Consider the following 56,675-nt stretch of genomic DNA (forward strand, 5'->3'; position numbering starts at 1 on the left):
TCACGGTCTTGGCGACCGTTGTCTCGGTGCCCGCAGAGAACCGGGCGATCATAGACGCCGGATCGAAAGTCCTGACGTCCGATCTTCTCGGGCTGACGGGCTACGGGCATGTCCTGGGTCGCGACGATATCGCCATCGACCAGTTGTCCGAAGAACACGGACGCCTGATGAGCAGCGGGCCGATTGCCCTTTCCGTCGGAGACAAGATCCGTATCGTGCCAAATCACGCATGCGTTGTGACCAACATGGTCGATGCCATATCCGTCATCGGCAACGGTTTGCTTCGGACGGAGGCCTGGCCCGTCACGGCGCGCGGTATGGTGGTTTGATTCAAGCAGTCCGGTGCCGGTCGGGGATGTAATCGACTCTTTTTATAGAAAATTTTGATCCCGCCGATGCCCGCCCTCCGGGCAATATCGTTCGCAGGCGCCGTTCGGCTATGAAAAGCTGTTCCGCGCTGCCGACGATCGGGAGTTAAAGTCGTTTTTTCGATCGTTTTTGATCGGAATAATTCCGCTTTTGTCGGTCGATATCCTGTGCAAGTGTTTGTCCAGACGATCTCTGATGAAAGAAATTCCATGCAGTTCTCCAAGGCAATCGAATATTCGAATGCCCCTCGAATGAGAGGGATGAGCCGCATGAACCCATGTCCGGCAGGGTTGGACATGAGGACGCGCTAGAAACGGCGATCGACGTCTGAATCGATCGCGTAACCGCAAAGACGGTTCACCACATTCCCGTCACGTCACAGCGACCCGTTTCGATCGAAACGGGCGCCAAGGAGTCGAGCATGCTTATCACGAGACGCCAAGGACTGGGCCTTCTGGCCGGCGCCGCGGCAACGCTTTCCCTGCCATCGATGAGCCGCGCCCAGCAGGCGGCGAAAACGGTGATCGGCGTGCAGAACGGTCTGCCCTACCTCAACTTCATCGTCGCCGAAAAGCTCGGCCTGTTCGAGAAGCATGCAGGAGAACTCGGCGTGAAATCGGACTTCGAGATCACCCGTCTCGGCGGTCCCACTGCAATTACCGAAGCGATCCTCAGCGGCAACGTGCAGATCGCGGCCCTCGGCATCCAGCCCCTGTTGATCGGCTGGGAAAAGACGCTCAACAACTACAAGATGGGCGGCATCAGCGGTTACTGGAAGGGCTCCTACACGATCTATGCGAACGATCCGGCCATCAAGTCGATTGCCGATATTCGCCCGACCGACAAGATCGCCGTACCCGGCCCCACGAGCTCGCAGGCCGTGATCCTGCGTCGTGCGGCGGAGAAGATCTTCGGGCCCGGCAATGCGAACAAGTTCGACGAGCAGCTCGTCACGCTGCCCCATCCCGACGCGGTTGCCGCACTTTCGACCGGCAACACGGTTCAGGTCTATTTCGCGCTCTCGCCCTTTACCGAAATCCTTGCCAAGGCGCCCAACGTCCATGTCATCGGCAAGTCCGCCGACTACAATCCGCCTGGCCTCACCAACGGGGTAACGGCCGGCCTTTCGAGCTTCGTTTCGGAAAATCCGGTCGTCATCAAGGCATTCCTGGCGGCACTCGGTGAAGCCAACGCGTTCATTCCGGCAAACATCGAGAAGACGGCGGAAATCTACTTCGCGGCCGAGCCGTCCAAGCTTGCCGACGACGAGAAGGTCGAGATCATCCGCAACAATGCGAATGAATACACGACCACGCCGAATGGCGTGATCGACACCGCCAATTTCATCAGCAAGCTCGGCCAGCTCAAGACCGTGCCGGCCAAGTGGCAGGACGTCTTCTTCGCACCGATCAACGAAGGCGAGGGAAGCTAAGCGCGGACAATGCGCTGAGCATTGTCGTTGCGGCCCCGCTCCCGCGGGGCCGTGGCGCAGGAAGGACAGCCCGCATGCAACAGACCAATGGCCGGAACACCAGTCCGAGCGAGCCGCTTCTCGCGGTCGATGGCGTGACGCTGCAATACGCGACGCGCCAGCAGATCGTGACGGCCACGCATCGTGTGTCGTTCGATATGTACGAGCATGACCGGTTCGTTCTTCTGGGCCCTTCGGGTTGCGGCAAGTCGACCCTTCTGAAGAGCATCGGCGGCTTCCTGTCGCCGGTCGAGGGCGAGATCCGGCTGAAGGGACAGCGTATCGCCCGGCCCGGACCGGACAGGATGATCGTCTTCCAGGAGTTCGATCAGCTGCTGCCCTGGCAGACCGTGCTGCAGAACGTCGTTTTCCCCATGCGCACGGCCGGTCGCTTCGCGCGTGGCGAGTGGGAAGACCGCGCGCGTGCCGCAATCGCCAAGGTCGGTCTCGGCAAGTTCGTCGATGCCTATCCGCATACACTGTCCGGCGGCATGAAGCAGCGTGTGGCGATCGCGAGGGCGCTGGCGATGGAGCCGGCCGTCCTGTTGATGGACGAGCCGTTCGCGGCACTCGACGCCCTGACGCGCCGGCGCATGCAGGAGGAGCTTCTCGATTTGTGGGCGGAGATCCGCTTCTCCATGATCTTCGTCACGCATTCGATCGAGGAGGCCATCCTGCTGGCAAGCCGGATCGTGGTGATGACCCCGCATCCCGGCCAGATCATCGCGGAACTCGATGCGACGCGCTTTGCCCACGATCAGTCGGGAAGCGACGAATTCGTCTCGTTCCACAAGCAGATCAACGGCATGCTGTTCGGTCAGCAGAAGGTGGCAAATGGCTGACGTTTCGACACAGGCGCAAAAGCAGGTGATAGAAGTCGCCTTCCGCCCGGACATTCATCGTCCATTGGCCGCGGCAAATGCCATCGGCGACGTGACGCAGAAGCTCGGCCTCTTCGAGCGCCTGAGCGAGAAGACGTGGCTGCGCCGCCTGGCCGTCATCCTCGTGCTCGTCATCGCCTGGGAGCTTTACGCCCGTTACGCCAGCAACGAGCTGATGTTCCCTTCCTTCAGCAATACCGCGCTTGCGTGGTGGGAGGGCGTTCGCTCGGGCGTGCTCATCCGCGCCGTCTACGGCACGATGCAGGTGCTGCTGCTTGGATACGCGGTCGCGATCGGCATTTCCGCGCTCATCACGACGCTTGCCATCAGCACCCGCGTCGGCACCGATGTGCTGGCCACGATGACCGCGATGTTCAATCCGCTCCCGGCCATCGCCATCCTGCCGCTCGCCCTTCTGTGGTTCGGGCTGGGTGTCACGAGCCTCGTCTTCGTCATCGTGCATTCGGTGCTGTGGGCGGTGTCGCTCAACACGTTGACCGGCTTCCTCTCCGTCAGCCAGACGCAGCGCATGGTGGGGCGCAATTACGGGCTGAAGGGTGTCGGTTTCGTGCTGCGCATTCTCGTTCCCGCCGCCTTTCCCTCGATCCTGTCCGGCCTGAAGATCGGCTGGGCCTTCGCCTGGAGAACGCTGATTGCGGCAGAGCTGGTCTTCGGTGTCTCCGGAAGCTCCGCCGGCCTCGGCTGGTACATCTTCCAGAACCGGAATGCGCTGGAGACCGCGAATGTCTTCGCCGGCCTGCTGACGGTCATCATCATCGGTCTTCTCGTGGAGGGCGTGGTCTTCCGCAGCATCGAGGCCGTCACCGTGCGTCGCTGGGGCATGCAGAACAGCTAGGGCGGCGCCCGGCTCAACTTCGTTGGCAGATAATCATGGTTACCATAAAGCAGGTTGAAGCGGCCCATTGGGTGGAAAAGCTCGGAAGCTTTCACGCGGCTGCCGAACGGCTCAACACCACGCAATCGACGATATCCAAGCGCATCCAGGAGCTGGAGCAGTCGCTCGGTTTTGCCGTCTTCGACCGGTCTCACAAGATGTCCCAGCTCACGGTGCAGGGGCGCGGCCTGCTGGACGATTTTTCGGCCATGCTCAGCCTGCATCACAAGATCGAGCACTATGCCAGCAGTGACGAGGGTTATTCCGGCTACTTCCATCTCGGTGCAACGGAAATGGTGGCGCTGACGTGGCTGCCGAAGCTGATCGGCGCCATCACCGCACGTTTTCCCAACATCAATCTCAAGACCAGCATCAACATGACGCATGAGCTTCAGGCGAAGTTCAGCGAATACAAGCTGGATCTCGTATTGTGCCCGATGACACACAGCGAGGCGCTGGCCGGGCAGCCCTCCGTGCCCTTGCAGCCGCTGGAATCCGCCTGGATGTGCGGCTCGGGGTTTGCGCTCGGGCGCCAGGGCATCCTCTCGCCGCAGGACATTGCCGGCCTGCCGCTCCTGACCTTCAACGAAGGCTCGCTCCTGCATCAGACCGTTGTGAAGACGCTGGCCGAACACGGTCACACGGCGCGCCAGACCATCACCTGTAGCAGCATGATCGCGCTGGCGGAGCTGGTGCGCGAGGGGCTGGGCATCGCCTATCTCCCGCGCGAATACTTCCAGGCCTATGGCGGCCTCAGCGTGGTCCATACGAGCATGGCGATGCGCCCGCTGCAATATGCGGCGATCTACCGGGACGACCTGATCGCCTCGCAGATCGCGCGCCTGGCGCAGGACCATTGCCGATTTGCGAGGCCGGGCGCGTGACGAACCTCAAGCCACGGCAAAGCATCACCGCCGCGATCACGGATCGAGGAAATCGATCGGGTGCGGCCGATTTATTTCGCTTGATCGAGGGCAGCCTTGCCGGGCTTTTCGGCGGCAAAAGCCTGCCGCAGGCAGGCCATGGAGGCGTGATTGTCCGATAACACCCAAACCGTTGCCGAACAGCTGAAGGCATTCGAAGGACAGCTTCTCGGCCTTATCCCGGTCGATCGCATCAGGGCGGTGAGTTTTCCGCGCCCGGCGCCCGATATCATCGAGCGCTACAAGCGTCTGCCCGACCTCACGTCCTCGATCGCCGATATCCTGGACCAGTTCGGCGTCGACAGTGCCATTCCGACGACGCTGCTGGCGCCGCTGGCGCCCGGCCAGCGCATGGTCGGCCCGGCTGTTACCGTCAAGCACGGGCCCGCACGCTTCAATGCGGGATACAACGTTGCCAACAGGACCAGCCCGCAGCTCGGTGCCGTGGATGAAGTGACCCTCTCCAGAGCCGGTGACGTGATGGTGATCGACGGCAGCGCGGTTCCGACCGCCTCCAACATCGGTGGCATCATGGCCACCGCCGTCGCCGCGAAGGGCTTTGCCGGCGTGGTGGTCGATGGTTGTGTCCGCGATGTGGAAAACATGAAACGCATGGGGCTGCCGGTCTGGGCGCGCGGAGCGACCCCACGCACCGGCAAGCACCGCATGGAGCTGGTGGAATTCAACGGCAAGGTGGATGTCGCCGGCGTGCAGGTTCTGCCGGGCGATCTGGTGCTGGGGGATTCCGACGGCGTGATCATCGTGCCCTACGACCTGTGCGAAGAGGTGCTGTTGCGCGCGGAGCAGGTCGCAGAGAAGGAAAAGGCCCTGCTCGGCGCCATCGAATCCGGCGCCTCCGCCAAGGAAAGCGCCTCCATCATTTCGCCGGACAAGTGGTGAGCGACATGGCCCAGCTCCCACGCCTCATGTTCGTCGGCTTCGGTGAAGCGGCCTCGCTTTTCGCCAAAGGCTTTGCGCAGCAAGGCGTGGAGCGGCTTGCAGCCTACAGTCCATCGGTCCATGGCGGTCCGGGCGAAGCCCTGTTGCGCGATCGTGCGGCGCAGGCGGGGACGACTTTGCTCTCCGGGCCGGAGCAGTTTTCGGACGCCGAATGGATCTTTGCGATGGTTCCGCCCGTCAGGGCGCGCGACGCCGCCGCATCCGTCGGACCGTACCTGACTCCGGGGACGTTCTACGTCGACTTTTCCTCCGCAGCGCCGGCAGACAAGCGCGCTGCCGCCGAGATCGTCTCGGCGGGCGGCGGCCGGTATATCGATGCCGGCATCATCGGCTCGGTGCCCACGTCCGGCCACCGCGTCCCGGTCATCGCTTCCGGCGCGGATGCTGGCGTTTTCCGCGACACGTTCGCACCCCTTGGCATGGACATCACGCTGGTCGGTGATGCGGTCGGCGCGGCCGCGGGAACGAAGCTCGTCCGCAGCATTCTCGCCAAGGGGCTGGAAGCCCTCTATGTCGAGGCGCTGGTCGTGGCTGAACGCTCGGGCGTGACCGGCGAGGTGCTCGACACGTTCTGCGCCTTTCTCGATGCGCGCAGCGCGCGGGACACGGCGGCGATCCTCCTCAAATCCCATGTCGTGCACGCCGCGCGCCGGGCCGACGAGGTGTCGCTGGCCCGCGACCTCGTTCTGGAGGCGGGCGTTGAGCCCATTATGACAGACGCCATCATTCGCGTGATGCGGCAGACGGCTGCGACATCCGCCGCCGATCGCGTCGGCCGGCGCCAGCCGGGCAGCCTCGAAGAGGCGCTGGCCGTTCTTGAAACCGAGTTGCCGGGCTCCGCCTCCGGCGCCGATCCATCCTGAAGATTGGAGACTTCCATGAGTTCGTCTCACGATAGAGAAAACGCGATCGCCCTCGCCAAGGAACTGCTCTCGTTCGGTTCCGCCGTGGTGTTCGATTCGCAGAACCGCACGGGCGCGCTGGCATCGGCGATCAAGCCGCTTCACCGCGACATGAAGATCGCCGGCCCCGCCTTCACCTGCGCCTGCGAGCCCGGCGACAACCTCACGCTTCATGCCGCGCTGAAGATGGCGGCCCCGGGCGACGTGCTGGTCTGCGATGCCATGGGGGCGACGGAGCAGGGCATGTTCGGCGACGTCATGGCAAGCTGCGGCCTCGGGCGCGGTCTGGCCGGCCTCGTCACGGATGGCGGCGTGCGCGACAAGCTGACCATCATCGAGGTCGGTTTTCCGATCTTCGCCGGCAATGTCTGCATGAAGGGCACGGTCAAGGAGGTGCTCGGCCCGGTCAACGCGCCAATCACGCTCGGTGGCGTTCTCGTCCGGTCTGGCGATCTTGTCATCGGCGACGAGGACGGTGTCGTCGTCGTACCGGCGGAGACGGCGGAAGCGGTGCTCGATGCCTGCCGCAAGCGCGCGCAGAAGGAAGCCCAGACGGTCTCCGCTCTCGCCGATGGCAGAACGCCCTGGGATGTCAACGATCTCGGCGGCTTCCTCCGCGCCAAGGGCGTCGCGGTCAATTTCTAAGACGACAACAGCACGGCCGATCGTTCGGCCGCAGGACCCTTAAGATGAAGATCAGCAATATCGAGACCTTCCTGTTTCATCCCGGCAGCGGCAAGAACCTGCTGTTCGTGCGCGTCGAGACGTCCGATGGCACCTATGGCTGGGGCGAGGCCTATGTCGGCGTGAAGAAGGAAGCGATCGTCGAGAAGTACGTCAACGCCATGGCGCCTTATCTCGTCGGCCGCAGCCCCTACACGATCCGCCACATGGCGCAGGTCATGTTCGACGATTTCGCCATCCGTCGCACGTCGGTCGATTTCCTCTGTGCCTGGAGCGCCATCGAGATCGCGCTCTGGGATATCGTCGGCAAGCTCTCCAACCAGCCGGTCTATAATCTGCTGGGGGGCCCGGTGCGCGAGAAGGTTCGCATCTATGCGAATGGCTGGTGGTATGGCGTCACCAATATCGAAGAGACCGTGGAGCGGGCGCTGCAGGTCAAGGACATGGGTTACACCGCGCTGAAGTGGGATCCGTTCCCCGGCCCGTGGCGCACCTTCATCTCCCGCGAAGAAGAGGACTATGCGGTCGACAATGTCCGCGCGGTGCGCGAAGCACTCGGGCCTGATATCGATCTCCTGATCGACGCGCATCGCCGCGTCGCGCCGCATCATGCCATCCGCGTGGCGCGCCGGCTCGAGGAATTCGGCATCTTCTGCTACGAGGAGCCCTGCCTTTCGGACAATATCGATCTCGTCGCCGAAGTGCGCCGCTCGATCGCCACGCCCGTCGTGACCGGCGAGACGCTCTATACGAAGGAGCAGTTCGCGCAGGTCTTCGAAAAGCGCGCGGCCGATATACTCAATCCGGATATCTGCGCTGTAGGCGGTATTCTCCAGATGCTCGACATCGCCGCCATGGCGCAGCCGCACGCGATCGCGATCAGTCCGCACAACTATAACAGCCCCATCATCGGTCTCGCCGCGACGGTACATCTGTCCGCGCTTATCCCGAATTTCCTCATCGCCGAATGCTTCATCAACCTGTCGGACGCCTGCGCGGAAATCGCCTCGCCGGGCCTGACGATCGAGGATGGCTGGGTCGACCTGCCGACCGGCCCGGGCCTTGGGGTGGACATCGATGTCGATGCCCTTCGCCGGCATCCCTACAAGGATTTCCCGCACAAGGACATGCGCCAGTACTGGGAAGAGTTCCCGCGCAAGAATTACGTCTGGGGCGTCGCGAACGTTACCCGTTGAGAACCGGAGACAGAAAATGACCGATTTTGCTTTGACGCCCGAACTGCTGGCCCGCTACGAAACCGTGACCGCGGCAACCGCGCATGAAGCCATGGGCCGCAAGGGCGCGCTCGACTCCGCGATCAAGCCGATCCGCAGCGGCATGCGCGTGCTGGGGCCGGCCTTCACCTGCGTCTGCCCGCCCGGCGACAACCTGACGCTTCATGCGGCATTGAAGCTTGCCAAGCCTGGCGACGTGCTCGTCTGCGCGGCCGCGGGCTTTACCGAACAGGGCCTGTTCGGCGACGTCATGGCGAGCGCCGCCAAGGGCAAAGGCCTTGCAGGCCTGATCGTCGATGGCGGCGTGCGTGACGCCAGCGACATTCACAGGATCGGCTTCCCGGTCTTCAGCCGCTCGATCTCGATCAAGGGTGCGGTCAAGGAAACGCTCGGGCCCTTGAACGAGCCGATCGTCCTCGGGGGCGAACTGGTTTCGCCGGGCGACCTCATCATCGGCGACGACGATGGGGTGGTGGTTATCCCGAAGGCGCTGATCGCCGAGACCGCAGACGCCTGTCTTGAGCGCGAGCAGAAGGAAATCCGATTCCGCGAAGCGCTCCTTCAGGGCAACACGACCTGGGAAATGCTCAACCTCAACGCCCTGATGGAAAAGAAGGGAAGCGCCTTCCGCCTGTAAGCGGTGGGGCTTGCAACGGCATGACCACTATCGATCAGACGATCAATGAGCTCGAAGCCCTTTTCGGAACGCGTGTCTCACGCGCCGAAGCGGTGCGCAAGCACCATGGCGACGATCTCTCCTATATTCCGGCCATGCTGCCGGATGCGGTGTTCTTCGCGGAAAGCACGAAGGATGTCAGCCAGGCACTTGCGATCTGCAATGCCAATCGCACACCGGTCATACCCTTCGGCACGGGCACGTCGATCGAGGGGCAGACCCATGCCCTGAAGGGCGGCATCTCCATCGATGTCTCGGGCATGGCCGACATCCTCGCCGTGAACGAGGCGGACTTCGACGCCGTGGTGCAGCCGGGCGTTCGCCGCAAGCAGCTGAACGAGCATCTTCGCGCCACCGGCCTGAGCTTCCCTGTCGATCCGGGCGCGGACGCCTCGATCGGCGGCATGGCGGCGACCCGCGCCTCGGGTACGAACGCCGTGCGTTATGGAACGATGCGCGAGAACGTGCTGGCGCTGGAAGTGGTGTTGCCGGACGGCAAGGTCATCCGGACCGGAACCCGCGCCCGCAAGTCCTCGACCGGCTACGATCTGACCAAGCTCTTCGTCGGCTCGGAAGGCACGCTCGGCATCATTACGGAGGCGACCGTGCGGCTTCATCCGATCCCGGTGGCCATCTCGTCTGCCGTCTGCACGTTCGGCTCTCTTCAGGGGGCTGTGGACGCGGTCATCGCGACCATGCAGTCCGGCGTTCCGATGGCCCGCATCGAGTTTCTCGATGAGGTCGCCATCGAGGCGGCCAACCACTATTCCAAGCTCAGCCTGAAGATCGCGCCGACGCTGTTCCTCGAATTCCACGGAACGGAAACGGGCATCAAGGAGCAGGCGGAAACGGTCGAGGCCATCGCCGCCGAATATGGGGCGGACGGCTTCGAATGGGCCTCGCGCCCGGAGGATCGCAATCGGCTCTGGCAGGCGCGGCACGATTCCAGCCACGCCACACGGGCGCTGCGTCCTGGCTCGGCGAACTTCGTGACGGATGCCTGCGTGCCGATCTCCGCGCTTGCGGACAACATTCTGGCCGCGCGCGCGGATGCCGATCAGTCGTTCCTGCGCACGAAGATCAACGGTCATGTCGGCGACGGCAATTTCCACGTCAACTATCTCGTCATGCCGGGTGCGGCGGACGAGATCCGCGAAGCCGAGCGGCTTGCGGCGCGCGTGGTGGAACGCGCGCTCGAAAGCGGGGGCACCGCCAGCGGCGAGCATGGCATCGGCATCGGCAAGCTGAAGTTCATGCGCCGCGAACACGGGCCTGCGCTGGAAAGCATGGTCGCCCTCAAGCACGCCTTCGATCCGAACGACATCATGAATCCCGGCAAGCTCGGCTCGCTGCCCGACTAGCCGGATCTCCCATAAAACATCCTCATGAGAAGGAACTTGCAATGACACAGTCCCCGGAATTGACCCGGCGCAGTCTTCTCGCCGCAGGCCTTGGTGCCGGTGTTTCAATCGGGCTCGGCCTGCCGGCATTCGCCGCGCAGAGGGAAATCAACATCGGCATCAATACCGGCCTGCCGTTTCTTCCCTACGCCGTTGCCGAACAGCTCGACCTGTTCAATACGACCGCAAAGGATCTCGGCGTCACGGATGCCACCTTCGCGATCCGCCGCATCAACGTGGCTACCGCACTGATCGACGCCATTCTCACGCAGAACGTCCAGTTCGGCACGCTCGGCAACCAGGCGCTCCTCAACACCTGGGCCAAGACGCGGGGCAACGTGAACTTCCGCGGTATCTCGGCCTACTGGAAAGGCAAGTTCTCGGTCTTTTCCAACACGGACAGGATCAAGAGTTTCGCGGACATCGGGCCGGACGACAAGATCGCCGTCCAGGGGCCGAAAAGCGCGCAGGCGCTTTACGTCAAGCTGGCTGCCATGCACTATTTCGGGCCGGATCAGGCACACCGCTTCGACAACCAGCTCGTTCTGTTGCCGCACACCGAGGCGGTGACGGCGCTGACGCGGTCGGATGCCATCCAGGTCTATATGGGGATTTCCCCTTATTCGGAATTCGTTGCGAAATCGCCGCGGGTTCACCTTCTGGCGACCTCGCGCGACTTCGCCGATCCGGCGACCACCAATGCTTTCCTCGGCGCCATCGAGCCTGTTTACACGGCGCACCCCGATGTTCCGGCCGTGATCATCGAGACCCTGAACCGTGCCAACAAGATTATCCTTGAGGATCCCGCACAGGCGACCAAACTGTATTCCGCCGCGGAAAAGACGCCTCTGTCGTTTGACGAGTTGCGCGCTGTCATCGCGGCGAGCAATGATGATTATGCCACCGTGCCGAACGGCCTCATGAAGGTGGCGAATGTCATGAGCGAGCTTGGAGACCTGAAGGATGTTCCCGCGTCCTGGAAAGACTTCTTCATCGGCCCGATCACGCAAACCGAAGGCAGTTGATCTCACCTGAACAGGAGCAGAGCCTCATGTTGCCAACGCCCGAGCGGCAGACGATCGCGACCCATTGGGGTCTCTACCGGCCGAAGATGGTCGATGGCACGATCGCGCGCCTCGATCCCTTCGAGCTGGACAAGGATCCCGTGCCGCTTGCAGAGGGGCTGGTCGAGGCCCACTCCGCGCCGTCGCGCATCCTGAGGCCGGCGGTGCGGCAGTCGTTCCTCCAGGCGCGCGAGGCAGGACGCCGCGGTGCCGGCGATGGCGCGGGCAGGGGCTATGAGCCCTTCGTCGAGCTGCCCTGGGACGAGGCGCTCGACCTCGCGGCCGCCGAGCTGGATTACGTACGCCGTACCTTCGGCAACAAGGGCATTTATGGCGGTTCCTACGGCTGGAGTTCGGCCGGACGGTTCCACCACGCGCAGAGCCAGGTGCATCGTTTCCTCAACAGCATCGGCGGCTATACGCGGTCGGTGCAGAACTACAGCTTCGCCGCCGCGGACATGATCCTTCCGCATGTCATCGGGAGCCGGAAGGGCCTGATCGACGGCCACACGTCATGGGAGCGGCTCGTCTTACACGCGAAGATCGTCGTGATGTTCGGCGGCGCCCCGCTGCGCAATGCGCAGGTCGGCTCCGGCGGCGTGGCGTCGCATATCGTTCGTGAGGCGATGGAGCTTTCCGCCGCCAATGGCGTGCGGGTCGTCTCCGTTTCGCCGATCAGGGACGATACGGCGGGCGATAATGTCGAATGGCTTCCTATCCGCCCGGGAACCGACACGGCCATGCTGCTGGCGATGATGCAGGTTCTCATCGCCGAGGGACGTGCCGATCTCGACTTCCTGTCGCGCTATACGGTCGGCTACGACAAGCTCGCGGCCTATGTGACCGGTGCCGTGGACGGACTGCCGAAGACGCCGCAATGGGCCGCCGACATCTGCGGGGTACCCGGCGAGACCATCCGGGGCCTCGCTCTTGCGATGGCCGGTACGCGCAGCTTCCTCATGATGTCATGGTCCTTGCAACGCGCGGATTTCGGTGAGCAGCCCTATTGGGCAAGCGTCGCGCTCGCCGCAATGCTCGGGCAGATCGGTCTGCCGGGCGGGGGTTTCGGGTTCGGTTACGCCTGCGCCAACGGTATCGGCAATGCGATACCGGACGTCAAATGGCCCTCCCTGCCGCAAGGCACGAACGCGGTCTCCGATTATATCCCCGTTGCACGTATCGCCGATGCGCTCCTGCATCCCGGCGAGGGCTACGATTTCAACGGCGAGAGCCGGGTCTATCCGGACCTGAAGCTCATCTACTGGGCGGGCGGAAACCCCTTCCACCATCACCAGGACCTCAACCGGCTCCGCCGTGCCTGGCAGAAGCCGGAGACCGTCATCATCAACGACAGCTGGTGGAACCCGCTTGCGCGCCATGCGGACATTGTGTTTCCGGCGACGACGACGCTCGAGCGCAACGATATCGCCTGCTCGGCGCGCGATCTGTTCATCGCAGCCTCCCATGCAAGCCTTGTTCCGGCCGGCGAAGCGCGGGATGACCACGCGATCTTCGCGGGCCTGGCCGATCGGCTCGGTGCACGCGATGCGTTCACCGGTGGGCGGGATATCGAATCCTGGCTCCGGCACATGTATTCCAACGCCCGGCAGATGGCGGCCGGTATCGGTCATGAACTGCCGGAATTCGAACGCTTCTGGTCGCAAGGCGTCGCCCTCCTGCCGCCGCCTCCGCCGGCGGAACAGACGGATCTGCTCGGCGCCTTCCGCGACGATCCGGAAAAGCATGCGCTGGACACCCCGTCCGGCAAGATCGAGCTCTACTCCGAGACGGTCGCCGGCTTCGGATATGACGATTGCCCGGGGCATCCGGCGTGGCTTGCGCCAAGGGAATGGCTGGGGGCGCCGCTGGCCGCCCGCTACCCGCTCCATCTTCTCTCCAACCAGCCCAAACGCCGGCTGCACAGCCAGTATGATGTCGCGGCCCATTCGCGGAGCGGCAAGGTGCATGACCGCGAGGTGATGCGCATGCATCCCGACGATGCGGCCGCACGGGGGCTTGCCGATGGCGACGTGGTGAAGGTCTTTAACGATCGTGGCGCCTGCTTGGCTGCTGTAGAGACAAGCGACGATCTTCTGCCTGGTGTCGTCCAGCTCGCCACCGGCGCCTGGTATGACCCCTTACCGGCCGCCGCCGACGATCCACAACCCTTGGAAATCCACGGCAATCCCAACGTCCTGACGGCGGATGTCGGCACATCGCGTCTCGCCCAGGGGCCGAGTGCACAATCCTGCCTCGTCCAGGTGGAGCGGTTCGATGCGCCGCTGCCGCCCGTCCAGGCCTTTACCCCTCCACCCTTCGTGTCTCGGCTGCGCGACACGAAGGCTTGACGAAACCCATCATTCTCCAGGAGCCACCATGGTCGCGCCTGCCTCTCATGTCCTTTCTGCCGATCCTTTGGCCCTTGCCTTCGATGCTTTCCAGCCGGCCACCGTTTCGGATGCCATGTTTTCGCTCGGCCTGAAGGACAGCGCGCTGGATCCGACCGTCCGGCTGGTTTCGGGACGGCGCATTCTCGGCCGCGCCCGCACTGTCGGCCGCACGCCGATCACCGCCAATGCAGGTCAGGCCGAATTGGCGAAGGACTATGCCTTCGCGATCCAGCAGGTCATCGACGGCTGCAAGCCGGGCACGGTGATGGTGATCGCGACGCAGGGGATCGCATCCCACGCCAACTGGGGTGGCAACATGGCCCACCGCGCCAGCCACCTCGGCGCCGTCGGCCTGGTCACCGATGGCGCCTTGCGTGATGTCGAAGAGATGGAAGGTTATGGACTGACGGTCTTTGCCCAGGGAACCTCCGTGCGCGCCGGACAACACCGCTTCGCCACCACGGTGGCCAACGGGCCTGTCATCTGCGGCGGCGTCTATGTGCGGCCCGACGACATCATTCTGGGCGACCGCGACGGCGTGCTCGTCATTCCGCCGGAACATGCCGGGGACATCGCCCGCAAGTCGGCCGAACTCCTCGGCATCGAAAAGGAGATGCAGGCGTTCATGGACAGTGGCGCCTCGCTCTACGATGCGGTCCAGAAATACAAGGTCCGCTGAGATGGTGCGCTCTGCTTTCGCTTGACCTGACTTCCTGCGCACGACGCCGCCGCTTGGACGAAGGGCCGCGCGACGTCGTCAATGCCTAGGAGACCACCCAGCATTTTGTCAGCGCATGTCCACCCATGAGCTCGCCGTTCGGATCGTCGATCCAGCCGCCGACGCGCGGGGTCGTCGCATCGATATAGTTGTTGAACATGGGGACGATCACGCCTCCCTGGTCGCGCAGGATGACGGCTGCCTGGCGGTACAGAGCCTTGCGCTTGTCGGTATCGAGTTCGGCGCGTGCGCCAATGATCAGCTTGTCGAAGTCCTCCCGGAAGAACCTTGTGTCGTTCCATTCCGCGCCGGAGAGATAGGCGAGAGAATACACTTGATCCTGCGTGGGGCGTCCGGTCCAGTAGGACATCGAGAACGGCTGCTTGTTCCACACATCCGACCAATAGCCGTCGCCCGGCTCGCGCTTGATCTCGAGCGTGATGCCGCACTTGGCGGCGCTCTGCTGGAAGAGCTGGGCGGCGTCCACCGCACCGGGAAAGGCGACCTCCGACGTGCGCAAAAGGATGGACCCGCTGTGGCCGGATTTCTTGTAGTGCTCCGCGGCCTTTTCCGGATCGAACACCCGCTGTTCGATATCATCGTCGAACAGCGGGTAGCCTTTGATCATTGGCGTGTCGTTGCCGACCGTGCCGTAGCCGCCGAGGATCTTCTCGACCATCTCCTCACGATCGACGGCGTACTTCAAGGCCAGCCGCAAGTCGTTGTTATCGAAGGGGGCGGTGTCGCAATGGGCAATCATCACGTAATGACCCTTGCCCGGCACGTTGCGGATCGTGACGCCCGGCACGCGCTCCACGAGCTCCACGACCTTGGGCTCGACCCGGTTGATCATGTCGATCTGGCCGCCTTGCAGGGCGGCTGTGCGCGCGGTTGAATCGTTCATCACGATGATTTCGATGCTGTCGGCGTGGCCGCGCACATCGCTGCCCCAGTAGCCTTCGTGCTTTTCGCCGACATGGCGCACGCCCGGCTCGTTGACGACGATCTTGTAGGGGCCGGTGCCGATCGCTGCCGTCGGGTCGTCCTTGCCGCCATTCGGCTGGATCATCAGGTGATAATCACCGACCACGTAGGGCAGGTCGGCATTGGGCTCTTTCAGCGTAATAACGATGTTGCGCCCGTCGGCCTTCACCGTCTCGAATGCGGAGACAAAGGGCAGCGCTGCCGATTTGGAGTTCTTATCCGCGTGGCGCTCGAAAGTCGCGACGATGTCTTCGGGTGTCAGGACCTTGCCATTGTGGAAGGTGACGTCCTGGCGGATCTTGAACGTCCAGGTCCTGGCATCGCGCGAGGCCTCGTAGGCTTCCGCCAGGCGGTACTCGATCTCGCCGGCCGGCGAGATCTCGAGCAGCTGTTCGCCCCAACAGCGCCCGAGCGTATACGGCACCTGGCTTGCCCATGTCGCGGGGTCGAGGCTGTCGGTTGCCGCACCGCCGACCATCCCGGCCCGCAATACCCCGCCCTTTACGGGAGACTGGGCCGCAGCGGCGCGCGCGAGCATCGTGTTCGCAGCCGCCGCCGACAGGCCGAGCGCTGCGGCACGTCCGAGAAAATCCCGTCGGTTCAGCCGCCCGCCGAGAAGAAGCCGGCTGAGTTGATCGAGGTCTCTGGACATGCGCGCTTCCCTTCTGACAAGATCTCCACGGCCATCTTGCATGCCTGTGGAGCTCTTTGCCAAGTGGGTAGAACGATTTTTTGAGAGGCGGGCGCAAGCGGCCAGCCGGTCGGCTGATTCTATCGGGAAGTCTGCGAAAACAGCGAGCCAAAGAGGTTGGTTCGCGCCTTCGCTCCTTCATGGAGATGCTGCTGCTGCCCGGCATGGGACTGCCTCGAGGCAGGTTCACCTTCTTCATGAGACCGGACCAATCCATGCAGATGATTGCTCTCGCCGATTTAGGCCGCATCAATGCCGAAATCCTGATGGCTCCGGATCGCTATTGCGGCAAAGTTATCGAGTTGGCCGGTGCGTCTGTTACCGGCAAGGACTTGCAAGATGCGTTCACAAAGGCAGCGGGTCGACCGATCATCTACAAGCGTTTTCCGGATGAATTGCTTGCGGCCAATCCTTTCCTTCGCCGTTTAGCCGAGCTTCAGGATAGCGGCCTGCTCGCCGGAGCGGCCGACTTGACAGGGCTCGCGCGCGAATTCGGCCGTCTTGCTTCGCTCGAAGAATGGCTCGGTGGCCCCGGAAAAACGCTATTCGACGCGGCGCTCAATCATGACGGGGCCGAGGTGGCACTGCGTTAGCGCGGTCCGGAGACGTTGTGCTCCGTGCGATAACGTTCTTCTCTCCACAACATGAAGAGGGGTGTGATTTCGCGCCCCCTCAGAGTTGGCATAACCTCAAGTTTGGTGGGGCAGCAATTTTTTCGCCCTGCTCAGCATACGGCAGAATGCTACCATCCTCATAATAAAGACGGGAACACGGCCTCAAGCGGAAATCCGACGGCCAATCACAACCAGGCAGCGCAGGCGATAACCGGCCCGCAGAGGCGGCGCGCGGGGTGCTGATCTATTGGGGGTCACGATGATATGGATGGCGCCATCCTTTGTTTGCCGGACGACGATTGGCAGCGTGGCGGGGTACAGCCCGCAATGATGCCAGCTTCGACCGACGCCCTCATCCGCCTGAAAACCCTCAGCAAGCACTACGGCAGCCACACGGTTCTCGACGGCATCGATCTCGATGTGCGGTCCGGCGAGGTGCTTGCTATCATCGGGCCGAGCGGCTCCGGAAAAAGCACCCTGCTGCGCTGTATAAACTATCTTGAGCCGCCGGATGGCGGGACCATCACGATCGGCTCGATGACGATCGACGCTGCTCGTCCGGTTGCGCGGGCGGAACTCTCCGGCCTGCGTCGACGGGTCGGCATGGTGTTTCAGTCCTTCAACCTCTTCCCGCACATGTCGGTTCTGCGCAATGTCAGCCTTGCGCAGGAACGGGTGCTTGGTCGCGGTCGTGCAGAGGCGGAGGAGCGGTCCATGCAACTCCTCAAGCGGGTAGGGCTTGCAGACAAGGCGACACAGTTCCCGGTCCGTTGTTCGGGTGGCCAGCAGCAGCGCATTGCCATTGCACGGTCTCTCGCCCTCGACCCCGAGATCATGCTTTTCGACGAGCCGACTTCGGCGCTTGATCCCGAACTTGGCCTGGAGGTTCTCGCCGTCATGCGGGAACTTGCCGAAACCGGTATGACGATGATCGTCGTCACGCATGAAATGGGGTTCGCCGAGAACGTTTCCGACACCGTCATGATCATGGCCGATGGGCATATCGTCGAGAAGGGACCATCCAAGGAAATCATGCGCAATCCGCAGCAGGAGCGGACCAAACGCTTCCTTCGCGCGGTACACGACCGATGAACGCGGCGGACCTTCTGCCGCTCCTGCGCGGCTTGACCTGGACGGTCGCACTCACGGCCGGTGCCTTTTTCATTGGCGCCGTGCTTGGTGTCCCGCTGCTTGCGGCGCGGCGCAGCCGCCTCTGGCTGCTCCGCTTCATGGCCATGTCCGTTATCCAGATCGTGCGCGCCATCCCGCCGATCCTCTGGCTCTTCATCATCTTCTTTGGCCTTGGTATGGGCGTGATGCCGATCAGCCCGTTCAACGCCGCCCTGATGGGCCTCGGGCTGATCGCAGCGGCGAACCTGGCGGAAATCTATCGAGGCGCGGTCGCTTCCATCCATTTCGGTCAGTGGGAGGCCGCGGCGGCGCTCGATCTCGGCCGCTGGTCGACCTTCCGCGATATCGTCGCGCCCCAAGCCTTCCGCGTCGCGCTGCCATCGGCGGCGAGCTACCTGATAGGGCTGATGAAGGAGACCGCGGTCGCCTCGACCATCGGCGTGGCGGAACTTGCCTATCAGGGCAATCAGCTCTCCCAGCTGACGTTCCGAGGCCTTGAAGTCTTTGCGCTGGTCGGTCTCTTCTACGTGCTCCTGAGCCTGCCGATCTCCTGGCTCTCGCGCGTCGCCGACGGTTACCTCCGGGCAAAGGTGGCACGCTGATGTTTCCGACCCAAGACGAAATCTCCGCCTGGCTACCCGACCTTCTCGGCGGTCTCTCCATCAGCCTCCAGGTAACGGCCTTCAGCTTGCTGATCGGCATTCCTTTGGGCCTTCTCCTCGCATTGGGGGTTCTCGCCAGGAGCCGCTGGCTGCAAGTTATCAGTCTTTTCCTTGTGGAGATCGGCCGTGGCGCGCCGGCGCTGGTGCTTCTGCAATTCATTTATTTCGGCCTGCCGACGACGGGGTTGACGCTCGGCTCCTTCTCGGCCGCGATCATCGCCCTTGCCTGGAACACCGGCGCCTATACCAGCGAAATCATTCGCGCCAGCCTTCAGTCCGTCGCGCATGGTCAGCGGGAGGCGGCCGAAGCACTCGGCCTCAACCGGTTCGATGAGCTGCGCTACGTGCTTCTGCCGCAGGGTCTTCGGGTGGCACTTCCGGCGCTGCTCGGTTTCTCCATCCTGATCTTTCAGGGCACTTCGCTCTGCTTCACCATCGCGCTACCGGAGCTGGTGAGCCGGGCCTACGAGATAGGGTCGACGACCTTCCGCTACTTCCCCGCGCTTCTCGCCGCGGGTGTGCTCTATGCCGCCATCTCCATTCCCGCCGCACTTCTCGTCAGCCACGTCGAAAAGCGCGCCGGCCTCTACGCGCAACGTTGAAACCAAGCTGAAAGGATACCTGCATGCCGAAGACAATCACCACCACGCAGTTCCTCCTTGCCGGCATTGCCGGTCTGGCCCTGACGGCCGGGGTTGCATCCGCCCAGGAGTGCACGCCGAAGCACCAGTTCACCACGATCGAGGCGGGCACGCTGACCGTTGCGGTCACCACCTATGTTCCGCATTCCTTCGTCGATGACAGCGGCAACATGAAAGGTATCGACGGCGATATCGCCGCAGAATTCGCCAAGCGCGAATGCCTGAAGGTCAAGGCTGTCGCGGTCGATCCGGCGGCGGCTATCCAGTATGTCCTTTCCGGTCAAGCCGATATCGCGACCGGAGACTGGTACCGCACGGCCGAACGCGCGAAGGTGATGAGCCTTTCCGCCCCGCTCTACACCGACCAGATGGGCATCTATTCCAAGGAAGGCTTCAAGAACGTTTCCGACCTCGAAGGCAAGCAGGTTGGTACGGTGCAGGGTTATCTCTGGGTCGCAGACCTGAAGGCGATGCTCGGCGGTTCGCTGAAGCTCTATCCGAACTCCGTCAACATGCAGCAGGATCTTTCGTCGGGCCGCATCGATGTCGCGGTCGACGGCTATTCGACCGGCGTCGTCGCGGAACAGAAGGGCGCGCTTGGCGACGTGAAGGTCAATGTCGCGGCTCCGGACCAGCGTGTGAAGGCCACCAAGGAAGCCGCTCAGGCAGCCTTCCCCTATTCGCTGAACGCCAAGGAATTCGGCGTCGCGCTCGATGCCGCGATTGCCGAAATGCATGCTGATGGCACGATCGTCACCATTCTCAAGTCCTACGGCTTGGATGGCACGGCCGCCGATACCGGCGCACCGCGTCTCGTCGAGTAACGACCAAGCGGGAGAGGGACCTCCCCCGCATTCCCCTGACATGGAATCGGAGAGAACAACGATGACTGTCTATACGGTCACGCGTAAGACGCAGTCGTGGTATGGTGAGCAGATTGGCATCCTGATCCTTGATGCCGCCTATCCCTGCATCCCCGGCAATGTCGGCAATGCGACGACCTATGATTATCCCGTTCGCTTCCAGGAGGTGAGGGGCGCCTCGATCGACCGCCTGCTGAACCAGCGCGATCCCGCCTTGAAGGATGTCTTCATCGAGGCCGCCGTCGAGTTGCAGAACCGGGGCGTCAAGGCAATCACGGGTGCTTGCGGCTTCATGGCCTATTTTCAGGAGGAAGTCGCCGCTGCGGTCGACGTCCCTGTCTTCCTTTCGAGCCTTATGCAGATTCCGTTCATGCATGCTCTGTGCGGTGGGCGGGTCGGCGTCATCACCGCGAACGCCACGCGATTGACGCCGCGCCACTTTGCCGCCTGCAACGTCGCCGATCACGTTCCCCTCGCCGTTGCCGGCATGGAGGGGCAGACGGAGTTTCGCGAGGCCATTCTGGAAGAGCGTGGAACGCTGGATTCCGCAGCCATCGAGCGGGAGGTGACGGAGGTGGCCCGGTGCCTCGTTGCGGACAATCCCGATGTGCGCTCCATTCTGCTTGAATGCAGCGATCTGCCCCCCTATGCCCACGCCGTGCAAGCGGCGACCGGTCGACCGATCTTCGATTTCATCACCATGATCAATTACGTGCAGCAAAGCATCGCGCGCCGCGCGTATACGGGCGCCATGTAGCAAGCGAGCTTGAGGCGGATGCAGAACCGGTTATGCGGCTCGATCACGGCTCTCCTTCTAGGCCGCGCCGTCAGCGTCCTGCTCGATCAGCCAATCACGGAAAAGTTCAGCCCCGCGCTTTGGTGGGCGTTGCGCCGGCATGATGATGTGGACCGCTTGTCCGGACCGATAGGATTCCCGAAGGGGAAGGACCAGCCGTCCGGCTTGTACATGGTCGTGGATGAGGTGCTTCCAGCCAAGTGCGATGCCCTGGCCAAGCACAGCCGCTTCGATGGAGCCAAGCGCATCGGTGAAGACGAAATCCTGTTTCAGCCGGGCAACCGGGACGGCATGGCGCTCCAGCCATTCGCGCCAGCCAAGACGGGTGCGGTGCCTTTCCTCGAAATTGAGCAGCGCATGCCGGAGGAGATCCGCCGGCTCGTGGATCGGCCCGTGCTCCCGTAGATAGTCGGGGCTGCACACCGGCATGACTTCTTCCGTCACAAAACGCCAGGAGTGGATGCCCGGCCATTTGCCGTTGCCGAGGCGTGCGGAAAGATCGATATCCTCTTCCACCAGGTCCTGGTCGTCGCGGCTGCTTTCCTCGATGCGCAGCGACACATCGGGGTGCTTGGCCTTGAAGTCCTTCAATCGCGGGAGAAGCCACAGCTGCACGAAGGACGCGGAGAAGGAAACGCGCACCACATCATTCGAGTGCTTCTTCTGCAGCGACGAGATTACCATGTGCAGATGGTCGAACGCCTCTTGCGTTTCCTTGTAAAGCCGTTGTCCCTCCGCCGTCAGTTCCAGCCGGGTGTGATCGCGGCGAAAGAGCTTCAGTCCCGTCGCCTCTTCCAGCAGGCGGATCGTCTTGCTGACCGCTGGCTGGCTGACATTCAACTCCTGCGCGGCGGCGGTGAAGCTGCGCCGTCGGGCTGCGGCCTCGAAGCAGAAGAGGTAGTTGGCGGACGGAACGAGCGAGCGGAGCCTGTGCATAATCTGAGGTTATGCCCCTCAAGAATTTTTAGCAAGATTACAGGCCTGGAGGCGGTTTGTAGGCTGGTGAAAATTCATTCGAGGGACTCTCCATGCAAACTCATGCTCGCGCCGTCGTCATCGGCGGTGGCTGCGTTGGCGCTGCCATCCTCTACGGTCTTGCCAAACGTGGCTGGACGGATGTCGCGCTTCTCGAGCGCACGCAACTGACCGCCGGTTCGACCTGGCACGCCGCCGGCCTCATTCCCTCCTATGCGCGCAGCATCAATATCGGACGGATGATCGCCAAGACCATCGAGATCTATGAGGGCCTGGAGGCGGAAACCGGCCAGCATGTCGGCTGGCACAAATGCGGCCAGTTGCGCATTGCAAACACGCGGGACCGTCTGGACGAGTACAAGAGCTACATGAGCGTTGCCGCCGTGCAGGGCATTCGTGCCGAACTGGTAACGCCGCAAGAAGCGCGCGAGCTTTGGCCGCTCTTGGAAAACAACAAGGACATGCTGGCGGCGCTTTACCATCCCGATGACGGGCACATCGCGCCCGCCGACGTCACGCAGGCCATGGCCAAGGGTGCGCGCGACCGTGGCGCGAAGATCTATCTCAATACCGAGGTGAGGGGTTTTGAGCGGCTTGCCGGCGGTGAATGGAAAATCGTCACCAACAATGGCGAGATCATCTGCGAGCACATTATTTCGGCGACCGGCAACTATGCCCGTCAGACCGGTGCCATGCTCGGCCTCGACATCCCGGCAATCCCCATCCTGCATCAATACTGGATTACCGATGCGGTGCCGGAGATCATTGAGCGCAAGCGCCAGGGGCTGCCGGAAATGCCGATCCTGCGAGATGAAGGTTTCGAGGGCTATCTGCGGGAAGAGGGGGACGGACTGATGTTCGGTCCGTACGAAAAGACCGAGCACCTGAAGCTTTTTGCCGAAAACGGCGTGCCTGAGTGGTTCGGTGCCGATCTTGTAGAGGAGGATTTCGACGCGGTGGCCTGGAACTGGGGGGCGGCCATGGAAATGGTGCCGGCGCTCGGTCGCGTCGGCATCAAGGCGAATGTCCGTGGCCCCTTCCAGATGACTGCGGACGAGCTGCCGCTGGTCGGACCCGCCTGGGGGCTCGAAAATGTCTGGATCGCCGAAGGTGTGCCCGGCGGTATCCTCTGGGGCGGTGCGATTGGCTACTATCTTTCCGAACGCATTGTCGAGGGCGCAAACAGTCTCGACACGTCCGAGCTCGATCCGCGTCGCTTCGGCACCTATGCCAACAAGGAATGGACGCGTCAAAAGGTGCGCGAAAGCTGGGGCACCCATGCCGAGCTACACTATCCCGGCCAGGATATGCCCGCTGCCCGTCCGCAGAAAACCGCGCCCTCCTATGATATCCTGTCGCAGCGCGGCGCCGTCTGGGGGGTGCTGAACGGTTGGGAAGTGCCGAACTGGTTTGCGCCCGATGGTGTGGAAGCCAAAGACCAGTACAGCTGGCGCTGGACGCAGAAGGGCCATTACGTGGCCGAAGAGGTGCGGGCGGTGCGTGAGGCGGTCGGCCTCGTCGAAATGACGCCGATGACGAAGTTCGAGGTCTCCGGCCCCCGCGCCGAAGCCTGGCTCGACGGTATCCTTGCCAACCGCCTGCCGAAAGCCGGCCGTGTCAATCTCAGCCACCACCTTACGAAGAACGGTGGCGTGCAGGCCGAATACGTCGTGGCGCGCCTTGAGGACGGCAGCTTCTATCTCATCTCCACACCACGCGCCGAACGCTGGAACTTCGACGATCTCTCGAAGCTCCTGCCGAAGAATGACAGCGTTCAGCTTCGCAACGTCACCAATGAGCGCGGCTGCTTCACCGTCGTCGGTCCCAAGGCGCGCGAGGTGCTGCAGGGACTGACCGAGATGGACCTCTCCAATGACGCGTTCCCATGGTTCGGCGTCAGGTCCGGTACGGTCGGCCTTGCGACGGACGTGCGCATGCTGCGCGTCAACTATGAGGGCGAATTGGGGTGGGAACTCTACCATCCACTGCCCTACCAGCGTCAGCTGTTGCAGGCGATCCTTGCCGCGGGGGCGCCACACGGCCTGCGCCTCGTCGGCTACGACGCGCTGGAATCGCTGCGCCTCGAAAAGTCCTACCGTGCCATGTATCGCGACATGAACCCGGAGCTGACGGCCTGGGAAAGCGGCCTCGACCGCTTCATCCGGCCCGACAAGGGCGACTTCATCGGCAAGGCGGCGCTGGTGCGCCAGCGAGAGGAAGGTGTCAAGCAGCGTTCGGTGACCATCGCCATCGACACGGACGGGGCAAGCTCGCTCATTCACGAGGGTGTCTATCATGACGGCAAGCTCGTCGGGCGCATCACCTCCGGCAGCTACGCCTACACGCTCGGCCACGACATCGCTTTCGCGCTGCTCCCGGTCGCGCTCGGCACGCCTGGAACGGAGCTGCAAGTGCCTATCCTCGGTGAGTGGCGCAAGGCACGAGTGATCGCAGAATCGCCCTACGATCCGGAAGCGTTGCGCGGCCGCATGTAACGAACCCGAGAGGAGTTGCCCTCGTTGACTACAACGTGAAGGTTCGCGTTAAGGCGTCCGATCTATGGGGGCAACGCCATCCAGACGATGCAGTCGATCGATCTCCCTGTCTTCATCGATCTTCGCTCGATCGCCCGGCACCGGCGACCGCCGACACGGCGTTTGAGAACAAAATTCCAGAGACCGTCGCCATAAAGATAATTTCCTCCTTTGTGTATAGAAATTATCGACTATTCTCCTGCGTATATCGGGCGTCGTTTGGAGATTGTAATGCGAAATCGGCTGTTGGGAACCTTCCGGGCACTGGCGGGGACGGCTGTCGCCGTTTCGCTCATGGCGACGGCCGTATTCGCAGACACGCTGAAGGTGGGCGTAACACCCGGATCGCTTGCCGATTCCGTAGAGGTGGCGGCGGCCGAAGCCCGCGAACAAGGCATCGATGTCAAGGTCATCGAGTTCACGGACTGGGCGACGCCGAATGTGGCGCTCGATGCCGGCGACCTCGACGTGAACTACTTCCAGCACCAGGCCTTTCTTAACAACGCAGTCTCGGAGACCGGTTTCAAGCTGAAGTCCGTCGCCGTCGGGCTTCTGCCGAATCTTGGTCTCTATTCCTCCAAGTACAAGTCGTTCGGCGAGGTGCCGCAAGGTGCGCGTGTCGGCGTGGCGAACGATCCCGTCAACCAGGGGCGCGGCCTGCTTCTCATCGAGCGTGCCGGCCTCATCAAGTTGCGCGAGGGTGTCGGCGCGCGCCCCACGATCGACGACATTGTCGAGAACAAGCGAGAGCTGCAGTTCGTCGAGATCGAGGGGCCGCAGCTCGTCCGCGCGCTTGAGGACGTCGATCTCGCGCAGGGGTATCCGGCGCACTATGTCAATGCGGGGCTTGCGGACATCGCCGGTCAGGCGCTGCTCTATTCCGGGATCGACGACACCGATTACGCGATCCGGTTCGTGACGCGTGAAAACAACGCGGACTCCGCGCTCGTGCGCCGCTTTGTCGAAATCTACCAGAATTCCGATGCCGTGAAGGCGCAGATCCACAAGTCGTTCGCCGAAAACGACAAGCTCTACAGCCTGCCCTGGACGCAGGGGCAGCCGGTCAACTGACCGCAACCGCAACGGTGCTTAAAAAGGATGATGATATGAAATTGCGCATGATGGGCCTTCTGGCAGCCACGGCGATATCGCTTGCGACGGCGGCACAGGCCGAAACGGTCAAGATCGGCGTCGTGCCGGGTGCTTATGCCGACTCGATCGCCGCCCTGGTGCCGGAGGCGAAGGAGGCGGGCATCGACATCGAAGCCGTCGAGTTCACCGACTGGACCACGCCGAACGTGGCGCTGGACGCCGGCGACATCGATCTCAACTACTTTCAGCACCGGCCTTTTCTCGACAACGCCATTGCCGACAGGGGTTACAAGCTGACGGACATCGGCGTCGGCATATTGGCGAATATCGGTCTCTATTCGCTCAAGCACAAGAGTTTCGACGAGATACCAGAGGGCGGCAAGGTCGCGATTGCCAACGATCCGGTCAATCAGGGCCGCGGTCTCCTGCTTCTGGAGCGGGCCGGGCTCATCAAGCTGAAGGAAGGCGTCGGCTTTACCGGAACGCTTGACGACATCACCGAGAATCCGCGCAATCTCGAATTCACGGAGGTCGAGGGGCCGCAGCTCGCCCGCATCACCGCCGACGTCGATCTCGCGCTCGGCTATCCGCATTTCATCGCGGCATCCGGCCTTTTCGATCCCGGCTCGGGTCTCATCTATTCCGGCATCGACGACCGGCGTTTCTCCATCATCTTCACCGTCAAGGAAGACCGCAAGGACGAGCCCGCCCTCAAGAAGGTGGTCGAACTCTATCAGAATTCACCGGCCGTGAAGAAGACGATCGCCGAGGCCTACCACGGTAACGACAAGCTCTACACATTGTCATGGCAGCACTGATGCTCGGGACGATGGCGGCGCCTCTGCCAGTCGATGCGGTCGCGAACACGGTGCAGGCTCGGGCGAGGGCGATCTCGCCGGCCGGCCCCGGAGCCGTGCGTTTCGAGCGCCTCGACAAGACGTACCATTCGGCGGCCGGCGCCGTACGCGCGCTGGAGGAGATCGACCTCGAAATCCCGACGGGCCGCATCTACGGCATCATCGGTCGAAGCGGCGCGGGCAAATCCAGCCTGCTTCGCACCATCAACCGGCTCGAGGAACCGACGTCAGGCCGTGTCATCGTGGACGGGCAGGACATCGGCCGCTTCGATGAGAACGCGCTCGTGCAATTGCGCCGACGCATCGGAATGATCTTCCAGCATTTCAACCTGCTGTCGGCGAAAACGGTTCGGGAAAACGTAGCGCTGCCTCTGGTCGTGGCCGGTCTGCCGCGTCGCCGGATAGACCAGCGGGTGGATGAGGTGCTGGCGCTTGTCGGCCTTGAAGGCAAGCACGACGTTTATCCGTCGCGTCTTTCCGGCGGGCAGAAGCAGCGGGTCGGCATCGCCCGGGCCCTGGTGCACAAACCGGAAATCCTGCTCTGCGACGAGGCGACTTCCGCGCTGGATCCCGAGACGACCCTGTCGATCCTCAGGCTTCTCAGGGACATCAACCGCAGCCTCGGACTGACCATCATCCTCATCACGCACGAGATGAGCGTCATCCGCGAGGTTTGCGAGAACGTCCTCGTCCTGGAGCAGGGGCGTATTGCGGAGGAGGGACCTGTCTGGCAGGTTTTCGGCGATCCGAAGCACGACGCCACGCGTGCGCTTCTGCGGCCGCTTAGCCGCGATCTTCCGGAAGATCTTGCCGCACGCCTCGCGCCGCGCCCCGTCGCCGGCGGAGAAACCATCATCGAGTTGCACTATACCGGCGCGCAAGGCGGCGATCCCGACCTCGCCCGGCTTGCCGCCACGCTCGGCACGTCGCTCCGGCTCCTGCACGGCACGATCGATCGCATCCAGGGACACGCGCAGGGCACGCTCCTCGTTGCCGCGCGTGGAATTTCCGAACAAGACCTCGACGCCCTGAAAGGGCATGTCGGCAGCGCAAGGGTGGTGGGCTATGTCGCCAGCGATGTATAACCGCCTCTGGGCCGCCTTCCTCGATACGGTGCAGATGGTGGGCGCCTCGGCGTTGATTGCGCTGCTTGTCGGCATACCGATCGCCGTTTTCCTCGTCGTCTCATCTCCGGGCGGGTTTTATGAGGCGCCGCGGCTCAACCGCGCCGTGGCAGCCGTCGTCAACGGGTTCCGGGCGACGCCGTTCATCGTGCTGCTCGTCGCACTCCTGCCGTTCACGCGCTTCCTTACGGGCACGACGATCGGGGTGTGGGCCGCGATCGTGCCGCTTTCGATCAGCGCGACGCCATTCTTCGCCCGCATCGCCGAAGTCAGTCTTCGCGAGGTCGACAAGGGGCTGATCGAGGCGGCGCAGGCGATGGGCTGCCGCAAGTGGCACATCGTCCGTCATGTGCTGCTCCCCGAGGCGCTGCCCGGCATCGTCGGCGGCTTCACCATCACGGTCGTCACCATGATAGGCGCCTCCGCAATGGCGGGTGCCGTGGGTGCCGGAGGGCTCGGCGACATGGCCATCCGCTACGGCTACCAGCGCTTCGACACGGCAGTCATGGTGGCGGTGATCATCGTGCTCGTCGCCATGGTGACGATCGTCCAGTTCGCCGGTGACTATACCGTGCGCCGTCTGCGCGATCGCTGAAAAACGGAACGGAACGACAATGAGCAAGAGCAACATCAACGATGCCGGTCGGCGTCCGGCGCCGGCCCTTTCCGCCGCACGGATCGACAATGACGTGCAGGCGATCGCCGCGGCGACTGCGCTTGCCGATAAGCTTCGGCCGCAAGCGCTGCTGCGGGATCGCGAGCGCATCCTGCCCTGGGATGAGATCGAGGCCTACAGCGAGACCGGACTTGGCGCCATTACGGTGCCGAAGGCATATGGCGGACCCGAACTTTCTTTCGTGACGCTGGTGCGGGTGTTCGAGATCCTGTGTGCCGCCGACCCTTCGGCCGGCCAGATACCCCAGAACCATTTCGGTGTGCTTGCCCTGCTGCACGACCTCGGTTCGGAGGAACAGAAGCGGCGCTTCTATGCCGATATCCTGCGCGGCGAGCGCATCGGCAATGCCGGCCCAGAGCGTGGCCGGAACGCCATCAGCCACGTGACGACGCGCATTACGGCGACCGCCGACGGGCTGCGGCTCACCGGCCGGCGCTTCTATTCCACGGGCGCGTTGTTCGCCCATTGGATTCCGACCCGGGCGATCGACGACGAGGGCCGCGCCGTGCAGGTCTGGGCGCGCTTCGACGCGCCGGGCGTGTCCGTCATCGACGACTGGTCCTCCTTCGGTCAGCGCACCACGGCCAGCGGTACGGTCGAGTTTGACAATGTGCCCGTGGAACCGGTGCAGGTGCTGCCGGTCTGGCAGGCGGCCGACAGGCCGGGACTCTGGGGACCGATCTCGCAATTGATACAGGCGGCGATCGATTCCGGAATCGCGCGCGCCGCGATCGACGATGCCATCGCCTTCGTGCGCGATCGGGCACGCCCCTGGATGGATTCCGGGCTGGAGCGTGCGGCCGACGATCCGACGATCCTCCATGAAATCGGCCGGCTGGAAACGGACTATCAGGCCGCGCAGGCACTGTTGCACCACGCCGCCAGCGTGCTGGACGAGCTGAGCGCCGTGCCGGTCACTGCCGAGACGAGCGCGAAGGCTTCGGTCGCGGTCGCGGAGGCGAAGATATTGACCACGGAAATCGCGCTGGATGCCAGCGAGACGCTTTTCGATCTCGCCGGGTCGAGTTCGACGCGCGCCGCACACGGTCTCGATCGGCACTGGCGCAATGCCCGGGTCCATACGCTGCACGATCCGGTTCGGTGGAAGTACCACCTTCTCGGCAACTATTACCTCAACGGCGCCCACCCCGCCCGCCACCAGTGGAATTGAGAGGAGGGCGACGGACATGACTTCATCGGCTTCACGACCGGTTCAGCAGGCATTGCCCGCCGAGACCGCACCGAACATCATTCGCGATGACGCGCATGCGCTGGAGGTGGCGCATATCCTGGCTGCCGATTTCGCGCGGGAAGCCGCCGTGCGGGACGCCGAGCGGCGGCTTCCCTGGGACGAGCTTGAACGCTACACGGCGAGCGGGCTTTGGGGGGCGACGGTGCCCAAGGCTTATGGCGGCGCGGGCATCTCGACCGTGACCCTTGCCAAGGCCATCGCCATCATCGCAGCCGCAGACGGTTCGCTGGCGCAAATTCCGCAGAACCATTTCTATGCGCTGGAGGTGCTGCGCGTCGGTGGATCGGAGGCGCAGAAGCAGTTCTTCTTCAACAGGGTGCTGGCCGGCGACAGGCTGGGCAACGCTCTTGCTGAAGTCGGCACACGGGATTTCAAGCGCCGCACGCGGCTTGTGCGCGAGCCGGCCGGATGGTTTGTCGACGGCGAAAAATTCTACTGCACCGGCGCCCTGTACGCCCACTGGATACCGACCCTGGTGGTTGCGGAGGAAGACGAGGCGGAGGTGTCCTATCTCGCCTTCGTTCCCCGGGATGCGCCGGGCGTGACGATCATCGACGATTGGGACGGTTTCGGCCAGCGTGTCACGGGCAGCGGCTCCGTGAAGTTCGGCCGCGTGCGGGTGGAGCCGGAATGGGTCGTGCCGTTCAAGGCATCGTTCGACCGGCCGACGACCATAGGTCCGCACGCGCAGATCATGCATGCGGCGATCGATCTCGGGATCGGCTTCGGCGCCTTCGAGGAGACGCTGCGCTTCGTGCGGGATCGGGCGCGGCCCTGGCTCGATTCGGGCGTCGACAAGGCTTCGGCCGATCCGCTGACGCTGCATCAGATCGGTCATGTCCGCCTGCGGCTCCGGGCTGCCGAGGCGCTCGTCGAGCGCGCCGGCCGCTTTGTCGATGCGGCACAGGCGGCGCCCGACGAGGACAGCGTGGCGAATGCGTCCATCGCTGTCGCGCAGGCGCGGATCCTGACGACGAAGGCCGGCCTGCTGGCTGCAGAAAAGCTGTTCGAGCTGTCCGGCACGTCCGCCACCGCGAGCGAGGATAATCTCGACCGGTACTGGCGCAACGTGCGCACGCACACGCTGCACGATCCGGTCCGATGGAAATACCAGGCGGTCGGCAATTTCCATCTCAACGGCAAACGCCCGCCGCGCCACGGCGCGATCTGACGGACCCCCATGAAAAAGCAGATTCTTCTCAACGCGTTCAACATGAACAGTGTCGGCCACATCAACCATGGTCTATGGACGCATCCGCGTGACCGCTCCGTCGACTACAAGAGGATCGATTACTGGACATCGCTGGCCAGGACACTGGAACGCGGGCTGTTCGACGGCATCTTCATCGCCGACATCATCGGCGTCTACGATGTTTACCAGGGCGGTGTCGACCTGACATTGAAGGAGTCCATCCAGCTTCCCGTCAACGATCCGCTGTTGCTCGTCTCCGCCATGGCGGCCGTTACGACGCATCTCGGCTTCGGCATCACCGTGAACGCCAATGCCGAACCGCCCTATACGTTCGCCCGGCGGATTTCGACGCTCGACCATCTCACAGACGGTCGCATCGGCTGGAACATCGTGACCGGCTATCTCGACAGCGCGGCGCGCGCCGTCGGGCAGGATGCGCTGACGGCGCACGATACCCGCTATGACCGCGCGGAGGATTATCTGGAAGTCCTCTACAAGCTCTGGGAGGGAAGCTGGCGCGATGACGCGGTACTGGGCGACAAGCAGGCACGTCTCTATGCCGATCCCTCGAAGGTGACGCCGATCCGGCACGACGGGCCGTTCTACCGGGTCGAAGGCCATCACCTTGCGGAACCCTCGCGCCAGCGCACGCCAGTCCTCTACCAGGCAGGAACCTCCGGTCGCGGACGCCGCTTCGCCGCGCGCCACGCCGAATGCATCTTCATCACGGCGACCGACAGGCAAGCCGCCCGGGCCACGGCGCGCACCTTGCGCGCGGAAGCCGTCGAGGCTGGCCGTGCACCCGAGGACATCAAGATCTTCATCGGCATTTCCGTCATTCCGGGGCGCACCCCCGAGGAGGCGCAGGAAAAACATCGCGATTATCTTCGGCATGCCAGTCCGGAAGCGGGCCTTGCACATTTCGCGGCCAGCACAGGCATCGATTTTTCGCGCTATGGGCTTGATGAGCCGATCGAATACGGCACGTCCAATGCCATCCAGTCCGCGACCGAGCTCGCGAAGAAGAAGCAGTGGACCAAACGCCAGCTGCTGGAGGAGCTTGCGCTCGGCGGGCGATATCCGCTGCTCGTGGGGACGCCCGATATCATCGCCGACGAACTGGAGAGCTGGATAGACGAGGGCGAGATCGACGGTTTCAACCTCGCCCGCACCGTGACGCCGGAATGCTACGAGGATTTCGTGGACCTTGTCGTCCCGGTCCTGCAGGAACGCGGCCGATACAAGACCGGTTACGGCGGTTCAAGCTTGCGCGACCGCCTTTTCCGGTCGGGTGACCGCCTGCCGCTCGATCATCCCGGGGCGTCATACCGGATTTGAGTACCGCCGAGTGAGCGATGTTGCCACGTGTCCGGGGGTTGGCATCGGACGCGCGTGCCGGCTGTCTCGGGAGGCGGCCGGTTACGTTCGTTCAGCGAATGCATTGGTTGCCGATCACATCGTTCAGCCCCGCGAGGTCATCCAGACGCCAACCAGCGTCACGAGGAGGCCGGCGATCATTCCCAAGGTCAACGGCTCCGAGAACAACAGCCATGCCCATATCATCGTCACGGGTGGGCTGAGATAGATAGCGGCGCTTACCTTGGCGACGGGGAACAGCCGCAGACTGGTATAGTAGACGGCATAGGCAAGAAACGTCGCGATCAGCACCAGCCAGACCATTCCGATCGCGAAGTCCCGCGTCATCGGCGGAGCGAGACTGCCTTGCGCCGATGCGCACAGGCCGAAGAGGACCGAACCCACCAGCGTGTGGATGCAAAGGCTCTGGTAGACAGGCATCCGGCTCCTCTCGTGTCGTCTGTAGAGGACAGAGGCGGCGGCGAACACAAGCATCGAACCGACCGTCAGCCCGTACGCCCATATGGGTGCCGTGCCCAAGCTGAGGCTGTCGAAGGATACGATGAGGACTCCGGCGACGGCAATCGCGGTCCCCTGCCATTGCCTCGCCGTCAGCCGTTCGCCCAGCACGGGCTGCGAGAGAGCTGCGATGGCGAGCGGAAGAAGATCGGCGATAAGGGCGACCAACCCGGTGGGCACCTTTTGCTCGATGGCCAGCGCGAAGCCCCCCAGATACAGGAAAACCGCCATGATGCCGAACAGCGCCTGATCTCTGACCGCGCGCATCGATATTCCGGGGCCCATGAACAAGGCAAAGGGCAGCAGTATCAATCCAGACAGCAATGTGCGCCAGAAAAGCAGAAGCATGACGCTTGCTTCCTGGTTCGCGTAGCGGATGCCGACGAAGCCGGAACTCCATCCGATGATCAGAAGTGTCGCAAGCAACGGCCACAACAGCGGATGGCGGCTCGTATCGACCGGTGCGGAAGTGGCTTCAGACATGGGGCCTCGGTTAAGCGGAACGCGACCACTGCTAGGCTGAAAGCGAGAGCAACGCACATGACAAATATCGATAGAGGGATGACAATCGCGTAATCTATGTCATATCTGTTTCTGTTTATGGTAGGGTCAATCGGAGACCGAAGTGGACAGGGCCATGAACGAGCTGAATAGTCGCCGACTGGAAATCGATGCGTTGCGGGCGCTCTCCGCAATCAGGCAGCACGGAGGCATAACAAAAGCAGCCGTCGCGCTGGGCCTGTCGCAGTCCGCCGTCAGCCATAAGATCAAGCGGCTCGAAGTCAGTCTCGACTGTGAGCTGCTTGGACGGAAAGCCGGTGCATCCATGTTCACGGCTGCGGGTGAGGATCTCCTGAACTATGCCGGACGCATCCTGATGATGCATGACGAGGCGCTCCTGAGCCTGTCGAAGACGCCTCTTGCGGGCAGACTTCTGCTCGGCTTCACAGAAGACACCGCTTGCAGCGACCTTGCTCGAATTCTTGGCCGCTTCCGTCGGCTTCATCCAAACGTTACGGTGCGAACCAAGGTCCGCATGAGCCTTGTTCTTCGTGCCATGCTGGAGCGTGGCGAACTTGATGCTGCGATTGTTCAGGTCTTCGACCATGAAGTGCGACCGGCCGATGTCATCCTCTACAGAGAACGGCTTCACTGGGTGAAGCATCCGGAACTGGTCATCCGGCAGGATGAACCCATCCCGTTTCTGTCATTCGACGAGGATTGCTTCTACCGAAAATGGGCGTTTGACATGGGCCGGGACGGTCCTGTCCTTGAAACCGTATTTGAGTGTTCAAGTGCCGCTGGTATCGTTTCCGCCGTGAACGCGACAATGGGCGTCGCTTTGCTGAGTGACCGGTATATCCAGGGCGAAATGCAAATCATCACCGACCGGCTGCCTCCGCCGCCGTCCCTGGCCTATGTTGTGCGGCGCGCACGCAAGTCAAGAAACCCGGCTCTCGATACCCTCATACGGGAAATCGAAAGGGACGTCGGTCGCCAAGGCGGCCTGGCTCTTGCAGGCTGACGGCAGGACACTCGAAATCACGGTCAGCCGGAATTCGCCCGCCACATCGATCGGCGCCTTCGATCGAGCGCTTCCGCGAGGGCGGAAGCGATCTCGTCGTCGCGAAAAGGCTTTTGTATGACTGCGATGGCACCGTCAAATCCATCCTGAAGCGAGCTGGCGTCGCCCGTCACGAAAATCACCTGTATGCCGAAGCGATCGACAAGCCGGCGGGCGAGCAACCGTCCGCTATTGCCGTCGGCAAGGCCCAAATCGACGAGGGCAATGTCAGCGCGCGGTGCATAAGCGAGCGCCTGCTCAACGGTTGAGACGGGGCCGAGCCGCTCATGGCCTTGTTCTTCGACAATGGCTTCCAGAAGGGATGCTATGAGAAACTCGTCTTCGACGATCAAAACGCGCATTGGTGGTGCCTCCATCCCGGGAGATCTAGGCGGGCAAGCGGATCGGTCAATGGCGTATCGACCATTTGCACGTCTCCGCGTGCGTCTGCGCGTGAACCCGGTTCGGTTGGCACGCAGATAACCAACCATGTCGGGGTGGGGCGGCCATTTCTTTCGAGCGCGCTTTTGGCGTAAGGCCGATGGCCTCTACCGGCACTCTACCGGGTTCGGGTTTTGGCTCTTGGCGTGCCGGTGCCGAGATCGATCGTCGCGTAATGCGCGCTCTTGTACTCATACATCAACGCATCGGCGCGCTTGATGACGGATTCGATTGTCTCACCGTTCTCGCTGGTCGCAACGCCGTAGGACATGCTGAGCGGTGCGGTGGAGTAGAACTGATTGTTGATCCTTAAAAGCTCCAGGATGGTCTCCACCATCGTGGCGGCGGATTTCGCGTCTGCGCCGGGCAGGAGAACGGCGAACTCGTCTCCGCCGATCCTGCAGGCGTGGTTTGGGGCATGCACCGCGCCATTGAGGATTTCGCCGAAACGGCGCAGCAGACCGTCGCCCGCATCATGGCCCAGCTGGTCATTGGTGACCTTGAGGCCATTGAGGTCGATCACGATGGCCGAGACCGGCCGTAGCGATTTCCGCTCGAGCCGGTTGATTTCGTCGGCGTAAAATGCGCGGTTGTAGAGCTTTGTCAGGACGTCGTGCTTGCCGAGATATTCGAGATAGGCTTCCGCCTTCTTGCGTGCGGTGATGTCTGCAAGCGCCACCTGAACCCGCGACCAATCGTGCTCATGTCCCGGAAACACGGAAAAATGCAGCAGGATGTGGCGCTCCGAGCCATCGAGCGCGTAATTGATCACCTCGCGGTGGTGGAAGAGATTGCCGTTCCAAAGCTCCATGAGCTGTTCGCGAAACGGCTTTTGCATATCGTCACGAAAGATCTCACCAAGCCGCTGCAGAAGGTCGCGGAGGTCTTTTGCACCGAAGAGATTAAGCGTCGCCTGGTTGACGTCGATCACCCTGATCTCGCTCATGCACTGCTGCACGAACTCCGGATGCACGTCCATGAAGGTGCGGAAGTCGGTGATGCCGCGATCGCGAAGGTCTTCAATCAACGTGCGAATGCGGCTGAAGTCCTCGATCCACAGCGAAACAGGGGAGTGCTCGAAGATGCCTTCCGCCTGACGCCTCTGCTCTTCTTCCGCACGGCGGGCATCCTCGCGCTCGGTAATATCTTCGGTCGTCAGAAGCAGCCTGCCGAGGGTATGTTCGTGACCGGGCAGCACGGCGCCGCGCAGCTGGATATCGAGCCGCCGGCCGGTGATCGTGTAATTGACGGTCGTGCTCGAAAAGGTCAGCTCGCCATCGAATAGCGCTGCCAGCTCGTTGATATGGGTATCCAGCATGTCGTCGCGGAAGATTGCGGCGATATTGGCCGTCAGGTGCTCAAGGTCCTGGGCCTCGAACAGGTCCAGCGTCTTGGCGTTGACGCCGACAACCCGGATCCGCTTGGAGCAGGCGATGACCCGGTCCCGATCCTCTCGCAGGAAGGCCCTGATATCGGTGACACCCTCTGCGCGCCAGGCGTCGAAAAGCGCCTTTACCCCGCTGAAATCCTCGATCCACATGGCGATCGGCGCGAGGTTGAAAATATCGGAATCGAAAGCAGCGGTCATCGGCATTGCCCAGTGAGAGTTAGAGCTGCCGTGGCAACCCTGTCGGGAAGACATTACCTTATGACGAAGAGGTAAACCGCTGCTTTCTGAATGCCTGATATGTGAGGAATGGTGCCCGGGAAGCCAGGTTCCCGGGCGCTCTGTTCCGCTCAATCCATCTGGACCTTCGCGTCACGGACGACCGGCGTCCACTTGGCGATTTCGGCCTTCACATGGGCGCCCAGCTCCTCCGGCGTGGAGCCGACGATGGTGGCGCTGAATTCTTTCATGCGCTCGGCCACCGCAGGATCCTTCAGCGCCGTGTTCGCCGACTGATTGAGACGGGCGATCACTTCAGGGGGCGTGCCCGCCGGTGCGAAAAGGGCGTTCCATGTATAGGTTTCATAACCGGGAATGCCCGATTCGGCGACCGTCGGGACATCGGGGAAGGATGCGGCTCGCTCCTTCGTCGTCACCGCCAGGGCGCGCAGCGTGCCGGCCTTGATGTGGCCGGACGAGGACGGCAGGTTGTCGAACATGATCGGCACCTGATTGGCAATGACGTCGTTCAGCGCCGGTCCCGCGCCTTTATAGGGAATATGGACCATCTCGACGCCCGCCATGCTCTTGAAGAGTTCTCCGGAGAGGTGCAGCGGCGTGCCGTTTCCCGATGAGGCGTAGCTGTATTGATCCGGCGCGCCTTTCAGCAGCGCCAGCAGTTCCTCGACATTCTTCGCCGGCAGCGCAGGGTTGACGACCAGAACGTTCGGTACGACGACGAGCAGCGAGATCGGAGCGAAATCCTTTTCCGCATCATAGGGCGTCGATTTGAGGATGAGCGGATTGAGCGCATGGGTGGCCACCGTGCCCATCAGGATCGTGTAGCCATCCGCATCGGCACGGGCAACATTGTCCGCACCGAGATTGCCGCCAGCGCCGGCGACGTTCTGGACGATCACCTGCTGGCCGAGATCCTCCGACATCTTCTGCGCGATGATCCGCGCCACCACATCCGTCGAGCCCCCGGCGGCGAAGGGAACGACAAGGGTGACCTGCCTTTCCGGGAAGCCGTCAGCCAAGGCAGGCGCATTCACCGCCAGCAGGGACAGCAGCGACAATCCGGCAGAGAGCGCCATGCGGCGCGTCAGTTTGGACATTTTCATTGCGTTTCTCCTCTCTTTCAAACCATGCAGGCGGGCGCCTCGCGCGCCCGCCCGCCACCTTGGGCCCGCCCCTCCAGGCGGTATGAACCCTGTTCTCAATCCTCTTCCTGGAAAACCTCCTCGCGCTTGGCCTTGACCGAGGGAAGGAAGACGACAACGAGCACGGCGAGCGCAATCAAAAGCAGGATGGCGCTGATCGGCCTTGTGACGAAGGTGGTCGGATCGCCGCGCGACAGGATCATCGCGCGCCGAAGGTTCTCCTCGAGCAACGGTCCCAGCACAAAACCGAGAAGCAACGGTGCCGGCTCGCAGCGCAGCTTGACCAAGAGGTAGCCGGCGAGCCCGAAGAAGGCGACGGCATAGAGGTCGTAGACGTTGGAATTGACGCTGTAGACGCCGATCGAGCAGAAGGCCATGATGATCGGAAAGAGCACGTAATACGGGATTGTCAGCAGCTTCACCCAGAGGCCGATGAGCGGCAGGTTGAGGACGACGAGCATCAGGTTGCCGATCCACATGGAGGCGATGATGCCCCAGAACAGCGCCGGCTGCTCGACCGCAACGTTCGGCCCGGGCACGATGCCCTGGATGATCATCGCTCCGACCATCAGCGCCATGACCGGATTGGCGGGAATGCCGAGCGTCAGAAGCGGAATGAACGAGGTCTGCGCACCGGCATTGTTGGCCGATTCCGGACCGGCAACGCCTGCAATCGCACCCTTGCCGAACTCTTGCGGCGTCGCAGACATGCGCTTTTCGACCGTGTAGGAGGCGAAGGCGGCAAGGATGGCGCCGCCGCCCGGCAGGATGCCGAGCGCTGATCCGATCGCCGTGCCGCGCAGGACGGGGGCCACCATGCGGCGAAAATCATCGCGTGTCGGCCAGAGACCGCTGACTTTCGCCATCAGAACCGATCGTGTCTTCTCGCCTTCCAGATTGCGCAGGATCTCCGCCACGCCGAAGACACCGACGGCGACGGCGACAAAGTTCAACCCGTCCGCATATTCACGGATACCGAGGGTGAACCGCGGCGTGCCGGTATAGATATCCGTGCCGACGAGGCCGAGCAGCAGGCCGAGCGACACCATGGCGAGCGCCTTGACGATCGACCCATGCGCCAGCGCGATCGAGGAGACGAGACCGACGATCATCAGGGAGAAGTACTCGGCCGCCCCGAATTGCAGGGCGAGCGCCGTGAGCGGAATGGCAAAGATCGCCACAAGAAAGGTGGAGACGGTGCCGGCGAAAAACGAGCCGAGCGCGGCGATCGACAATGCGGCGCCGGCCCGTCCCTTGCGCGCCATCTGGTAGCCGTCGATGGCCGTCACGGCGGACGAGGACTCGCCGGGCATGTTGATGAGAATGGCGGTCGTCGAGCCGCCATACTGGGCGCCGTAATAGATGCCGGCGAGCATGATGAGCGACGAGACCGGCTCGAGCTGGAAGGTGATGGGCAGGAGCATGGCGATGGTCGCCGTGGCGCCGATGCCCGGCAGGACGCCGATCAGGGTGCCGAGCAGCACGCCGATGAGGCAGAAGAGCAGGTTTGCCGGAGAGGCGGCGGTCGCGAAACCGAGGGCGAGATTGCTGACGAGATCCATGGCCGCCTCCTAGAACCGGACCCAGGGGCCGAAACGTTCGAACGGCAAGCCCAGCGCATAACTGAAGACCACGACCGAAAAGACCGTGACGGCGGCGGCCAGGATGATGCCCATCAGCGGCCGCATCCGCGTCGAAGCGAAGGCGGCGATCAGCGCTGAGAAGAAGAGCGCCGGCGCAAAACCGAGGCCGCGCACGGTCAGCCCGAAGAAGATCGGTGCGGGAAGGATGAAGAGCATGCCGCGCAGCGCGATCGGCCCCAACGGGCCGCTATCCGTCCGCACCGACTGGATGAGAATGACGATGCCGAGCAGCATCAGGATCAGCGCCAGCACGAAGGGAAAATAGCCTGGCCCCATGCGCAAGGCCGTGCCGAGCTCAAGTTCGAAGCTCTGATAGGCAAAGAAGGCCCCAAGGGCGATGAAGATCGCGCCACAAAGCGCATTGGTGGTATCAACCGCGAGCGATTTCATGGTGTTTCCTGTTCTCGACCGGAAGGCGGCCGATCCTGGGCAGACGAGCCGCGCGGCAGGGGAGCCACGCGGCTCGTCCGGATCGGAATGTGTCCTCAGTCGGCGTACTGGCCGGCGGCTTCGATGACGGTTTTCCAGCGGGCGATCTCGCTTTCGAGCTTCGCCTTCAGCGCCGCCGGCGTCGCGTCGCTTTCCGGCGAAGGGACCGTGCCCAGTTCAGCGAAACGGGCGATGACGTTCGGATCCTTGAGCGCTACCTGCAGCGACTTCGACAGGCGCTCGATGGCCTCTGCCGGTGTGCCCTTCGGTGCATAGACACCGTGCCAGATACCGACCTGGAAATCGGCAAGCCCGCCTTCGATGGCGGTCGGCACGTCGGGAAGCACGTCGAGGCGTGCGGGCGAGGTCACCGCATAGGCCTTGATGGTGCCGCCCTGGATCTGTTTCGTCGTGTTGGTGGTCTGGTCGCACATGATATCGACCTGGCCACCGAGAAGATCGGTCATGGCCGGACCCGTACCCTTGTAGGGCACGGTCGTCAGCGGCGTCTCGACGGCGCTCATGAACATCATGCCGCAGAGATGTGACGCGGCGCCGATGCCGGCATTGGCGACGGTCACCGTATCCTTGTTCGCCTTTACATACTCGACGAGACTCTTGAGGTCGGCCGGCTCGAAATCCTTACGGGCGACGATGGTCATGGGCACGTCGGTGACGAGACCGACATATTCGAAAGCGTTCAGCGTGTCATAGGCAAGCTTGCGATAGAGCGTGGCGCTGGTCGCCATGCCGATGTGGTGCAGGAGAATGGTGTAACCGTCCGGATCTGCCTGTGCGACCCGGCCGGCACCCAGCGTACCGCCCGCGCCCCCGACATTCTCGACAATGATCTGCTGGCCAAGATCCTTCGACATCGATTCCGCGACGAGGCGGCCCACCGTGTCGGTCGGGCCACCGGCCGAGAAGGGAATGACCATGGTGATGTTGCGTTCGGGGTAGGTCTGCGCCATCGCCGGCGCAAAGACCATCGAAACGGCGGCAGCGGCTGACATGGCCAGCACAGCGTTCATAAACTTCATCGAATCCTCCCGGATGGACTGTTCCCGCCGGTGTGGCTCCTCCTTCACCGGTCGTAATATCCCAATCTGTGAAGAGGAAGGCCCGGCGGGCAATCGCGCTTCGGCGGTCGCCGGGCATTTTCTGCTGCGGTGCGCCGCAGCATGGGTCGAAATGGAAACAAACGGGCATAGGCATGGGTGGATTTCCACCCAACACGCGTTTCGGCTATGCCGCGTAGTCGTCGTCGGTGAAGGGCATCTTCTTGTCGAGGTCGTATTTCTGCATCTTCTCGTACAGCGTCTTGCGGGAGATGCCGAGCATTTCATAAACCGGCCGGATACGCCCGGCATGCGCCGCAAGCGCACTGGCGATGACGCTACGCTCGTAGGCCGCCACCTTGTCGGCCAGTCGCTGCGGTTCGGATTGCGCCTCATCGCGCTGGGGGTCGAGGCCAAGCACGAGCCGGTCGGCGGCATTGCGCAGTTCGCGGACGTTGCCCGGCCAGTTGCGGCTCGCCACCTCAGCGATCACATCGGGCGGAACCTCCATGTCGGCCCGGCCGTAGCGTGCCGAGGCCTCGCGCACCAGCTGGAGGAAAAGCAGCGGGATATCGGCGCGGCGCTGCGCAAGCGACGGTACATGCAGCGTGGCGACGTTGAGGCGATAGAGCAGATCGGCGCGGAACCGTCCGGCCGCGACCTCGGCCTCCAGGTCGACCTTGCTGGTGGCGATGAAGCGAACGTCGAGGGGAACGACCTCGTTCGAGCCGAGCCGGCTGATCACCCGCTCTTGCAGCACCCGCAGAAACTTCGCCTGGAGGTCGAAGGGCATGGAGCCGATCTCGTCGAGAAGGATCGTGCCGCCGCGCGCATGTTCGAACTTGCCGTAACGCGGCCGGATGGCGCCGGGGAAGGCGCCCGCCTCATGGCCGAAAAGCTCGCTTTCGATCAGGTTTTCGGGCAGCGCCGCGCAGTTGATGGCGATCAGCGGTCGGTCCGCCCGGGCGCTGATGTCATGCAGGGCCCGGGCGACGACCTCCTTGCCGACACCCGTTTCGCCGATCACCAGCGTGTCCGCATCGGTGGCGCCGATGGCGCGCAGGCTGTAGCGCAAATCGACCATGACCTGTGTGCGGCCCGGCAGACGGGCCTCGATATCGTCCCGCTTGCCGGCGACCGCACGAAGACGACGATTTTCCAGAACGAGGCCGCGCCGATCCATCGCGCGGCGGATGATGCCGGCCAGATGTTGCGCCGTGAACGGCTTCTCGAGGAAGTCATAGACCCCTGCGCGCATGGCCGTCACCGCCAGCTGGACATCCGCATGGCCGGTCAGCAGGATGACGGGTATTTCGGCGTCAAGCTCGCGCACCCGCTGCAGAAGCGTCATTCCATCCATGCCGGGCATGCGGATATCACTCACCACGACACCATCGAAACTGTAGCCGACGCGCTCCAGCACCGGCTCGGCACTGGCGAACGTATCGACCTCCATGCCGAAAAGTTCCAGAGCCTGGGCCGACGAACGACGCATCTCCTCCTCGTCATCGATCAGCAGGATCCGGCTCATTCGGCGGCCTCCTGCGCCGGCAACGCGCCGTCCAGCTCGATGCGGAACTCCGCGCCGCCGTCAACCTTGTTGGATACGGACAGGCCGCCGCCGAAATCCTTGATGATGTTATAGGAAATGGAAAGACCAAGCCCCAGGCCGCGGCCTACGCCCTTGGTGCTGAAGAAGGGATCGAAGATCCGTTCGGAAATCGCCGCGGGAACCCCCGGACCATGATCGCGGATCGTCAGGATGACCTTGCCGTCCTGCGCCCTTCCGACAAGTTCGATGCGGCGGTCCTCCAGACCTTCGACGGCATCGGCGGCATTGGTGATGATGTTGACCAGCACCTGTTGCAACCGTACCGACCCGGCCTGGACCCACAGAGGCTGGGGACCGAGATCGATATCCAGCCGGGCATCGGCCGATTTGAGGCGCGCCGCGACGATCTCCAGCGTGTCGCCGACGACGGTTTCGATCGGGACGGGCCCGAGCTTCTCGTTGGGCTTTCGCGCAAAGTTGCGCAGATGACGGCTGATCGCCGCCATCCGGTCGACAAGCCGGGAAATGCGCTGAACATTGTCGCGCGCTTCCTCGACGCGGCCGCGGTCGATGAGCATCGCGGCGCTGTCGGCATAGGTCTTGGCCGCGGTGAGCGGCTGGTTGAACTCATGCGACAGCGCGGCCGACATCTGGCCGAGACCGGCAAGCTTTCCCGCCTGGATGAGATCGCCCTGCGTCTTTCGCAGTTCCTGTTCCGTCAGCCGTCGTTCGGCAATCTCCAGCTCGATCTGCCGGTTGACGAGGGCAAGATCGGCCGTCCGCTCCTCGACCCGCCGCTCCAGCTCGTTGCGCGCTTCGATCTGCATGCGCAGCCGCTCGGCGGCGCGCGTCCGACGCTGCAGGACGATTGCCAGCGCGAGACCTGCAAGGCAGAAGAACAGAACAACGGCGATCAGCATCGTCCGCGCCTGGCTGCGGACCGAGCCGGTGTCCATGAGCACACTGACAGTCCAGTCGGCCTGGGGCATATATTGCGACAGGACCAGATATTCCCGCGCCGAACCGCCATCCGCAATGGTCATCAGGTCATGAGAGCCAAGCTCCCCATGTTTGAGCGGCAGTGGCCTCAGCATGGCTTCCGCATACCGGCGCGACGCCTGCGTGCGTTCCAACCGGTCGGGCGACAAGGGCAGAAGGCTCGAATAGAGCCATTCCGGGCTGCCGGTCATGAAGATGATGCCTTCCGGATCGGACACCAGGATCTTGTATTCGCCGCCGCGCCAGAAGGTTTCGATCGTGTCTATATCGACCTTGAAGACGATCACGCCGCGGATTGCCTCGCCAACATGGACGGGCGAGGCGAAGTAGTAGCCACGCTTCAGGGAGGTGGTTCCGAGCGCATAGAAACGCGACTGGCCACCTTTCGCGGCATCCTGGAAGTAGGGCCGGTAGCTGAAATTCTCGCCGATGAAGCTGGTCTCCGACTCGAAATTGCTTGCGGCTACAGTCGAGCCATCCATCGTCATGACATAGATGTCCGAGGATTCCAGAAGCGCGTTGATCTCCTTGAGGTAGAGGTTTGCCGCCTCCACCAGGGCCGCATTGTCGGGATCGCTGACGAGCTCTTTTATGTCGTCATGGTCGGCGATCAGCGCCGGCAGCGGCTCGTAGCGGCTGAGATGGCCGCTGAGCGCCGAGACCGTCAGCCGCAACGCCGATCCGGCCTGCAGCGACGCTTCGTCCAGATAGCTGCGCGTCGCCAGCCGGTCGCCATACACGACCACGACATAGGCGAGCACGCACAGCCCAGACAACGCCATGATCACACGATAGGTCACGAAACGCAGGCTCCTCCCCACCTTTTCGGTCGCGGCATTCGGCCGCTGGGCAAGTGTAGAGGGCTATCGGCAGCTTTCCAAGTCCCCGATCGAAACGGCCCTGATCGCTTTTCTCCTTCGAGAACGGGCCAGGCTCACGGGTTTCGGCGGGGCCTTCCGCGGCGCGCCCGATCCATGGGAACCATCAAGGATGCAAAGGGTTCATGGGCAGGTAACCCAGGAGACCCCGATGAGCACGATGACGATGAAAGAGCTTTCCAAGGCGCTCAGCAAGATCGATTTCTGCATGTTCAACACGAACGGCGGCGAGGGAAAGATCAACAGCCGGCCGATGAGCAACAATGGCGACGTCGAGTATGGTGGCGACTCCTGGTTCTTCTCCTATGAGGATACAAGAAAGGTCGGCGAAATCGGTCGCGACGCGCGGGTCGCGTTGACCTTCACCGCACCGCCCAGCCTCCTCGGAAAGCCGGGAATCTTTGTCGCCGTCGATGGCGACGCAAGCGTGATCCGCGACAAGGCGCAGTTCGAAGAACACTGGGTGAAAGATCTTGATCGGTGGTTTCCCGATGGCGTGGACACGCCCGGTCTCGTTCTGATCAAGGTATCCGCAAGGACGATCGAATACTGGGACGGCGAGGACAATGGCCGTATCCATCTGCGCGAGGCGGATGCCGTGGCGGAAGGCGCTGTTTAACGGCGTAGGAGGACATTCCCGGATGTGAAGCTTCGATTGGCGGTTATATCGACCGCCGATATCGCATGCACCGCTCGTCGCGTTGCCACCACATCATCGCAAGTTGAATTGGGGAATGAACGCCGCAATCTCAAAACACCGTCTTGATTGGTCATGCATATCCATGAAAGGTTCCGGCACCGGACCATCATTATCTGGCGTTTGTTGTTTTGGAGAGCATATGTTCAAATTCCTTCTTATCGCTGCCTCGCTTAGCCTTGTTGCCATCCCCGCCTATGCGCAGGATCCAGCCGGCTTCGAGGGCCTGTGGTCCGGCCAGGGAGAAGGGGATCTGACTGTCGATCTCAAGCACGTGCAGGACGACATCTACAAGATTTCCATTGGAACGACCGTCCCCATGGACGGCGACGTTCCCGGTTGCGGCGGCGGTATCGCCGGTGAAGTGAAGCTCGACAAGACGGGCGGCAACTTCTTCGCCGAAAATGAATCCTACGATCCCGATTCAACGTCTCCAGGCCTCAGTGAACGCTACTGCGAAATCGGCTTGACGTTCACCGAGGGGCGGAAGCTCGTGCTGGAAGAGCGCAATGGCTGCATCGGCTATCACGGCGCGGCGTGCGGTTTCAGTGGGGAGCTGGTGCATGACGACGCGGGGCTTTGAAGCCTCGCTCGCTTTCATCGAGTAGCTTGCGGGTGAACACCTAAGCGCACGACGGCCACATTCGCTTCGCGCGCCGCGGCGAGGAACGCCAGCCGAGCCTTGGACGGAGAGCATTTGCCTTCGATCGCCTTGGCGCAGAATGCGAGAGCGCGCTGAAATGCGCGTCCGTAGGTCACCGGCCATTTTTCGGCCAGAACGAACATGGCATTTCTGGCGTCCCTGATTTCGATTGCACGGGGCATGCCCGGAAGCAGTATGGCGAGCGCGCGGTCCCAAATCGTAGAAAGCATTGCATTTTCCCAGTCTAACCGGGCCGATAAATGCACATCGGGCGAAAGGGTTCCGTGGCTCGACGATGAAATCGCGCAGCACTTCATTTCAGGCAGCGCGGCGACGGGGATGTGGGACTTAAAACCAGACGTCATGGTCGCCGCGGCGAGATCGCCGACGCCGATACACAGCGCGAGCGAAAGCGCACCGGCTAGGAAGGCAGGCAGATCAAGCGAGTGACCGCTGCTGCGCGGACTGGATCGTTACTGCTCCACCGGCTTGCCAACATCCAGGCGGGCACGGTCATTCGGCGATGCCGGTTACCGATTTTGCCTTAGGATGGTCTCTGCGGCGATGTAGCCCCACGTCATGTTGGGACCGAGCGTCGTGCCGGCTCCGACAGCGCGCGTGCCGAACGGGTTTGCCATCGCGAGGCCCGCCGCATAGAGGCCGGCAATGACCGAACCATCCTCACGAAGAACCTGACCGCGCTCGTTCGTCCTGGCGCCGCCCTTCGTGCCGAGGATGGAACGGTTGAGCGACATGCCGACATAGGGCGGTTTGTCGATGGGTTTAAGGCGGTTCGCCGCGCCGTGCGCCTTGTACTCTTCCCAGCTGTTTTCTCCACGGCGGAAGTCCGTATCGCGGCCCGTCTCGCACTGCGCGTTCCAGCGCGTGATCGTCGCCTCGAGGGCGTCTGGCGGAAGCCCGAGCTTCCCGGCAAGTTCGCTCACTGTATCCGCCTTCTTGACCCAGTCTCGATCGTAGGCGGCGTACCAACGAAAGGGCAGGGCGGCATTGAGGAAGCGGTGATCGCCGACGAGGAACGCCGGCAGGTTGACCGGCATTCCCTGGTCGTCGCGCGCATCCAGCGCCTCGCCGATATTGAAATCGCTTTCGCTGACGAAGCGCTTCGCATGGCGATTGACAACGATGGAATGGGGCTCCGCCTGAAATGTCATGGGCAGGCCGCTCGGGCGCCGCTCATATCGTGTCGGCAGGCACGGATAAATGTTCGCCTGATCCATGCTGAGCAGCGCTGCATCGGCCATGCGAGCCAGCATCTGCCCATCGCCTTCGTTGCTGCTTGGGCTGCCGATCCGGTCGATCGGGCCGGGGAAATGCCGGTCCAGCATCTCCTTGTTCCACTCGAAGCCACCACTGGCGATGATCACGCCTCTGGTGGCATCGATCTGGCGCGTCTCTCCTTCATGCTCGACCTCGACACCCGTGACTCGGCTTTCCGCGTCCTGGATGAGACGCACTGCACGCGTTTCCAGCCGGAATTCGACGCCGGCATCAAGGCATCCCTTGATAAGGCCGACCATCAGCGCCGTACCCTGTCCCCCCGCATTGGTCATCCAGCGGTAAAGGAGCTTGTGCCAGACCTTAAAGCCCGCCTTGACGGGGTGATGATAGATGTCGAGATCGACGGCTTCCTTGTAGGTGAAGCTGTGCGGCAGGGTCGAACGGCGGAGTTTGGCGGCAAAGCGGCCGAGAAGGCGGCGGCTCAGAGCCTTGGGCGTCACCATGCGGCCGAACATCTTGCCGCCCGGAGCCTCCGTGAAGGGATCGGGCTCGGCGACGAGCTGGAAATCGAGCGGCGTGTTCGTCGCAAGAAACTGCAGCATGTCGGGCGCCGCTTCCACGAAGGCAGCCCACCGGCCGCTATCGCTCTCCCTCTGCTTTGGTGGTTGCACGGCATGAAGGTAGGCAAGGGCCTCCTGCTTGCTGTCTGCAATGCCGGCGGCGGCTGCGAGGTGGTTTGCCGGAATCCAGATCCCGGCACCGGACATGGCCGAGGTGCCGCCGAGCCGGTTGGATTTCTCGATAACCAGCACCTTCAATCCGCCAATAGCGGCGCGCAAGCCTGCTGCGCATGCCGCGGATCCGGATCCGATCACCACAACGTCGAACTCGCTCATTACCGTCTCCAATCGTATGCATGCACTATAGAGAGAAGAATCTTTATCTGTCTACTATTGTGTAGACACTTTTCGCGCGCTAGGTTGTGTGTACGGTTTGCTCTGGAGGGTGGCGGCCTTTCGGACTGATGCCGTGCAAAGGCCGCGTCGCTTGACGGGTGACGTACGCCCGAGAGGGACGGACGGCCCGCCGTAGCAGGCCCATTCTGAAATTGTCTTTGCCGACTGGATCATATCATGACCAAAGACGACATATCCGGCCTTCAGGATCCGCGCCTTGCACCGGGAGCGGACCTTCTGGCCCAAGGGCGGGCGATGGCGCGGGACTGGCGCCTGGGAACGAGCCGCTTCATGCGCGAAACGGGTGTGGCCTCCGAAGCGGCGTGGAAGCGGCAGGCTGCTGCAAACCGCCGGATCATGCAGCACGCCCATATCGGCTTTCGCGATGTCAACCGCACGATCGAGGGCATCCGAGCGGTCCACGGTTCCTGCGCGGATGCCGGCGTGACGGTCGATCGTTTCGGCATCACGCTCGACTGGTCGATGGGGTATCCTGAGGCCTGGCGGGCGAGGGCTTCGCGCGGCACCGGCATCGTCCTGACGGGCCCGGACGATTTCGCTCGCATCATCGAGGCGGCGCCGGCGGCCGCCCACTTCGGCGATTTCATGCTTGGCCTTCCCGGCGCACTGGAAAACACACGCGCCGCCATCGCAGCCGGCGCCACGGCTGTCGGTAATCTCGGCCAATATTTCACCTTCCGTCTGCCCTATTGGGACGACGACGTTGCCACCACCGAGGCGACGGTTACGGCGCTCGGGCTGATTGCCGCGCAGGATGCCGAAATTCTCGTGCATTCCAATCTCGATGACGGGTTTGCGGGGCTCTTCATCGATATGGCATGTGCACTGGGCATGGTGCTCATCGAAAAGCATATCGTGGAAGATCTCATCGGTGCACGTCTGGCCCATTGTTATGGTCACCACTTCAGCGACCCGCTGTCGCGTACGGCCTTCCATGCCGCGCTGGTTCAAGTCAGCGATACGCCGGGGACGATGATCTTCGGCAACACCGTTGCCTATCAGTCGACCCCTGCAGGCAATTATGCGAGCCTCGCGAGCTATCTGCTGGCGGACATTCTGGCGCTCGGACGATGGCCGACCGGGCATGCGATCAATCCGGTTCCGGTGACGGAAAACCAACGCATCCCCGATATCGAGGAAATTATCGACGCGCAGACCTTTGCGTACCGGCTGACCCTGCAGGCGCCGTTCTACGATCCGGTCTTCGACTGGGGGCAGGTGGAGAAGATGGCGGCTGTGCTTGTCGAGGGCGGGCGTCGTTTTGCCAAGTCCAGTCTGGAGGGGCTTGCCGCGCGCGGCGTGGCCGTCGACGATCCGGCCGCCCTCCTGCTGGCGATCCGCCGCATGGGGCCGAAGCGTATGGAAGCCCTCTTCGGTCCGGGTGCTCCAGGCGCGCGGGCGCGCACGCCTCTCATTCACGCCGAGTGGGCGCGCGAACTCAACCACAAGGCCGAAGAATGGGTCGCCGCGCGCAGCAAGGACATTGGTGCAACATCCGTTTCCGTCTGCATCGGCACCACCGATGTCCATGAGCACGGCAAGTATCTCGTCGAAAAGGCCTTCGAAGGACTGGGCGTCGAAACCATCGATGCAGGTGTCGCGGTCGATCCCGAGGCACTGGTGGCGCGCGCCATCGAAGCCGGAGCCGACATGGTCGCGGTCAGCACCTATAACGGTGTCGCGTTGTCCTATGCAAAGGCGGTAAAGGCGGCAATGAAAGCGCGGGGCGTCGACCTCCCGGTTCTTGTTGGCGGCAGATTGAATGAGGTGCCGAAGGACACGAACTCCGGCCTTCCGGTTGACGTCTCCAGCGACATCGCCGCCATCGGCTGCATTCCCTGTCACGATCTGGATGGAATGCTGGTCGCGCTCAGGGCCCATTCGCAGACTTCTTAGACGAAATCCGGGATTGCCAATCCCTGCGCTTAAAAGTGTCTACACATTTGTATTGAGTTGGGATACGAGTGACGGACATATCGCACTTGCGGAACAAAGGAACGGAAATGTACCTCACATTCACGGCTGAAGGTCGGAGCTGGCCAATTCGCCTCAGCGGAAATGCGACCCGCACGCGCGCCGCACTGCTTGCGAGCCTGCCGCTACGCCTTCAGCTTCATACGCCGAAGATTGCCGGCAGCCACATTTACTGGCATGCGCCCTTCGTCGAGGATGTAGAAGGGGCCACCCACGTGCTCGATGCGCAGGCCGGCGCCTTTATCTACTGGCCGGTCCGCCAGTTCCTGGAAATCACCTTCGCCCCTCTGCAAGCGGAGAATGCGCAGATCACCGTGCTCGGGCAGCTCGATGCACCGGTGGACGGCATCGCGGAGCTTGCCACGACCCTGAAGAACGAGCAGGGCCATCGGATCATCGAGGGAACCCTCGCCTTGGCCGACGGGGAGGCGACCGGAGCGATAGCTTTGCCGCAGTTGCCGGGCGATCTCGTGTCGCGCCGCAAGGCGTTGTGGCATGCCATGCCCGAAGATATCGCGCGCCTCACGGTATCCCGTGCGATCATGCACCCTGCCGGCCCGGTCTTTGCGGCGGAAGCCGAGGCCCGTGTCCTGCATGAACTGCTCTGGTGGATTCGAGCCGGCCAGCCTCGGTATGATGACGCCGTGCTGCGGCAGACCATGGCGATCACGCTCGACAAGACGGCGACGCGCTTGCGCGACTTCTGTCACATGGACGAGACGCCGGCCCTGCTTTTCGCCCTGCGTGACGCGACGCAGACGGATGTGCCGCTGGCGACCCTGGTTGACGAGGCAATCCTTGTCGCAGGCCGCATCGGCGCCTGGCTCGACCTGCTGATCCCGTGGAACGACCTCAACGAGGCCTTCCGCGCCGCTCTCGATTGAGGGTTATCTTCCACCATCAGGCCGGCACGCGGCCGGACAGCCGCTGAAGAACGGCGTCGCAGGCCGCCTGCCACGCCTGCGGCTGGCCTTCCCTTGCCAGGACACCAAGACCCAGCTCGGTGATGCCGCCGGGCGTCACCAGTTCCCCGATCAACGTTTCCATGGGCTTGTCGGTCTCCGCGATCAGCCGGCCGGCCGCGACGAAGGTCAGGGCGGCCAGTTTGCGCATGGCCATTGCATCGCCACCCCGCGCGGTCGCCCAGTTGGCTGATTGCCGGATGAGATCCTGCGCCCAGCCATAGACCGCGGCGTTGACGGTGGCCACTTCGAACTCCTCTTCACTTCCGAGCGGGATGACCGGTCCGAGCTTCTCCAACACCGCGATAGCCGGTCCGGTTGCGGGGAAGCACACGGTCGGGCTTGCATTGATCGCGGCCGATGTCAGCGGCATGGCGCGCATCACGCGGGCGGGACCTGCTTCAAGACGAGAAATCGTCACGCCGGCGCAAAACGACACGAGCGTCTGGCCGGGGCGCCAGGGCAGGTCGGCAGCCGCGGTGTGCGCATCGACAGGGCGCACGGAAAGCAGCACAATGTCCGCGCGATTCACGAGATCGTCGTTATCCGCGGCGAGGGGAATGCCCCAGCGCGCGGAAAGCGCATGTGCCTGCCCGCGTGGGGACAGGAGAATGTCGGCTGGATCAACACCCGCGCCTACGAGCCCGGATAGGATTGAAGCTGCGAGGTGACCAACGCCAATGATGCCAATAATCACCGTTCGCCTCCAAAGTGATGACGGCGGCTTGCCATCGACGCGAAGTTGAGAAAAAAGATATTGTACAAAACTGTAGACACTATCATTGCAGGCGACAAGACGCAGGAAGTGCCATGACGGAAAGAATCGATATGGAAGCGGCAGACACGGCGATGGTTGAATCCGAGCAGGACAGCCGTCGATCGGCCGACAGCAGCGAACGCGCATACAACACGATCCGCCAGCTTCTCGTCGAATTCAAGCTCAAGCCCGATGCGCGGTTGAACGAGGTGCAGCTTTCGCGCAGTCTTGGCGTCTCCCGCACGCCTATCCGCGAAGCGCTCAACCGGCTTGCCTCGGAAGGTTTCGTGTCGCTCACGCCGAACCGCGGGTTCTTCGTGCGCAGCCTGTCGACGGAGGGCCTGATCGACCTCTACGAGTTGCGCTCCATTATCGAGTGCGCGGCGTTCCGCCTGATGTGCGAGCGGGCCGTTGATGCGGATATCGGGCGTTTGACGGCCTACTGGGCCAGCATCGTGGATGGCTATCAGGACAATCCACCGGATGAAATTCTGGCGAAGGACGAGGGTTTTCATCTTCTGATCGCCGAGCTTTCCGGCAATCCCGAACTGGTGAACCAGCTTGCCGCGATCAATGCGCGGATCCGTTTCATCCGGCGAATCCAGATCGAGCGCACGCATGATCCCCGTCAGGTCTCGTCTCATTCCGAGATCGTCGCAGCTGCCGTCCGGCGGGATGCGGAACGTGGAATGAAACTGCTGCGCGACCATATCGAAATGTCCGTTTCAGCAACGCAGGACGCCCTGAAGGACGCCTTGCTGAAGGTCTACACCGCGCCGGATCCAGCCGCGCCGGCACGGGGGCGCCGTAGGGTAAAAGGCGGTTGATGCAAAAATTGAACGCAATAGTGTCGACACTTTATTGACGTGGCATTAAATGTCTGCTTCCTTATGTGCATGGCAAGAGACCGTAACGGCCGGCCGACACTCGCGTAGCGTCCATCACAGGGGAACTCACATGAAAATCGCTGCCTCACTTTGCCTCGGCGTCACGCTGCTCGCCACGCCGGGCTTCGCCGAAGAAATCTCCGTTGGTCTCGCTGCTCCCTTGTCGGGTCCGCAGGCCTATTTCGGCAACACCTGGCACAACGGCTTCAAGCTGTACTGGGACAAGCTGAACGCCGAAGGTGGCGTCAACGGCGTGACGATCAAGTACAACCAGCAGGACGACAAGGCCGATCCGCGTGAAGGCACCCTCGTTGCGCAGAAATTCTGCGATGACGACAGCGTCGTCATCGGGCTCGTGAACTTCAATTCCGGTGTCGCCCAGTCCACGCTTCCGATCTATGAGGATTGCGAACTGCCGACCATGACGTTCGGCTCCAATCCCGATCTGACCGAGCAGGGCTACAAGTTCATGGTACGCCCGGTCGCAAACGATCTGGCAAATGCACTGCTGCCTGCTGAATACGCTCTGCAGAAGCTCAATGCCAAGACCGCCGTTATTGTCAGCGACAAGCAGGTGTTCGGTCAGGGCATTTCCGAAATTTTCGGAAAGAACTTCACGGCCGGCGGCGGTCAGGTGCTCGACACGCTCGCTGTTGCACCGACTGACGTGGACTTCACGTCCGTGCTCGCACAGATCAAGGCGAAATCGCCTGACGTCATCTATGTCGGCGCGGTCATGCCGCAAATCGCGCTTTTCGCCAAGCAGATGCATGAGCAGGGTGTAAATGCATCGCTCATGGTGCCCGATGGCGGTTATACCCCCGATTTCATTGCGCAGGCAGGCGAGGCAAACGTTCAGGGCACGATGGTCGCCATTCAGGTTCCGCCGATGGACGCCTCCCCGGCCATTGCCGAATTCGCCAAGCTCTACAAGGAAAAATATGGCGAGGAGGCCGGCCCGTACTCGATCTACGGCTATGTCCACGGCCAGATTCTCGAGGCGGTGCTGAAGTCGACCAAGGGTCTGTCGCGTGAGGAAATCAACGATGCGCTGCATGCGGTCAAAGTTCAGACCGCCGTGGGTGAACTCGAATTCGACGATATCGGCGAGCTGAAGGTCGCGCCCTCCTACCTCTACAAGGTGGAAGGCAAGGACTTCAAACTGGCTGGCTCCAAGTAATGGTTTCGGGCCGGCCTTCCAGGCCGGTCCGTCCTTCGCCGTACGGCCGGTGATCTCGTGCCGCCGCCGCGCACCTATTCCCGTTCGCCGCCATTGCCGCGAACTCTTCCGGGCAGGATATCCATGCTGGGAACCTTCATTCAACAGACGGTCAACGCTCTGACCATCGGCTCCATCTACGCACTCATCGCGCTCGGCTACACGATGGTCTATGGCGTGCTGCGGATGATCAATTTCGCGCATGGCGAGATGTTCATGCTCGGTGCTTATGCAGCCTTTCTCGTGCTGACGGTGTTCGTCGGCGACATCGGAGCGGTTGGCGCCTTCGGCCTCACACTGGCATTCTTCGGCGCCGTGATAGCCGTCGGCTTTTTCGGTGTGGGCATCGAGCGGTTGGCTTACAAGCCATTGCGCAATTCCACGCGCCTTGCGCCGATGCTGTCGTCCCTCGGCGTCTCGCTGACGCTTGTCACCGGCGTTCAGATCCTGGCCGGCCCGCAACCCGTGGCGTTTCCGAGCTTCTTCCCGGCGACACGCTACGACTTCATGGGCGGCACGGTCACGTCGGTCCAGATCGGCATTCTCGTCGCCGCTTTCGTGCTGATGTTTGCGCTCTATACGCTGGTGAACCGCAGCCGCATGGGCATCATCGTGCGCGCCGTTTCCGAGAGCCGTCCGACGGCGCAGCTGCTCGGCATCAATGTCAACCTGGCGATCTCGGCAGTGTTCTTCTCCGGTCCACTGCTCGGTGCCGCCGGGGGCATTCTCTATGCCAGCTACTACGGTATCATGTCGCCGACCATGGGCGCCGTGATCGGCTTGAAGGCTTTCACGGCGGCCATTCTCGGCGGCATCGGCTCCATCCCCGGTGCGATGCTGGGCGCTTATATCCTCGCTTTCGTCGAAGTCGGCGGGACTGCGCTCCTGCCGCTCATCACGAATGGTGTGCTCGGTACGGAGTATCGCGATGTGTTGTCCTTCGCCATTCTCATTCTCGTGCTTCTCGTGAAGCCCGCCGGCATTCTCGGTGAGCCCGTTTCCGAGGAAAGCATGGTCTACAAGAGGGAGTTCTGATGTCCAACACCAGCACTTCTCCATCCGTAAAGCCCCAGGCCTCGCGTCTCGTGGCCGTTCTGGTGCTTGCCGCTATCGTTGCGCTGGCGGCCGCAACGCCGTTCCTGCCAAACTACCATATCCGTGTCGTCAACAGCCTGCTCATCTACATCCTGCTGGGCATAGGCCTCAACATCGTCATCGGCTATACGGGGCTTCTCGATCTCGGCTTCGTGGCCTTTTATGCGGTCGGCGCTTACACCTACGCGCTGCTGGCAAGCCCGCAACTCGATCTGCACCTGCCGTTCCTTCTCATTGTCGGCATCGCGGCCGTGCTGGGTATGATCACGGGCATCCTTCTCGGCATCCCTGTCCTGAAGCTGAGGGGCGATTACCTCGCCATCGTCACACTCGGCTTCGGTGAAATCATCCGTATCGTCATCAACAATGTCGACTGGCTGACGGGTGGGCCGAAGGGCATCGCGCGGCTCGACAAGGCATCCATTCTCGGCGTCGAAATTGCGCGGCCGGTGGAAATCTATTGGCTGCTCCTCGTCACCGTGTTTTTGGTCGGCCTTTTCGTCTGGCGCCTCGAACGCTCGATCCTGGGTAAGGCCTGGGCAGCAATCCGCGAGGACCAGGATGCCGCACGCGGCATCGGCATCAATACCACCAATGCCAAGCTTGCGGCTTTCGCGACATCCGCCACGATCGGCGCGATTGCCGGAACGATCTTTGCGGCCTCGCAGCGTTTCGTCAGCCCGGAAAGCTTCACCCTGCAGGAATCGGTTTTGATCGTTCTGATGATCGTCATCGGCGGTATCGGCAACATCCTCGGCATCGTCGCAGGAGCGGCCATTCTCATCCTCTTGCCGGAGGTGCTGCGCGAATTCGCCGAGTGGCGCATTCTCTTCCTCGGTATCCTGATGGTCGTGCTGATCATCGTGCGCCCGGCAGGCATCGTGCCGCGAACCTTCGGCCCGGAAAAACTCATTCGGGGGCTTTTCGGCAAATGACGCTCGTCTTCAACAACCTGCGCAAGCAATATGGCGCCAATGTCGCGATCAACGATGTCTCGACGGACTTCGCGCCCGGCCTCATCTATGGCGTGATCGGCCCGAACGGTGCCGGCAAGTCGACGCTCATCAACATGACGGCCGGTTCCTACACCGTTTCGGCCGGCTCCATCTCGCTGGACGGACGTCGCCTCGATGGGATGAAGAAACACCAGATCGCCAATTCCGGCATCGCGCGGACCTATCAGAATATCCGGCTTTTCGACCAGATGACGGTGCTTGAAAACCTGGAAGTCTGCGCCTACCCGGCCGAGGTGCGCAATGTCTGGCGGGAGGTGCTCTGGCCGCCCTATGGCCGGGCGAGAGCGGCGGCGCGCCGCGAAAGCGCGATGGAGATCCTGCGCTTCTTCGGGCTCGAGGGTCATGCGGATGCAGAAGCCGGCAGCCTCCCCTATGGCCGCCAGCGCATGCTGGAAATCGCCCGCGCGCTGGCGATGAACCCGCGGGTTCTGCTGCTCGACGAACCCGCCGCAGGCCTCAACCATCATGAAACGGCTGAACTGACGGCGAAGCTTGCCGAGCTGCGCTCGCCCGAACGGATCATGCTGGTCGTCGAGCACGACATGGACCTGGTGATGACGCTCTGCGACCGCATCGTCGTCATGCACCACGGCAAACTGCTCTTCCAAGGCACGCCCGCCGAAGTTCAGGCGAGCAGCGACGTTCAACTTGCCTATCTGGGGACCGACAATGACATCGATGACATCAGAGCCGCTGCTCAGGATCGCCGGGCTCAGCTCGGGATACGGGCGCGTCGGCGTTCTTGAAGGCGTCGATCTCGAGGTCGACGCACGCGAGATCGTCGTCATCCTCGGCCCGAACGGTGCCGGCAAGACCACGCTCCTGAACTCCATCTCCGGCGTGGCGCGCCCGACGGCCGGCACGATCCATTTCGAGGGGCGTGACATCACGGGAGCCCGGCCGGAGCAGGTCGTGCGCCTGGGGCTGACGCATTGCCCCGAAGGCCGGCAGATATTTCAACGCCTGACCGTCGAGGAAAATCTCGTTGCCGCACATATCCGCCGTGCCGGCAAGAGCTTCGAGACGCTGCGTTCGGAGGTCTTCGAGCTTTTCCCGGTTCTCAAGGAACGCCGCAACGGCATGGCGAGCCGCATGTCAGGCGGACAGCAGCAGATGCTGGCGATCGGACGCGCGCTGATGGCCGAGCCGAAGCTCCTGATGCTGGACGAGCCTTCGCTTGGTCTCGCCCCGAAGATCGTGCACCAGATATTCCGCATCATTCTCGATCTGTCGAAAACCGGCATGTCGATCCTGCTCGTGGAGCAGAATGTCCAGCTTGCGCTGGAATGCGGCGACTATGGTTATCTCCTGAACACCGGCCGGGTGAAGCTGCACGGACCGGCACAGGA

General features: G+C 62.6%; 54 protein-coding genes (2 of these 54 cut by a window edge). 40 read left to right on the plus strand and 14 right to left on the minus strand.

Translation table 11 applies throughout. The features are described from left to right. The 15 genes from B5M41_RS01100 to B5M41_RS01170 all read left to right on the plus strand — a co-directional run. Positions 1-329 carry the end of a D-TA family PLP-dependent enzyme gene (locus tag B5M41_RS01100; RefSeq protein ID WP_134650341.1) on the plus strand. 763 nt of this gene lie to the left of the window's left edge, so 329 of the gene's 1,092 nt are visible here — the last part of the coding sequence; its start codon lies beyond the left edge, outside the window; it ends in the stop codon at positions 327-329. A gap of 461 nt (positions 330-790) precedes the next feature. Beyond that, positions 791-1,801 (plus strand): ABC transporter substrate-binding protein, encoded by a 1,011-nt coding sequence (locus B5M41_RS01105; RefSeq protein WP_134650340.1) that lies wholly within the window; start codon positions 791-793, stop codon positions 1,799-1,801. Positions 1,802-1,875: 74 nt separating this feature from the next. Continuing rightward, positions 1,876-2,682: an ABC transporter ATP-binding protein gene (locus B5M41_RS01110; protein ID WP_134650339.1), complete on the plus strand. Its 807-nt coding sequence runs from the start codon at positions 1,876-1,878 to the stop codon at positions 2,680-2,682. Then, positions 2,675-3,577, plus strand: coding sequence for an ABC transporter permease (locus B5M41_RS01115; RefSeq protein WP_134650338.1), 903 nt, complete (start codon positions 2,675-2,677; stop codon positions 3,575-3,577). Before B5M41_RS01110 ends, B5M41_RS01115 begins: the two co-directional genes overlap by 8 nt. A 35-nt stretch (positions 3,578-3,612) precedes the next feature. Next, the gene (locus tag B5M41_RS01120; RefSeq protein WP_134650337.1) at positions 3,613-4,500 is read left to right on the plus strand and encodes a LysR family transcriptional regulator; all 888 of its coding nucleotides are present in this window, start codon (positions 3,613-3,615) and stop codon (positions 4,498-4,500) included. Further along, positions 4,497-4,661: a hypothetical protein gene (locus tag B5M41_RS01125; RefSeq protein WP_167719225.1), complete on the plus strand. Its 165-nt coding sequence runs from the start codon at positions 4,497-4,499 to the stop codon at positions 4,659-4,661. The genes B5M41_RS01120 and B5M41_RS01125 overlap by 4 nt, the downstream gene beginning before the upstream one ends. Next, complete coding sequence (locus tag B5M41_RS01130; RefSeq protein ID WP_134650336.1) at positions 4,651-5,439, plus strand: RraA family protein; 789 nt, start codon at positions 4,651-4,653, stop codon at positions 5,437-5,439. The genes B5M41_RS01125 and B5M41_RS01130 overlap by 11 nt, the downstream gene beginning before the upstream one ends. A 5-nt stretch (positions 5,440-5,444) precedes the next feature. Further along, entirely contained in the window at positions 5,445-6,362 is a 918-nt protein-coding gene (locus B5M41_RS01135; protein ID WP_134650335.1) for a DUF1932 domain-containing protein, read from the plus strand. A 15-nt stretch (positions 6,363-6,377) separates the two neighbouring features. Next, positions 6,378-7,046 (plus strand): 4-carboxy-4-hydroxy-2-oxoadipate aldolase/oxaloacetate decarboxylase, encoded by a 669-nt coding sequence (locus B5M41_RS01140; RefSeq protein ID WP_134650334.1) that lies wholly within the window; start codon positions 6,378-6,380, stop codon positions 7,044-7,046. Positions 7,047-7,090: 44 nt separating this feature from the next. Next, positions 7,091-8,281: a mandelate racemase/muconate lactonizing enzyme family protein gene (locus B5M41_RS01145; RefSeq protein WP_134650333.1), complete on the plus strand. Its 1,191-nt coding sequence runs from the start codon at positions 7,091-7,093 to the stop codon at positions 8,279-8,281. A 16-nt stretch (positions 8,282-8,297) separates the two neighbouring features. Next, positions 8,298-8,957: a 4-carboxy-4-hydroxy-2-oxoadipate aldolase/oxaloacetate decarboxylase gene (locus B5M41_RS01150; protein WP_134650332.1), complete on the plus strand. Its 660-nt coding sequence runs from the start codon at positions 8,298-8,300 to the stop codon at positions 8,955-8,957. 20 nt (positions 8,958-8,977) lie between these two features. Next, positions 8,978-10,357 (plus strand): FAD-binding oxidoreductase, encoded by a 1,380-nt coding sequence (locus tag B5M41_RS01155; protein ID WP_134650331.1) that lies wholly within the window; start codon positions 8,978-8,980, stop codon positions 10,355-10,357. Between the two features lie 41 nt (positions 10,358-10,398). Continuing rightward, a complete protein-coding gene (locus tag B5M41_RS01160; RefSeq protein ID WP_134650330.1) occupies positions 10,399-11,421 on the plus strand; it encodes an ABC transporter substrate-binding protein in 1,023 nt (340 codons plus the stop codon). A gap of 26 nt (positions 11,422-11,447) precedes the next feature. Further along, positions 11,448-13,808: a molybdopterin-dependent oxidoreductase gene (locus tag B5M41_RS01165; protein ID WP_134650329.1), complete on the plus strand. Its 2,361-nt coding sequence runs from the start codon at positions 11,448-11,450 to the stop codon at positions 13,806-13,808. Between the two features lie 28 nt (positions 13,809-13,836). After that, complete coding sequence (locus B5M41_RS01170) at positions 13,837-14,529, plus strand: RraA family protein (protein WP_167719222.1); 693 nt, start codon at positions 13,837-13,839, stop codon at positions 14,527-14,529. Between the two features lie 85 nt (positions 14,530-14,614). On the opposite strand, the gene B5M41_RS01175 is transcribed toward B5M41_RS01170, so the two are convergent. Further along, positions 14,615-16,204: an ABC transporter substrate-binding protein gene (locus B5M41_RS01175; RefSeq protein WP_134650327.1), complete on the minus strand. Its 1,590-nt coding sequence runs from the start codon at positions 16,202-16,204 to the stop codon at positions 14,615-14,617. A 254-nt stretch (positions 16,205-16,458) separates the two neighbouring features. Here B5M41_RS01175 and B5M41_RS01180 point away from each other — a divergent pair, with 254 nt between their 5' ends. The 6 genes from B5M41_RS01180 to B5M41_RS01205 all read left to right on the plus strand — a co-directional run bounded on the left by B5M41_RS01180 (position 16,459) and on the right by B5M41_RS01205 (position 20,911). Beyond that, positions 16,459-16,836 carry an NmrA family NAD(P)-binding protein gene (locus B5M41_RS01180; protein WP_230639941.1) on the plus strand — a complete coding sequence of 126 codons (378 nt, stop codon included), beginning with the start codon at positions 16,459-16,461 and terminating at the stop codon, positions 16,834-16,836. Between the two features lie 348 nt (positions 16,837-17,184). Then, complete coding sequence (locus tag B5M41_RS01185; protein WP_134650325.1) at positions 17,185-17,949, plus strand: amino acid ABC transporter ATP-binding protein; 765 nt, start codon at positions 17,185-17,187, stop codon at positions 17,947-17,949. Then, positions 17,946-18,590: an amino acid ABC transporter permease gene (locus B5M41_RS01190; RefSeq protein WP_134650324.1), complete on the plus strand. Its 645-nt coding sequence runs from the start codon at positions 17,946-17,948 to the stop codon at positions 18,588-18,590. Before B5M41_RS01185 ends, B5M41_RS01190 begins: the two co-directional genes overlap by 4 nt. Continuing rightward, positions 18,590-19,252, plus strand: a complete 663-nt coding sequence (locus B5M41_RS01195) for an amino acid ABC transporter permease (protein WP_134650323.1) — start codon at positions 18,590-18,592, stop codon at positions 19,250-19,252. The genes B5M41_RS01190 and B5M41_RS01195 overlap by 1 nt, the downstream gene beginning before the upstream one ends. Positions 19,253-19,275: 23 nt before the next feature. Beyond that, entirely contained in the window at positions 19,276-20,115 is an 840-nt protein-coding gene (locus tag B5M41_RS01200) for a substrate-binding periplasmic protein (RefSeq protein ID WP_134650322.1), read from the plus strand. A 61-nt stretch (positions 20,116-20,176) separates the two neighbouring features. Next, positions 20,177-20,911 carry an aspartate/glutamate racemase family protein gene (locus B5M41_RS01205; RefSeq protein WP_134650321.1) on the plus strand — a complete coding sequence of 245 codons (735 nt, stop codon included), beginning with the start codon at positions 20,177-20,179 and terminating at the stop codon, positions 20,909-20,911. A gap of 57 nt (positions 20,912-20,968) precedes the next feature. Here B5M41_RS01205 and B5M41_RS01210 read toward each other — a convergent pair whose 3' ends face one another. After that, the gene (locus B5M41_RS01210; protein WP_134650320.1) at positions 20,969-21,886 is read right to left on the minus strand and encodes a LysR substrate-binding domain-containing protein; all 918 of its coding nucleotides are present in this window, start codon (positions 21,884-21,886) and stop codon (positions 20,969-20,971) included. A gap of 92 nt (positions 21,887-21,978) precedes the next feature. Here B5M41_RS01210 and B5M41_RS01215 point away from each other — a divergent pair, with 92 nt between their 5' ends. The 8 genes from B5M41_RS01215 (at position 21,979) to B5M41_RS01250 (ending at position 31,990) form a co-directional block, all read left to right on the plus strand. After that, positions 21,979-24,420, plus strand: coding sequence for a GcvT family protein (locus B5M41_RS01215; protein WP_134650319.1), 2,442 nt, complete (start codon positions 21,979-21,981; stop codon positions 24,418-24,420). Positions 24,421-24,690: 270 nt separating this feature from the next. Beyond that, positions 24,691-25,530 carry a MetQ/NlpA family ABC transporter substrate-binding protein gene (locus B5M41_RS01220; RefSeq protein ID WP_134650318.1) on the plus strand — a complete coding sequence of 280 codons (840 nt, stop codon included), beginning with the start codon at positions 24,691-24,693 and terminating at the stop codon, positions 25,528-25,530. A 35-nt stretch (positions 25,531-25,565) separates the two neighbouring features. Further along, the gene (locus B5M41_RS01225) at positions 25,566-26,369 is read left to right on the plus strand and encodes a MetQ/NlpA family ABC transporter substrate-binding protein (protein WP_134650317.1); all 804 of its coding nucleotides are present in this window, start codon (positions 25,566-25,568) and stop codon (positions 26,367-26,369) included. Next, complete coding sequence (locus tag B5M41_RS01230) at positions 26,357-27,493, plus strand: methionine ABC transporter ATP-binding protein (RefSeq protein WP_209020882.1); 1,137 nt, start codon at positions 26,357-26,359, stop codon at positions 27,491-27,493. Before B5M41_RS01225 ends, B5M41_RS01230 begins: the two co-directional genes overlap by 13 nt. Beyond that, positions 27,474-28,127: a methionine ABC transporter permease gene (locus tag B5M41_RS01235; protein ID WP_134650316.1), complete on the plus strand. Its 654-nt coding sequence runs from the start codon at positions 27,474-27,476 to the stop codon at positions 28,125-28,127. The genes B5M41_RS01230 and B5M41_RS01235 overlap by 20 nt, the downstream gene beginning before the upstream one ends. 19 nt (positions 28,128-28,146) lie before the next feature. Then, positions 28,147-29,379 (plus strand): SfnB family sulfur acquisition oxidoreductase, encoded by a 1,233-nt coding sequence (locus B5M41_RS01240; protein WP_134650315.1) that lies wholly within the window; start codon positions 28,147-28,149, stop codon positions 29,377-29,379. Between the two features lie 16 nt (positions 29,380-29,395). Next, positions 29,396-30,631 (plus strand): SfnB family sulfur acquisition oxidoreductase, encoded by a 1,236-nt coding sequence (locus B5M41_RS01245; protein WP_134650314.1) that lies wholly within the window; start codon positions 29,396-29,398, stop codon positions 30,629-30,631. Between the two features lie 9 nt (positions 30,632-30,640). Then, positions 30,641-31,990 carry an LLM class flavin-dependent oxidoreductase gene (locus B5M41_RS01250; protein WP_134650313.1) on the plus strand — a complete coding sequence of 450 codons (1,350 nt, stop codon included), beginning with the start codon at positions 30,641-30,643 and terminating at the stop codon, positions 31,988-31,990. Between the two features lie 123 nt (positions 31,991-32,113). Here the strand turns inward: B5M41_RS01250 and B5M41_RS01255 are convergent, their stop codons facing one another. Next, the gene (locus B5M41_RS01255) at positions 32,114-33,010 is read right to left on the minus strand and encodes a DMT family transporter (protein WP_134650312.1); all 897 of its coding nucleotides are present in this window, start codon (positions 33,008-33,010) and stop codon (positions 32,114-32,116) included. Between the two features lie 154 nt (positions 33,011-33,164). Between B5M41_RS01255 and B5M41_RS01260 the strand changes: the two genes are divergently transcribed. Next, positions 33,165-34,052, plus strand: a complete 888-nt coding sequence (locus tag B5M41_RS01260; RefSeq protein WP_134650311.1) for a LysR family transcriptional regulator — start codon at positions 33,165-33,167, stop codon at positions 34,050-34,052. A gap of 23 nt (positions 34,053-34,075) precedes the next feature. Here the strand turns inward: B5M41_RS01260 and B5M41_RS01265 are convergent, their stop codons facing one another. From B5M41_RS01265 to B5M41_RS01300, 8 genes are all read right to left on the minus strand, one after another. Continuing rightward, the gene (locus B5M41_RS01265; protein ID WP_134650310.1) at positions 34,076-34,453 is read right to left on the minus strand and encodes a response regulator; all 378 of its coding nucleotides are present in this window, start codon (positions 34,451-34,453) and stop codon (positions 34,076-34,078) included. Positions 34,454-34,650: 197 nt separating this feature from the next. After that, entirely contained in the window at positions 34,651-36,120 is a 1,470-nt protein-coding gene (locus B5M41_RS01270; RefSeq protein WP_167719219.1) for a sensor domain-containing diguanylate cyclase, read from the minus strand. A gap of 149 nt (positions 36,121-36,269) precedes the next feature. Next, positions 36,270-37,262: a Bug family tripartite tricarboxylate transporter substrate binding protein gene (locus tag B5M41_RS01275; RefSeq protein ID WP_134650308.1), complete on the minus strand. Its 993-nt coding sequence runs from the start codon at positions 37,260-37,262 to the stop codon at positions 36,270-36,272. Positions 37,263-37,357: 95 nt separating this feature from the next. After that, on the minus strand, positions 37,358-38,863 hold the full coding sequence (locus tag B5M41_RS01280) for a tripartite tricarboxylate transporter permease (RefSeq protein ID WP_134650307.1): 1,506 nt from the start codon (positions 38,861-38,863) through the stop codon (positions 37,358-37,360). A gap of 9 nt (positions 38,864-38,872) precedes the next feature. After that, a complete protein-coding gene (locus tag B5M41_RS01285; protein ID WP_134650306.1) occupies positions 38,873-39,334 on the minus strand; it encodes a tripartite tricarboxylate transporter TctB family protein in 462 nt (153 codons plus the stop codon). A gap of 95 nt (positions 39,335-39,429) precedes the next feature. After that, positions 39,430-40,413, minus strand: coding sequence for a tripartite tricarboxylate transporter substrate-binding protein (locus tag B5M41_RS01290; RefSeq protein WP_134650305.1), 984 nt, complete (start codon positions 40,411-40,413; stop codon positions 39,430-39,432). Between the two features lie 205 nt (positions 40,414-40,618). Then, positions 40,619-41,962 carry a sigma-54-dependent transcriptional regulator gene (locus tag B5M41_RS01295; RefSeq protein WP_134650304.1) on the minus strand — a complete coding sequence of 448 codons (1,344 nt, stop codon included), beginning with the start codon at positions 41,960-41,962 and terminating at the stop codon, positions 40,619-40,621. Beyond that, positions 41,959-43,764: a sensor histidine kinase gene (locus B5M41_RS01300; RefSeq protein ID WP_134650411.1), complete on the minus strand. Its 1,806-nt coding sequence runs from the start codon at positions 43,762-43,764 to the stop codon at positions 41,959-41,961. The genes B5M41_RS01295 and B5M41_RS01300 overlap by 4 nt, the downstream gene beginning before the upstream one ends. Positions 43,765-44,011: 247 nt before the next feature. Here B5M41_RS01300 and B5M41_RS01305 point away from each other — a divergent pair, with 247 nt between their 5' ends. Both B5M41_RS01305 and B5M41_RS01310 read left to right on the plus strand, forming a co-directional pair. Continuing rightward, positions 44,012-44,479: a pyridoxamine 5'-phosphate oxidase family protein gene (locus B5M41_RS01305; protein WP_134650303.1), complete on the plus strand. Its 468-nt coding sequence runs from the start codon at positions 44,012-44,014 to the stop codon at positions 44,477-44,479. A 220-nt stretch (positions 44,480-44,699) separates the two neighbouring features. Beyond that, positions 44,700-45,140, plus strand: coding sequence for a hypothetical protein (locus tag B5M41_RS01310; protein WP_134646257.1), 441 nt, complete (start codon positions 44,700-44,702; stop codon positions 45,138-45,140). Positions 45,141-45,154: 14 nt separating this feature from the next. Here B5M41_RS01310 and B5M41_RS01315 read toward each other — a convergent pair whose 3' ends face one another. After that, positions 45,155-45,430 (minus strand): DUF982 domain-containing protein, encoded by a 276-nt coding sequence (locus B5M41_RS01315; protein ID WP_160872352.1) that lies wholly within the window; start codon positions 45,428-45,430, stop codon positions 45,155-45,157. 300 nt (positions 45,431-45,730) lie between these two features. Beyond that, positions 45,731-47,335, minus strand: coding sequence for an FAD-dependent oxidoreductase (locus tag B5M41_RS01320; protein WP_134646261.1), 1,605 nt, complete (start codon positions 47,333-47,335; stop codon positions 45,731-45,733). A 237-nt stretch (positions 47,336-47,572) separates the two neighbouring features. On the opposite strand from B5M41_RS01320, the gene B5M41_RS01325 reads away from it, so the two are divergent. Beyond that, the gene (locus tag B5M41_RS01325; protein ID WP_134646263.1) at positions 47,573-49,312 is read left to right on the plus strand and encodes a cobalamin-dependent protein; all 1,740 of its coding nucleotides are present in this window, start codon (positions 47,573-47,575) and stop codon (positions 49,310-49,312) included. Between the two features lie 107 nt (positions 49,313-49,419). Further along, positions 49,420-50,274 carry a hypothetical protein gene (locus tag B5M41_RS01330; protein WP_134646265.1) on the plus strand — a complete coding sequence of 285 codons (855 nt, stop codon included), beginning with the start codon at positions 49,420-49,422 and terminating at the stop codon, positions 50,272-50,274. Between the two features lie 16 nt (positions 50,275-50,290). Here the strand turns inward: B5M41_RS01330 and B5M41_RS01335 are convergent, their stop codons facing one another. After that, a complete protein-coding gene (locus B5M41_RS01335; RefSeq protein ID WP_134646267.1) occupies positions 50,291-51,256 on the minus strand; it encodes a pyrroline-5-carboxylate reductase family protein in 966 nt (321 codons plus the stop codon). On the opposite strand from B5M41_RS01335, the gene B5M41_RS01340 reads away from it, so the two are divergent. From B5M41_RS01340 to B5M41_RS01365, 6 genes are all read left to right on the plus strand, one after another. Then, positions 51,163-51,936, plus strand: a complete 774-nt coding sequence (locus B5M41_RS01340; protein ID WP_167718761.1) for a GntR family transcriptional regulator — start codon at positions 51,163-51,165, stop codon at positions 51,934-51,936. The two genes, B5M41_RS01335 and B5M41_RS01340, sit on opposite strands and share 94 nt — an antisense overlap. A gap of 130 nt (positions 51,937-52,066) precedes the next feature. Next, complete coding sequence (locus B5M41_RS01345; protein ID WP_167718765.1) at positions 52,067-53,176, plus strand: branched-chain amino acid ABC transporter substrate-binding protein; 1,110 nt, start codon at positions 52,067-52,069, stop codon at positions 53,174-53,176. A 123-nt stretch (positions 53,177-53,299) separates the two neighbouring features. Beyond that, positions 53,300-54,250 carry a branched-chain amino acid ABC transporter permease gene (locus B5M41_RS01350; RefSeq protein ID WP_134646273.1) on the plus strand — a complete coding sequence of 317 codons (951 nt, stop codon included), beginning with the start codon at positions 53,300-53,302 and terminating at the stop codon, positions 54,248-54,250. Continuing rightward, a complete protein-coding gene (locus B5M41_RS01355) occupies positions 54,250-55,245 on the plus strand; it encodes a branched-chain amino acid ABC transporter permease (RefSeq protein ID WP_167718770.1) in 996 nt (331 codons plus the stop codon). The genes B5M41_RS01350 and B5M41_RS01355 overlap by 1 nt, the downstream gene beginning before the upstream one ends. Continuing rightward, positions 55,242-56,072 (plus strand): ABC transporter ATP-binding protein, encoded by an 831-nt coding sequence (locus B5M41_RS01360; protein WP_134646275.1) that lies wholly within the window; start codon positions 55,242-55,244, stop codon positions 56,070-56,072. The genes B5M41_RS01355 and B5M41_RS01360 overlap by 4 nt, the downstream gene beginning before the upstream one ends. After that, positions 55,996-56,675, plus strand: partial view of an ABC transporter ATP-binding protein gene (locus B5M41_RS01365; RefSeq protein WP_230639942.1) — the 5' portion only. The gene runs 70 nt beyond the window's last position; the window shows 680 of its 750 coding nt (coding positions 1-680); its start codon is at positions 55,996-55,998; its stop codon lies beyond the right edge, outside the window. Before B5M41_RS01360 ends, B5M41_RS01365 begins: the two co-directional genes overlap by 77 nt.

Source organism: Shinella sumterensis (assembly GCF_004514425.2).
Classification (GTDB): domain Bacteria; phylum Pseudomonadota; class Alphaproteobacteria; order Rhizobiales; family Rhizobiaceae; genus Shinella; species Shinella sumterensis.

Excerpts from the sequence above, each read along its gene's own strand:
- B5M41_RS01280 (WP_134650307.1), bottom strand. The coding sequence starts at position 38,863 with ATGGATCTCGTCAGCAATCTCGCCCTCGGTTTCGCGACCGCCGCCTCT.
- B5M41_RS01355 (WP_167718770.1), top strand. The coding sequence starts at position 54,250 with ATGTCCAACACCAGCACTTCTCCATCCGTAAAGCCCCAGGCCTCGCGT.
- B5M41_RS01225 (WP_134650317.1), top strand. The coding sequence starts at position 25,566 with ATGAAATTGCGCATGATGGGCCTTCTGGCAGCCACGGCGATATCGCTT.
- B5M41_RS01200 (WP_134650322.1), top strand. The coding sequence starts at position 19,276 with ATGCCGAAGACAATCACCACCACGCAGTTCCTCCTTGCCGGCATTGCC.
- B5M41_RS01190 (WP_134650324.1), top strand. The coding sequence starts at position 17,946 with ATGAACGCGGCGGACCTTCTGCCGCTCCTGCGCGGCTTGACCTGGACG.
- B5M41_RS01195 (WP_134650323.1), top strand. The coding sequence starts at position 18,590 with ATGTTTCCGACCCAAGACGAAATCTCCGCCTGGCTACCCGACCTTCTC.
- B5M41_RS01230 (WP_209020882.1), top strand. The coding sequence starts at position 26,357 with ATGGCAGCACTGATGCTCGGGACGATGGCGGCGCCTCTGCCAGTCGAT.
- B5M41_RS01150 (WP_134650332.1), top strand. The coding sequence starts at position 8,298 with ATGACCGATTTTGCTTTGACGCCCGAACTGCTGGCCCGCTACGAAACC.
- B5M41_RS01335 (WP_134646267.1), bottom strand. The coding sequence starts at position 51,256 with ATGCGCGTTCGCTGCTGTCGGCCGATCGACGGCTGTCCTGCTCGGATT.
- B5M41_RS01155 (WP_134650331.1), top strand. The coding sequence starts at position 8,978 with ATGACCACTATCGATCAGACGATCAATGAGCTCGAAGCCCTTTTCGGA.
- B5M41_RS01135 (WP_134650335.1), top strand. The coding sequence starts at position 5,445 with ATGGCCCAGCTCCCACGCCTCATGTTCGTCGGCTTCGGTGAAGCGGCC.
- B5M41_RS01115 (WP_134650338.1), top strand. The coding sequence starts at position 2,675 with ATGGCTGACGTTTCGACACAGGCGCAAAAGCAGGTGATAGAAGTCGCC.
- B5M41_RS01145 (WP_134650333.1), top strand. The coding sequence starts at position 7,091 with ATGAAGATCAGCAATATCGAGACCTTCCTGTTTCATCCCGGCAGCGGC.
- B5M41_RS01325 (WP_134646263.1), top strand. The coding sequence starts at position 47,573 with ATGACCAAAGACGACATATCCGGCCTTCAGGATCCGCGCCTTGCACCG.
- B5M41_RS01320 (WP_134646261.1), bottom strand. The coding sequence starts at position 47,335 with ATGAGCGAGTTCGACGTTGTGGTGATCGGATCCGGATCCGCGGCATGC.
- B5M41_RS01330 (WP_134646265.1), top strand. The coding sequence starts at position 49,420 with ATGTACCTCACATTCACGGCTGAAGGTCGGAGCTGGCCAATTCGCCTC.
- B5M41_RS01240 (WP_134650315.1), top strand. The coding sequence starts at position 28,147 with ATGAGCAAGAGCAACATCAACGATGCCGGTCGGCGTCCGGCGCCGGCC.
- B5M41_RS01275 (WP_134650308.1), bottom strand. The coding sequence starts at position 37,262 with ATGAAAATGTCCAAACTGACGCGCCGCATGGCGCTCTCTGCCGGATTG.
- B5M41_RS01120 (WP_134650337.1), top strand. The coding sequence starts at position 3,613 with ATGGTTACCATAAAGCAGGTTGAAGCGGCCCATTGGGTGGAAAAGCTC.
- B5M41_RS01140 (WP_134650334.1), top strand. The coding sequence starts at position 6,378 with ATGAGTTCGTCTCACGATAGAGAAAACGCGATCGCCCTCGCCAAGGAA.
- B5M41_RS01215 (WP_134650319.1), top strand. The coding sequence starts at position 21,979 with ATGCAAACTCATGCTCGCGCCGTCGTCATCGGCGGTGGCTGCGTTGGC.
- B5M41_RS01315 (WP_160872352.1), bottom strand. The coding sequence starts at position 45,430 with ATGCTTTCTACGATTTGGGACCGCGCGCTCGCCATACTGCTTCCGGGC.
- B5M41_RS01340 (WP_167718761.1), top strand. The coding sequence starts at position 51,163 with ATGACGGAAAGAATCGATATGGAAGCGGCAGACACGGCGATGGTTGAA.
- B5M41_RS01160 (WP_134650330.1), top strand. The coding sequence starts at position 10,399 with ATGACACAGTCCCCGGAATTGACCCGGCGCAGTCTTCTCGCCGCAGGC.
- B5M41_RS01245 (WP_134650314.1), top strand. The coding sequence starts at position 29,396 with ATGACTTCATCGGCTTCACGACCGGTTCAGCAGGCATTGCCCGCCGAG.
- B5M41_RS01175 (WP_134650327.1), bottom strand. The coding sequence starts at position 16,204 with ATGTCCAGAGACCTCGATCAACTCAGCCGGCTTCTTCTCGGCGGGCGG.
- B5M41_RS01305 (WP_134650303.1), top strand. The coding sequence starts at position 44,012 with ATGAGCACGATGACGATGAAAGAGCTTTCCAAGGCGCTCAGCAAGATC.
- B5M41_RS01285 (WP_134650306.1), bottom strand. The coding sequence starts at position 39,334 with ATGAAATCGCTCGCGGTTGATACCACCAATGCGCTTTGTGGCGCGATC.
- B5M41_RS01165 (WP_134650329.1), top strand. The coding sequence starts at position 11,448 with ATGTTGCCAACGCCCGAGCGGCAGACGATCGCGACCCATTGGGGTCTC.
- B5M41_RS01205 (WP_134650321.1), top strand. The coding sequence starts at position 20,177 with ATGACTGTCTATACGGTCACGCGTAAGACGCAGTCGTGGTATGGTGAG.
- B5M41_RS01260 (WP_134650311.1), top strand. The coding sequence starts at position 33,165 with ATGAACGAGCTGAATAGTCGCCGACTGGAAATCGATGCGTTGCGGGCG.
- B5M41_RS01295 (WP_134650304.1), bottom strand. The coding sequence starts at position 41,962 with ATGAGCCGGATCCTGCTGATCGATGACGAGGAGGAGATGCGTCGTTCG.
- B5M41_RS01265 (WP_134650310.1), bottom strand. The coding sequence starts at position 34,453 with ATGCGCGTTTTGATCGTCGAAGACGAGTTTCTCATAGCATCCCTTCTG.
- B5M41_RS01105 (WP_134650340.1), top strand. The coding sequence starts at position 791 with ATGCTTATCACGAGACGCCAAGGACTGGGCCTTCTGGCCGGCGCCGCG.
- B5M41_RS01350 (WP_134646273.1), top strand. The coding sequence starts at position 53,300 with ATGCTGGGAACCTTCATTCAACAGACGGTCAACGCTCTGACCATCGGC.
- B5M41_RS01250 (WP_134650313.1), top strand. The coding sequence starts at position 30,641 with ATGAAAAAGCAGATTCTTCTCAACGCGTTCAACATGAACAGTGTCGGC.
- B5M41_RS01235 (WP_134650316.1), top strand. The coding sequence starts at position 27,474 with ATGTCGCCAGCGATGTATAACCGCCTCTGGGCCGCCTTCCTCGATACG.
- B5M41_RS01270 (WP_167719219.1), bottom strand. The coding sequence starts at position 36,120 with ATGACCGCTGCTTTCGATTCCGATATTTTCAACCTCGCGCCGATCGCC.
- B5M41_RS01345 (WP_167718765.1), top strand. The coding sequence starts at position 52,067 with ATGAAAATCGCTGCCTCACTTTGCCTCGGCGTCACGCTGCTCGCCACG.
- B5M41_RS01210 (WP_134650320.1), bottom strand. The coding sequence starts at position 21,886 with ATGCACAGGCTCCGCTCGCTCGTTCCGTCCGCCAACTACCTCTTCTGC.
- B5M41_RS01360 (WP_134646275.1), top strand. The coding sequence starts at position 55,242 with ATGACGCTCGTCTTCAACAACCTGCGCAAGCAATATGGCGCCAATGTC.
- B5M41_RS01290 (WP_134650305.1), bottom strand. The coding sequence starts at position 40,413 with ATGAAGTTTATGAACGCTGTGCTGGCCATGTCAGCCGCTGCCGCCGTT.
- B5M41_RS01255 (WP_134650312.1), bottom strand. The coding sequence starts at position 33,010 with ATGTCTGAAGCCACTTCCGCACCGGTCGATACGAGCCGCCATCCGCTG.
- B5M41_RS01110 (WP_134650339.1), top strand. The coding sequence starts at position 1,876 with ATGCAACAGACCAATGGCCGGAACACCAGTCCGAGCGAGCCGCTTCTC.
- B5M41_RS01170 (WP_167719222.1), top strand. The coding sequence starts at position 13,837 with ATGGTCGCGCCTGCCTCTCATGTCCTTTCTGCCGATCCTTTGGCCCTT.
- B5M41_RS01180 (WP_230639941.1), top strand. The coding sequence starts at position 16,459 with ATGCAGATGATTGCTCTCGCCGATTTAGGCCGCATCAATGCCGAAATC.
- B5M41_RS01185 (WP_134650325.1), top strand. The coding sequence starts at position 17,185 with ATGATGCCAGCTTCGACCGACGCCCTCATCCGCCTGAAAACCCTCAGC.
- B5M41_RS01220 (WP_134650318.1), top strand. The coding sequence starts at position 24,691 with ATGCGAAATCGGCTGTTGGGAACCTTCCGGGCACTGGCGGGGACGGCT.
- B5M41_RS01300 (WP_134650411.1), bottom strand. The coding sequence starts at position 43,764 with ATGGCGTTGTCTGGGCTGTGCGTGCTCGCCTATGTCGTGGTCGTGTAT.
- B5M41_RS01310 (WP_134646257.1), top strand. The coding sequence starts at position 44,700 with ATGTTCAAATTCCTTCTTATCGCTGCCTCGCTTAGCCTTGTTGCCATC.